General features: G+C 65.6%; 53 protein-coding genes and 1 pseudogene (2 of these 54 cut by a window edge). 25 read left to right on the top strand and 29 right to left on the bottom strand.

Annotated elements, in window-relative coordinates; all coding sequences use genetic code 11:
- From BLEFHOIH_RS15170 to BLEFHOIH_RS15140, 7 genes are all read right to left on the bottom strand, one after another.
- A protein-coding gene (locus BLEFHOIH_RS15170; RefSeq protein WP_210191622.1) for a RidA family protein crosses the window boundary here: on the bottom strand, window positions 1-293 show its 5' portion. The gene continues 91 nt to the left of window position 1, outside the view; 293 of the gene's 384 nt are visible here — the first part of the coding sequence; its start codon is at window positions 291-293; its stop codon lies beyond the left edge, outside the window.
- Window positions 294-361: 68 nt separating this feature from the next.
- Entirely contained in the window at window positions 362-967 is a 606-nt protein-coding gene (locus BLEFHOIH_RS15165; protein WP_088346841.1) for a DUF3299 domain-containing protein, read from the bottom strand.
- 16 nt (window positions 968-983) lie between these two features.
- Window positions 984-2,243 carry an ABC transporter permease gene (locus tag BLEFHOIH_RS15160; protein ID WP_088346840.1) on the bottom strand — a complete coding sequence of 420 codons (1,260 nt, stop codon included), beginning with the start codon at window positions 2,241-2,243 and terminating at the stop codon, window positions 984-986.
- On the bottom strand, window positions 2,240-2,989 hold the full coding sequence (locus BLEFHOIH_RS15155) for an ABC transporter ATP-binding protein (RefSeq protein ID WP_088346839.1): 750 nt from the start codon (window positions 2,987-2,989) through the stop codon (window positions 2,240-2,242). The genes BLEFHOIH_RS15160 and BLEFHOIH_RS15155 overlap by 4 nt, the downstream gene beginning before the upstream one ends.
- A 7-nt stretch (window positions 2,990-2,996) precedes the next feature.
- The gene (locus BLEFHOIH_RS15150) at window positions 2,997-3,596 is read right to left on the bottom strand and encodes a DUF2796 domain-containing protein (RefSeq protein WP_088346838.1); all 600 of its coding nucleotides are present in this window, start codon (window positions 3,594-3,596) and stop codon (window positions 2,997-2,999) included.
- A 121-nt stretch (window positions 3,597-3,717) separates the two neighbouring features.
- The gene (locus BLEFHOIH_RS15145) at window positions 3,718-4,065 is read right to left on the bottom strand and encodes a DUF2946 family protein (RefSeq protein WP_088346837.1); all 348 of its coding nucleotides are present in this window, start codon (window positions 4,063-4,065) and stop codon (window positions 3,718-3,720) included.
- A gap of 93 nt (window positions 4,066-4,158) precedes the next feature.
- Window positions 4,159-4,809, bottom strand: a complete 651-nt coding sequence (locus tag BLEFHOIH_RS15140) for a GntR family transcriptional regulator (RefSeq protein WP_088346871.1) — start codon at window positions 4,807-4,809, stop codon at window positions 4,159-4,161.
- A gap of 208 nt (window positions 4,810-5,017) precedes the next feature.
- Between BLEFHOIH_RS15140 and dctP the strand changes: the two genes are divergently transcribed.
- From dctP to BLEFHOIH_RS15125, 4 genes and pseudogenes are all read left to right on the top strand, one after another.
- A complete protein-coding gene (gene dctP / locus BLEFHOIH_RS15135; protein ID WP_088346836.1) occupies window positions 5,018-6,046 on the top strand; it encodes a TRAP transporter substrate-binding protein DctP in 1,029 nt (342 codons plus the stop codon).
- 1 nt (window position 6,047) lies between these two features.
- Window positions 6,048-6,554 (top strand): annotated as a pseudogene (locus BLEFHOIH_RS27275) (TRAP transporter small permease); the annotation flags it as partial.
- Between the two features lie 108 nt (window positions 6,555-6,662).
- Complete coding sequence (locus BLEFHOIH_RS15130) at window positions 6,663-8,006, top strand: TRAP transporter large permease (RefSeq protein ID WP_245297026.1); 1,344 nt, start codon at window positions 6,663-6,665, stop codon at window positions 8,004-8,006.
- A 14-nt stretch (window positions 8,007-8,020) separates the two neighbouring features.
- Complete coding sequence (locus BLEFHOIH_RS15125) at window positions 8,021-9,226, top strand: CoA transferase (protein ID WP_088346870.1); 1,206 nt, start codon at window positions 8,021-8,023, stop codon at window positions 9,224-9,226.
- A 16-nt stretch (window positions 9,227-9,242) separates the two neighbouring features.
- Here BLEFHOIH_RS15125 and BLEFHOIH_RS15120 read toward each other — a convergent pair whose 3' ends face one another.
- Together BLEFHOIH_RS15120 and BLEFHOIH_RS15115 are read right to left on the bottom strand one after the other, a co-directional pair.
- Window positions 9,243-9,728 (bottom strand): Lrp/AsnC family transcriptional regulator, encoded by a 486-nt coding sequence (locus BLEFHOIH_RS15120; protein WP_088346869.1) that lies wholly within the window; start codon window positions 9,726-9,728, stop codon window positions 9,243-9,245.
- A gap of 127 nt (window positions 9,729-9,855) precedes the next feature.
- Window positions 9,856-10,758 carry a DUF3108 domain-containing protein gene (locus tag BLEFHOIH_RS15115; protein ID WP_176427198.1) on the bottom strand — a complete coding sequence of 301 codons (903 nt, stop codon included), beginning with the start codon at window positions 10,756-10,758 and terminating at the stop codon, window positions 9,856-9,858.
- Window positions 10,759-10,997: 239 nt separating this feature from the next.
- Here BLEFHOIH_RS15115 and BLEFHOIH_RS15110 point away from each other — a divergent pair, with 239 nt between their 5' ends.
- From BLEFHOIH_RS15110 to BLEFHOIH_RS15100, 3 genes are all read left to right on the top strand, one after another.
- Entirely contained in the window at window positions 10,998-11,246 is a 249-nt protein-coding gene (locus BLEFHOIH_RS15110) for a hypothetical protein (RefSeq protein WP_245297025.1), read from the top strand.
- Between the two features lie 316 nt (window positions 11,247-11,562).
- Window positions 11,563-11,907 (top strand): hypothetical protein, encoded by a 345-nt coding sequence (locus BLEFHOIH_RS15105; RefSeq protein ID WP_210191620.1) that lies wholly within the window; start codon window positions 11,563-11,565, stop codon window positions 11,905-11,907.
- Window positions 11,894-13,027, top strand: a complete 1,134-nt coding sequence (locus BLEFHOIH_RS15100; protein ID WP_088346833.1) for a DUF6745 domain-containing protein — start codon at window positions 11,894-11,896, stop codon at window positions 13,025-13,027. Before BLEFHOIH_RS15105 ends, BLEFHOIH_RS15100 begins: the two co-directional genes overlap by 14 nt.
- An 18-nt stretch (window positions 13,028-13,045) precedes the next feature.
- Here the strand turns inward: BLEFHOIH_RS15100 and BLEFHOIH_RS15095 are convergent, their stop codons facing one another.
- From BLEFHOIH_RS15095 to BLEFHOIH_RS15075, 5 genes are all read right to left on the bottom strand, one after another.
- Window positions 13,046-14,362: a pitrilysin family protein gene (locus BLEFHOIH_RS15095; protein WP_088346832.1), complete on the bottom strand. Its 1,317-nt coding sequence runs from the start codon at window positions 14,360-14,362 to the stop codon at window positions 13,046-13,048.
- Entirely contained in the window at window positions 14,359-15,708 is a 1,350-nt protein-coding gene (locus tag BLEFHOIH_RS15090) for a pitrilysin family protein (RefSeq protein WP_170937172.1), read from the bottom strand. Before BLEFHOIH_RS15090 ends, BLEFHOIH_RS15095 begins: the two co-directional genes overlap by 4 nt.
- A 17-nt stretch (window positions 15,709-15,725) precedes the next feature.
- The gene (locus BLEFHOIH_RS15085) at window positions 15,726-17,483 is read right to left on the bottom strand and encodes a M12 family metallo-peptidase (RefSeq protein WP_170937171.1); all 1,758 of its coding nucleotides are present in this window, start codon (window positions 17,481-17,483) and stop codon (window positions 15,726-15,728) included.
- A gap of 85 nt (window positions 17,484-17,568) precedes the next feature.
- On the bottom strand, window positions 17,569-17,883 hold the full coding sequence (locus tag BLEFHOIH_RS26705) for a hypothetical protein (RefSeq protein ID WP_170937170.1): 315 nt from the start codon (window positions 17,881-17,883) through the stop codon (window positions 17,569-17,571).
- A 363-nt stretch (window positions 17,884-18,246) separates the two neighbouring features.
- Entirely contained in the window at window positions 18,247-18,801 is a 555-nt protein-coding gene (locus BLEFHOIH_RS15075; RefSeq protein ID WP_210191619.1) for a thioredoxin domain-containing protein, read from the bottom strand.
- A gap of 284 nt (window positions 18,802-19,085) precedes the next feature.
- Between BLEFHOIH_RS15075 and BLEFHOIH_RS15070 the strand changes: the two genes are divergently transcribed.
- Together BLEFHOIH_RS15070 and BLEFHOIH_RS15065 are read left to right on the top strand one after the other, a co-directional pair.
- Window positions 19,086-19,748, top strand: a complete 663-nt coding sequence (locus tag BLEFHOIH_RS15070) for a uracil-DNA glycosylase (RefSeq protein WP_088346865.1) — start codon at window positions 19,086-19,088, stop codon at window positions 19,746-19,748.
- Window positions 19,749-19,803: 55 nt separating this feature from the next.
- Window positions 19,804-20,208, top strand: coding sequence for a DUF3775 domain-containing protein (locus tag BLEFHOIH_RS15065; RefSeq protein ID WP_088346828.1), 405 nt, complete (start codon window positions 19,804-19,806; stop codon window positions 20,206-20,208).
- Between the two features lie 49 nt (window positions 20,209-20,257).
- Here BLEFHOIH_RS15065 and BLEFHOIH_RS15060 read toward each other — a convergent pair whose 3' ends face one another.
- Window positions 20,258-21,061 (bottom strand): IclR family transcriptional regulator C-terminal domain-containing protein, encoded by an 804-nt coding sequence (locus tag BLEFHOIH_RS15060; protein ID WP_088346827.1) that lies wholly within the window; start codon window positions 21,059-21,061, stop codon window positions 20,258-20,260.
- A 160-nt stretch (window positions 21,062-21,221) separates the two neighbouring features.
- On the opposite strand from BLEFHOIH_RS15060, the gene BLEFHOIH_RS15055 reads away from it, so the two are divergent.
- From BLEFHOIH_RS15055 to BLEFHOIH_RS15035, 5 genes are read left to right on the top strand one after another with little or no spacing between them, the layout of a single operon-like run.
- On the top strand, window positions 21,222-22,397 hold the full coding sequence (locus BLEFHOIH_RS15055; RefSeq protein ID WP_088346864.1) for an ABC transporter substrate-binding protein: 1,176 nt from the start codon (window positions 21,222-21,224) through the stop codon (window positions 22,395-22,397).
- Between the two features lie 37 nt (window positions 22,398-22,434).
- Window positions 22,435-23,307 carry a branched-chain amino acid ABC transporter permease gene (locus BLEFHOIH_RS15050; RefSeq protein WP_088346826.1) on the top strand — a complete coding sequence of 291 codons (873 nt, stop codon included), beginning with the start codon at window positions 22,435-22,437 and terminating at the stop codon, window positions 23,305-23,307.
- Window positions 23,304-24,296, top strand: coding sequence for a branched-chain amino acid ABC transporter permease (locus BLEFHOIH_RS15045; protein WP_088346825.1), 993 nt, complete (start codon window positions 23,304-23,306; stop codon window positions 24,294-24,296). Before BLEFHOIH_RS15050 ends, BLEFHOIH_RS15045 begins: the two co-directional genes overlap by 4 nt.
- Window positions 24,293-25,057: an ABC transporter ATP-binding protein gene (locus tag BLEFHOIH_RS15040; RefSeq protein ID WP_088346824.1), complete on the top strand. Its 765-nt coding sequence runs from the start codon at window positions 24,293-24,295 to the stop codon at window positions 25,055-25,057. Before BLEFHOIH_RS15045 ends, BLEFHOIH_RS15040 begins: the two co-directional genes overlap by 4 nt.
- Entirely contained in the window at window positions 25,038-25,754 is a 717-nt protein-coding gene (locus BLEFHOIH_RS15035; protein WP_088346823.1) for an ABC transporter ATP-binding protein, read from the top strand. The genes BLEFHOIH_RS15040 and BLEFHOIH_RS15035 overlap by 20 nt, the downstream gene beginning before the upstream one ends.
- Before the next feature lie 134 nt (window positions 25,755-25,888).
- Here the strand turns inward: BLEFHOIH_RS15035 and BLEFHOIH_RS15030 are convergent, their stop codons facing one another.
- From BLEFHOIH_RS15030 to BLEFHOIH_RS15005, 6 genes are all read right to left on the bottom strand, one after another.
- A complete protein-coding gene (locus tag BLEFHOIH_RS15030; RefSeq protein ID WP_088346822.1) occupies window positions 25,889-27,316 on the bottom strand; it encodes a gamma-aminobutyraldehyde dehydrogenase in 1,428 nt (475 codons plus the stop codon).
- A gap of 20 nt (window positions 27,317-27,336) precedes the next feature.
- Window positions 27,337-28,152, bottom strand: coding sequence for an ABC transporter permease (locus tag BLEFHOIH_RS15025; RefSeq protein ID WP_088346821.1), 816 nt, complete (start codon window positions 28,150-28,152; stop codon window positions 27,337-27,339).
- A complete protein-coding gene (locus tag BLEFHOIH_RS15020) occupies window positions 28,142-29,104 on the bottom strand; it encodes an ABC transporter permease (RefSeq protein WP_170937169.1) in 963 nt (320 codons plus the stop codon). Before BLEFHOIH_RS15020 ends, BLEFHOIH_RS15025 begins: the two co-directional genes overlap by 11 nt.
- On the bottom strand, window positions 29,101-30,090 hold the full coding sequence (locus tag BLEFHOIH_RS15015; RefSeq protein WP_088346820.1) for an ABC transporter ATP-binding protein: 990 nt from the start codon (window positions 30,088-30,090) through the stop codon (window positions 29,101-29,103). The genes BLEFHOIH_RS15020 and BLEFHOIH_RS15015 overlap by 4 nt, the downstream gene beginning before the upstream one ends.
- Window positions 30,091-30,498: 408 nt before the next feature.
- The gene (locus tag BLEFHOIH_RS15010) at window positions 30,499-31,659 is read right to left on the bottom strand and encodes an ABC transporter substrate-binding protein (protein WP_088346819.1); all 1,161 of its coding nucleotides are present in this window, start codon (window positions 31,657-31,659) and stop codon (window positions 30,499-30,501) included.
- A 125-nt stretch (window positions 31,660-31,784) separates the two neighbouring features.
- Window positions 31,785-32,693, bottom strand: a complete 909-nt coding sequence (locus BLEFHOIH_RS15005) for a LysR family transcriptional regulator (RefSeq protein ID WP_088346862.1) — start codon at window positions 32,691-32,693, stop codon at window positions 31,785-31,787.
- Window positions 32,694-32,924: 231 nt separating this feature from the next.
- Here BLEFHOIH_RS15005 and BLEFHOIH_RS15000 point away from each other — a divergent pair, with 231 nt between their 5' ends.
- The 3 genes from BLEFHOIH_RS15000 (at window position 32,925) to BLEFHOIH_RS14990 (ending at window position 36,479) form a co-directional block, all read left to right on the top strand.
- Window positions 32,925-35,063 (top strand): transglycosylase domain-containing protein, encoded by a 2,139-nt coding sequence (locus BLEFHOIH_RS15000; protein WP_088346818.1) that lies wholly within the window; start codon window positions 32,925-32,927, stop codon window positions 35,061-35,063.
- A gap of 120 nt (window positions 35,064-35,183) precedes the next feature.
- A complete protein-coding gene (locus BLEFHOIH_RS14995) occupies window positions 35,184-35,897 on the top strand; it encodes a DUF1345 domain-containing protein (RefSeq protein ID WP_245297022.1) in 714 nt (237 codons plus the stop codon).
- A 141-nt stretch (window positions 35,898-36,038) separates the two neighbouring features.
- Entirely contained in the window at window positions 36,039-36,479 is a 441-nt protein-coding gene (locus tag BLEFHOIH_RS14990) for a cupin domain-containing protein (RefSeq protein ID WP_245297021.1), read from the top strand.
- A 512-nt stretch (window positions 36,480-36,991) separates the two neighbouring features.
- On the opposite strand, the gene efeO (BLEFHOIH_RS14985) is transcribed toward BLEFHOIH_RS14990, so the two are convergent.
- The 4 genes from efeO (BLEFHOIH_RS14985) to efeU are packed head-to-tail and all read right to left on the bottom strand — an operon-like array spanning window position 36,992 to window position 41,209.
- Window positions 36,992-37,819: an iron uptake system protein EfeO gene (efeO, locus tag BLEFHOIH_RS14985; protein ID WP_088346816.1), complete on the bottom strand. Its 828-nt coding sequence runs from the start codon at window positions 37,817-37,819 to the stop codon at window positions 36,992-36,994.
- An 11-nt stretch (window positions 37,820-37,830) separates the two neighbouring features.
- Window positions 37,831-39,147, bottom strand: coding sequence for an iron uptake transporter deferrochelatase/peroxidase subunit (gene efeB, locus BLEFHOIH_RS14980; protein WP_088346815.1), 1,317 nt, complete (start codon window positions 39,145-39,147; stop codon window positions 37,831-37,833).
- Between the two features lie 13 nt (window positions 39,148-39,160).
- Window positions 39,161-40,351 carry an iron uptake system protein EfeO gene (gene efeO / locus BLEFHOIH_RS14975; RefSeq protein WP_088346814.1) on the bottom strand — a complete coding sequence of 397 codons (1,191 nt, stop codon included), beginning with the start codon at window positions 40,349-40,351 and terminating at the stop codon, window positions 39,161-39,163.
- A gap of 15 nt (window positions 40,352-40,366) precedes the next feature.
- Window positions 40,367-41,209, bottom strand: coding sequence for an iron uptake transporter permease EfeU (gene efeU, locus BLEFHOIH_RS14970; protein ID WP_088346812.1), 843 nt, complete (start codon window positions 41,207-41,209; stop codon window positions 40,367-40,369).
- A gap of 318 nt (window positions 41,210-41,527) precedes the next feature.
- Here efeU and BLEFHOIH_RS14965 point away from each other — a divergent pair, with 318 nt between their 5' ends.
- The 3 genes from BLEFHOIH_RS14965 (at window position 41,528) to BLEFHOIH_RS14955 (ending at window position 43,840) form a co-directional block, all read left to right on the top strand.
- The gene (locus BLEFHOIH_RS14965) at window positions 41,528-41,986 is read left to right on the top strand and encodes a VOC family protein (protein WP_088346810.1); all 459 of its coding nucleotides are present in this window, start codon (window positions 41,528-41,530) and stop codon (window positions 41,984-41,986) included.
- A 129-nt stretch (window positions 41,987-42,115) separates the two neighbouring features.
- Window positions 42,116-42,700: a TlpA disulfide reductase family protein gene (locus BLEFHOIH_RS14960; protein ID WP_088346809.1), complete on the top strand. Its 585-nt coding sequence runs from the start codon at window positions 42,116-42,118 to the stop codon at window positions 42,698-42,700.
- Window positions 42,701-42,742: 42 nt separating this feature from the next.
- The gene (locus tag BLEFHOIH_RS14955; protein ID WP_088346860.1) at window positions 42,743-43,840 is read left to right on the top strand and encodes a transglutaminase-like domain-containing protein; all 1,098 of its coding nucleotides are present in this window, start codon (window positions 42,743-42,745) and stop codon (window positions 43,838-43,840) included.
- A gap of 138 nt (window positions 43,841-43,978) precedes the next feature.
- Here BLEFHOIH_RS14955 and BLEFHOIH_RS14950 read toward each other — a convergent pair whose 3' ends face one another.
- The 4 genes from BLEFHOIH_RS14950 to BLEFHOIH_RS14935 form a co-directional block, all read right to left on the bottom strand.
- The gene (locus BLEFHOIH_RS14950) at window positions 43,979-44,932 is read right to left on the bottom strand and encodes a cyclase family protein (protein WP_088346807.1); all 954 of its coding nucleotides are present in this window, start codon (window positions 44,930-44,932) and stop codon (window positions 43,979-43,981) included.
- Between the two features lie 85 nt (window positions 44,933-45,017).
- Entirely contained in the window at window positions 45,018-46,313 is a 1,296-nt protein-coding gene (locus BLEFHOIH_RS14945; protein ID WP_088346805.1) for an ABC transporter substrate-binding protein, read from the bottom strand.
- A 198-nt stretch (window positions 46,314-46,511) separates the two neighbouring features.
- Window positions 46,512-47,843 carry a sigma-54 dependent transcriptional regulator gene (locus BLEFHOIH_RS14940; protein ID WP_088346804.1) on the bottom strand — a complete coding sequence of 444 codons (1,332 nt, stop codon included), beginning with the start codon at window positions 47,841-47,843 and terminating at the stop codon, window positions 46,512-46,514.
- Window positions 47,840-49,540 (bottom strand): HAMP domain-containing sensor histidine kinase, encoded by a 1,701-nt coding sequence (locus tag BLEFHOIH_RS14935; RefSeq protein ID WP_088346802.1) that lies wholly within the window; start codon window positions 49,538-49,540, stop codon window positions 47,840-47,842. The genes BLEFHOIH_RS14940 and BLEFHOIH_RS14935 overlap by 4 nt, the downstream gene beginning before the upstream one ends.
- Before the next feature lie 197 nt (window positions 49,541-49,737).
- Here BLEFHOIH_RS14935 and BLEFHOIH_RS14930 point away from each other — a divergent pair, with 197 nt between their 5' ends.
- The 5 genes in view from BLEFHOIH_RS14930 to BLEFHOIH_RS14910 are tightly spaced (at most 19 nt apart) and all read left to right on the top strand, a layout consistent with a single transcriptional unit that may run on beyond the window.
- A complete protein-coding gene (locus BLEFHOIH_RS14930; RefSeq protein WP_088346800.1) occupies window positions 49,738-51,363 on the top strand; it encodes a methyl-accepting chemotaxis protein in 1,626 nt (541 codons plus the stop codon).
- A gap of 19 nt (window positions 51,364-51,382) precedes the next feature.
- Complete coding sequence (locus BLEFHOIH_RS14925; protein WP_088346798.1) at window positions 51,383-51,838, top strand: chemotaxis protein CheW; 456 nt, start codon at window positions 51,383-51,385, stop codon at window positions 51,836-51,838.
- Window positions 51,835-53,082: a CheR family methyltransferase gene (locus tag BLEFHOIH_RS14920; protein ID WP_088346796.1), complete on the top strand. Its 1,248-nt coding sequence runs from the start codon at window positions 51,835-51,837 to the stop codon at window positions 53,080-53,082. The genes BLEFHOIH_RS14925 and BLEFHOIH_RS14920 overlap by 4 nt, the downstream gene beginning before the upstream one ends.
- Window positions 53,079-53,759, top strand: coding sequence for a chemotaxis protein CheW (locus BLEFHOIH_RS14915; RefSeq protein ID WP_088346794.1), 681 nt, complete (start codon window positions 53,079-53,081; stop codon window positions 53,757-53,759). The genes BLEFHOIH_RS14920 and BLEFHOIH_RS14915 overlap by 4 nt, the downstream gene beginning before the upstream one ends.
- Window positions 53,756-55,535: the 5' portion of a hybrid sensor histidine kinase/response regulator gene (locus tag BLEFHOIH_RS14910; RefSeq protein ID WP_088346792.1), read on the top strand. It continues 500 nt past the right edge of the window; only the first 1,780 of its 2,280 coding nucleotides appear in the window; the start codon lies at window positions 53,756-53,758; its stop codon lies beyond the right edge, outside the window. The genes BLEFHOIH_RS14915 and BLEFHOIH_RS14910 overlap by 4 nt, the downstream gene beginning before the upstream one ends.

Genomic DNA, 55,535 nt, shown 5'->3' with positions numbered 1-55,535 from the left:
TTGAAATAGCTACGGTAGATCTCGTTCATCGCCGCATAGTCGCGGTCGAATTGGGTGAGGAAGACGCGGGCGAAGACGACGCGGCTGAAATCGGAGCCGACGCCGGCAAGCGCGCGGCGCAGATTGTCCATCACCTTATGCGTCTGCGCCTCGATGCCATCGGGGATCGGCAGGGAATCGTCGTCCGGGTCGGTGGCGAGCTGGCCGGTGACGAACAGAAAATCGCCCGCCTCGACGACGTGGCTATAGGGCGCGACCGGCTTGGGCGCATCCTTGATGAGGTGGAAGATGATGTCGGACATGCATGTGCTCCTCGCGGGGAAAATGGCGGCGGATTATTGCATGTCTTTGTAACGGCGCGCTATTCCTTGCGCATCTCCACCTTTTCGGCCTCCATCGTATAGCCCGTCGCGGCAAGGCCGGTGAACTGACGCGCCGTCTTCAGCGTGCCGGTGACATAGACCGGATCGAACTGGCCCGCGACCTCGAAGCCATCGGCGGCCTTGACATAGATGATCTGGTTCGGCGGCGGCGGCGGCACATGGATGCAGGCGCCGACGAAGGGCACCAGCAGGAATTCCTTGATCTTGGTCGCGTCAAAATCGAGGGCGACGACATAGCCGCCGATACGGACGCGCTTGCCGTCGAGCTCCGGCACCACGGCGGGCGGCGCGGAGGATTCCGGCTGCTGCGAGCGATAGGCCATCCAGCTTGCTTCGGGCACCTGTTGCGGCTGCACCGGCGCTTCGATGCCGAACGGGCTCGCCGCGCGCTGGCCGAAGACGAAACTCTTCGACTTCACATCCGACGACGGCGCGCCCGGCATCTGGGGCTGCGACGAGGCCGGTGCGGCGGGCGGCATCAGCGCGGCCCAGCCCAGCTCCGTCGCGTCGCTCGAACTGGCGGCGCGGGCGAGCGTGGGTGTCAGCAGGATCGCCAGCGCGGCGGCCTTGATGAGCGTTTTCATGGGGCTGGATCTCCTCTCATGTGCGGACGGTCATGCCGTCGGCGAGCGACAGGCGGTAGGCGCGGAAGGCAGGCAGCAGGCCCGTCAAGATGCCTGCAAAAACGATCGCGGCGAGGCTGGTCCATTCGCCCGGTTTCAGCGGCTCGATGGCGATATAGAGGCCATAGACGCGGTCGATATAGGGTTGCAATGCGAACAGCGCGGCATAGAGCAGCGCGATGCCGAGCCCGACACCGGCGACGATCAGCAGCGCCGCCTCCGCGACCAGCAGGCCGAGGATGGTGCCCGGCCGCGCTCCGACCGAGCGCAGAATCGCCATTTCGCGCCGCCGCTCGTTCAGCGTCGTCAGGATCATCGTCACCATGCCGAGCAGCGCCGTCACCACGACCATGACCGAGACGGCGGCAAGCGCGGTTTCCGCCGTGCCGACCAGACTCCAAAGCTCCTGCAAAGTCGAGCCGGGCAGGATCGCCGAGAGCGGTTCGGCCCGGTATTCGTTGATGGCGCGCTGCAAGCGGAAAACGCCGAGCTTGGATTTCAGCCCGATCAGCGCGGCGGTGATCGCCTTGGGCGGCAGCGGCATCTTGCGTACTTCGTCGGCGGAAATGCTCTGGCCGGGGATGCGCGCGCCGCTCTGCCAGTCGATATGGATCGCCTCGATCGCCTCCAGGCTGACATGCACGGTGCGGTCGACCGGCGTGCCGGTCTTGGCGAGGATGCCGGAGACCTGGAACGGCTTGTCGTCATGCTCGACGAAGCCGGTCGAGCCGAGCCCGTGCGCTACGACAATGCGGTCGCCGAGCTTGTAGCCGAGCTTTGCCGCCACATCCGCGCCGATTACCGCGTCGAACAGATCGGCGAACGGTTTGCCCTGCGCGAATTCCAGCGCATGGGTGCGGCGATAGCGGTAGCGGGCGAAGTACTCCGGCGTCGTGCCCATGACGCGGAAGCCGTGATGGCTGTCGCCGAGCGAGATTGGCACGATCCAGTCGATATCCGGCGCCTGGGCGATCTCCTGATAGGTCGTCCAGGTGATGTTGTTGGTGGCGTTGCCGATGCGGAAGACGGAATAGAGCAGCAGATTGAGCGCGCCGCTGCGCGCGCCGATGATGAGGTCGGTGCCGGAGATGGTGTCGGCAAAGCTTTGCCGCGCGCCGGTGCGCACCTTTTCGACGCCGAGCAGCAGCATGACGCTGAAGGCGATAGCGAGGATGGTCAGCATGGCCGTCAGCCAGCGGTTGGCGAGCGATTGCCACGCGAGGCGGAAGACGATCATGCCGCGTCTCCGCCCGTTGTGATGCGCGCGATCTCGCCGAGCGGCACGACCCGGCTGAAACGGGGAGCGAGGCTCTCATCGTGGCTGACCATGATGAGCGTCGCGCCCGCCTCGGCGACGACCTCGAAGAGCAGGTCGAGGAAGGCTTGCTGCCGGTTGCGGTCGAGGGCGGATGTCGGCTCGTCGGCGATGATGATCTGGGGCGCGCCGATCAGCGCCCGAGCCGCCGCGACGCGCTGCTGCTGGCCGACGCTGAGGCTCGCGGCCGAAGCCCCTCCGATCAGCGACGGTGCGATGCCGAGCTTGCCGAGCAGCCTTCCGGCCTCGCTTTCGGCGGTGCCGCCCGCGCTCGCCCGCTTCCGCCGCTCGGCGGAAAAGCTCAAGGGGAGCAGCACATTGTCGAGCACCGAGCCGTAGGGCAGCAGATTGAACATCTGGAAGATGATGCCGAAATGCTCGGCCCGGAAGCGGTCGCGCGCACCGCCGCGCAGGCGGGCGATGTCGGTGCCGAGAATGTCGATCTTGCCCGCTTGCGGCGTGACGATGCCGGCGAGCAGGCTGAGGAAGGTCGACTTGCCGCTGCCGGACGGGCCGATCAGCAGCAGCCGCTCGCCCTCGGTCAGCTTGAAATCGTCGATGGCGAGCCGGAAATCATCCCGGCGCGGCCAGGCGAAACGGACCCCGGACATCGTAACGATGTCCGGAGCCGCCTGCGGCGTGACGGCCTTGACCTGTGCAATGGCCATGGGCGTATCAGCCGATCTCGCCGAGCTTGAGATTGGGCTTGTCGCGCGTGACCTCGTAATGCGTCTGGCCCTTCGCGGTGACCAGATTGATGTCGAGCTCCTGCGCGCCGGCAAAATGGTCGAAATATTTGAAGTCTATGCCGGTCAGCTTTTCGGGCGCGCCGCAGTCGATGGCGTAGGTGACGTGGAACTCGGAATGATGATGCTCCCCGCCCTCCGCTTCGCCCTCGGCCTTATCGCCGTCCTTGGCCTCGGCCGCTTCATGCTCGTTCTCATGCTCGTCCTCTGCCTGGATCGCGACCTTGGCATCGGCCAGCTTGCAATGGGCGGCGGCCGGGAACTTGAAGATCTTCAGCGCGTCGGCGAGCGTCGCCTTGGCCTTGGTGACGGTCGCCTTCTGCTCGGTGGTGCTGGCCTCATGCTCGAAGCCGACAATGTCGGCGCCGGGCACTTCCAGCTCCATCGAGACGCGCTTGCCTTCGATGACGATGTTGAGCCGGCCGTGGCCATGCTCGTGCGGCCCGAGTTCGCGGTGCTCTTCCGCCGCCATCGCCGGGACGCTGGCGATGATCGCCGCTGCAAGAAGTCGGTAATTGGTTCTACGCATGCTGATCTCTCTCCTTCGGGGCCTCGCCGCTTGGCGCTGCTCACCGGGGTTTCATGAAAGGCTCGCTTGGGGACGGCCCCGCGCTCGATAGCGCTTGGCCTATGCGGGGAGCCGTCGGAGATCAGGCTGCGGGAGGGGCTCGCGGGTCGAATGCGGTCGCGGCGAGGCGAGCGGCGTGCCCGGTCAGGGCCGGGCTGAGCCGGGCCGCGAAAATCTGCGCCGGCAGCAAAACTGGCACAGCCGGCGGCATGAGCAGCATATTCGCCGCGGCATGCACCCAGCAGACCGGACAGGGCGCGCCCGTGTCATGCGGATCGCCAGAATTATGGCCGGTGCTGTCGGCGACGGCGGCGATGGCGTCGCCGCGCAGACCGGTGAGATGGAGATGCCCGGCCACCAGCACGAGCTGCGCCAGCAACAAGGTTGCGACGAAGCTGACTAATCTGGGCCGGCGCTTCCGAGTCACCATCCGGTACTCCAAATTCCGGGCGAGAGGAGAGCAAATCCCCCTCGGATCGGAGCGCACCCTAGCACGATCGCGGGCGAAACCAAACCCGCTTTGTTACATTGTTGCTTTTTCCATCGAAGCGACGAGATCGCCGAAGCGTTCGCCCTGGATGGCGATGTGAGCGCGCAGCCTTTCGGCGGCGGCGAGCGGATTGCCTTCGAGGATGGCGGCCAAAATCTCCTCATGCTCGCGTTGCGAGGTTTTCAGCCGGTTGCGGACGCGCAATTGCAGCCGCCGGAATGGGGCAAGCCGCTTGTGCAGTGCGAGCGCCTGATCGCAGAGGAAGCGGTTGCCGCTGGCCGCGTAGATGGCGCCGTGGAAACGCTCATTCTCATAATAATAGGCGTCGGGATCGCCCGCCTCCATGGCGACGCGGCAGGCGGCGAGCGTCGAGGTCATCAGCGCCTCGTCCTCCGGCAGCAGGCGGCGCGCGGCAAGCCGCCCGCACATCGCCTCGAGCTCGGCCATGACGTCGAACATCTCCATCAGCCGGGTCGGATCGGGGGCGCTGACGATGGCGCTGCGATTGGGCCGCAGCTCGACCATGCCTCCTGCGGCAAGCTGCTGCAGCGCTTCGCGGATCGGCGTGCGCGAGACGCCGAAGCGTTCGGCGAGCGACATTTCATCCAGCCGCTCGCCGGGTTTTAGCAGGCCGGTCGCGATTTCATCCTCGATCCGGTCCCGAAAACGGGTTGCATGCTTCATCTTCATGGGTGCTAGTCTGGATGAGGCCGGTGGTAAAGGCAAGAAATCGCACGCGTTCTCCCGGACATTGTGTTCAGGAGAGCGAGTTTTGTATACCAAACAATTTGACAACCCATTCCGTGCGATGTTCACTAAAATGAAGCGCCGCCTACAGAACGAGCGCGGCCCAAACGGATGTTCCGCGCGGGTCTTTTCCAGGAGGAAACCCATGAAGATCTCTCGTCGGCATGTGCTGTCGGGTCTCATCGCCGCGCCAGCCGTCCTCACCTTCAGCCGGCCCGGCTCGGCCCAGTCGGTCACGACTATCAAGATTTCGCACCAGTTTCCGGGCGGCTCGATCGACACCGGCGATTTCCGCGATCGCCTCTGCCGGATTTTTGCCCGCGATGTCGAGAAGCGCACCAATGGCAGCCTGAAATTCGAGGTCTATGCCAATTCCTCGCTGATGAAGACCAACGCCCAGTTCTCCGCGCTGCGCAAGGGCGCGCTGGACATGTCGCTCTACCCGCTCGCCTATGCCGGCGGCGAGTTGCACCCGCTCAATCTCGGCCTGATGCCCTGCCTCGTGACCAGCTATGAGCAGGGCGCGAAATGGAAGACCGCCGATGTCGGCAAGGCGCTCTCGACCATCATCGAGGACAAGGGCGTGAAATTCGTCTCCTGGATCTGGCAGGCGGGCGGCGTCGCCTCGCGCGGCGAAAAGCCGGTGCTGCATCCCGACGACGTCAAGGGCAACAAGATCCGTGGCGGCAGCCGCGAGATGGATCTGATGTTCACCTCCGCCGGCGGCCAGGTCTCGACCATGCCGTCGAACGAAATCTATATCGGCATGCAGACCGGCGCGCTCGACGCGGCCGTCACCTCCTCCACCAGCCTGATCTCGTTCCGGCTCGAGGAACTGGCCAAGTCGCTGACCGCGCCGCGCCAGGGCTCGTTCTGGTTCATGCTGGAGCCGCTTTTGATCTCGAAGGCGATCTACGACACGCTGACGCCCGATCAGCAGAAGGCGATCATGGAGGTCGGCGCAGAGATGGAAGCCTGGGGCACCGCCGAGGCGAAGAAGGATGATGAGCAGGTCGCCAAGGTCTATGCGGCAAAGGGCGCCAAGGTCGTCGACTTCACGCCTGAAGCGCTCGCCGAATGGCGAAAAGTCTCAGAGGCCAGCGCCTGGACCGATTTCGCGGCCAAATCGACCGAATCGGCCGATCTGCTCAAGCTGGCCCGCGCGGTAACCTGAGATGTCTGTCGGGTTGCAGCACGACGCCATCCTGGCGACAGAAACCCCGGCCACGACCAGCAAGCCCGGCGGCATCGCCGGGATCGTGGACACGGTCAACGATGCCTTCTTCTGGCTGTCGGCCATCGCTTTGATGGTCGCGGCCGTGGTGCTCACCGTCGGGGTGGTGACGGGCCATGTCGCGCATATCTCGCTGGCGTGGCAGGACGAAGTCACCATCTTCCTCATTGCCGGCGCGATCTTCCTGTCGGCGGCGGCGGTGCAGGCGCGGCGCGGCCATATCGGCATCGAAGTGCTCGACCACATCCTGCCCCCGCGCGCCAATGGCGTGCGGCGGGCGGCGGTCGACGCCATCGTGCTGGGCTTCTGCCTGGTCTTCGCCTGGGAGTCCGCCAACCTCCTGCATGAGGCGCTGGCCGAAGGGCAGACCTCGCATTCCGCCTGGGGTCCGCCGATGTGGATCCCCTATCTCGCTTTGACCATCGGCATGTGGCTGCTGGCGGTGCAGGTCGGCTTGCAGGTCAGCCAGCATTCGCTGGTGGTATTCGGCATCGTACTGCTGGCCTTCGTTGCCTTCCTGCTCTGGGAGCGGCCTGTCCGCCCCATCGTCGCGGGGCTGCCGCAATGGCAGATCGGCATCGCCTATTGCGTCGTCACCTTGCTGGTGATGTTTTCGGGAATGCCGATTGCCTTCGCGCTCGGCGTCGTGGCGCTGACCTTCATGGTCCTGTTCATGCCGCGCGCCTCGGTCGACACCATCGCGCAGAATTTCTATGAGGAACTGGCCAACGTCATCATCCTCGCCATCCCGCTCTTCATCCTGAAGGGAGCGGCCATCGGACGATCCAACGCGGGCCGGGATCTCTATTCCGCGCTGCACGCCTGGCTGCACCGCATCCCCGGCGGCCTGGGTGTCGCCAACACCATCGCCTGCGGCCTGTTCGCGGCGATGGCGGGCTCCTCCCCGGCGACCTGCTCGGCGATCGGCTCGGCGGGCATTCCGGAGATGCGGGCGCGCGGCTATTCCGGCGGCTTTGCGGCGGGCATCATCGCGGCCGGCGGCACGCTCGGCATTCTGCTGCCGCCCTCCGTGACCATGCTGCTCTACGCCGTCGCGGCGGAAGTCTCGCTCGGAAAGCTGTTTCTAGCGGGCATCGGGCCCGGGTTGCTGCTGATCTCCATGTTCGCCCTCTATTCCGTGCTGCGCTACCGCAAGGAATTCCGCATGGCGCAGCAGGTGGCGACCGACACCGGCGTCCATTCGGCGATGCTCAAGGAGGAGCACTACACCTTCAGCCAGAAGATCGGCATGATCGTCTGGGTCGCGCCCTTCGTCACTATCCTGGCAGGCGTCATGATCGTGCTCTATGCCGGCTGGGCGACCCCGTCGGAGACGGCGGGTGTCGGCGCGGTGCTGGCGCTGCTGGTCATCGGCGTGATGTACGGCATCTGGCGGCCATCCAAGCTCATGCCCATCGTTACCGGCACACTGCGCGAATCGACGATGCTGCTGATGATCATCGGCATGTCGCTGCTCTATGCCTATGTCATGAGCTATCTGCAGATTTCGCAGGCGACTGCGTCCTGGGTGATCTCGCTCGGACTGTCGAAATGGGCGCTGCTCTCGGCGATCCTCCTCTTCGTCGTGGTGCTCGGCTTCTTTCTCCCGCCGGTGTCGATCATCCTGATGACGGCGCCGATCATCCTGCCACCGCTCAGGGCGGCCGGGTTCGACCTGATCTGGTTCGGCGTCGTCATGACCATCGTCATGGAGATGGGGCTGATCCATCCGCCGGTCGGGCTGAACCTGTTCGTCATCAAGAACATCGCGCCGGACATTCCATTGTCCGAAATCATCTGGGGCACCCTGCCCTTCCTGGTGCTGATGTTCGTGGCGGTGGTGCTGTGCTGCTTCTTCCCGGAAATCGTCACCTGGCTTCCGGCGGCAGTCATCAAGTGAGGCACATCGAGACCATGTCCGCGACGAAGGCCAATCACCGCGATGCCGACGGGGAGGCGCATGCCGTCATCGGCCCCCTCACCGGCGTCACCGTCCTCGACCTGACCCGAGTGCTCGCCGGGCCGTACTGCACCATGGTGCTGGCGGATCTCGGCGCCCGCGTCATCAAGGTCGAGCAGCCGGGCACCGGCGACGACAGCCGCGCCTACGGGCCGTTCCACAATGGCGCCTCGGCCTATTTCAATTCGCTCAATCGCGGCAAGGAATCCATCGCGCTCGATCTGAAGAACCCGGAGGACCGGGTAATCTTCGAGCAGCTTCTGGCGATGACCGACGTGCTGGTGGAGAACTACCGCCCCGGCACCATGGAAAAGCTCGGCTATGGCTGGGATACGCTGCACGCACAATATCCGCAGCTCATCTATGCGGCGGCGTCCGGCTTCGGCCATACCGGCCCTTACACCAAGCGCGCGGCCTATGACATGGTGGTGCAGGCGATGGGCGGCATCATGAGCGTCACCGGGCATCCCGGCCAGCCGCCGGTGCGCGTCGGCACCTCGGTCGGCGACATCACGGCGGGGCTGTTCACCACCATCGGCGTCAACGCCGCGCTCTATCATCGCCAGGCGACGGGCGAGGCGATCAAGATCGACGTGGCGATGCTGGATTGCCAGGTGGCGATCCTGGAGAACGCCATTTCGCGCTATGCCGCGACCGGCGAAGTGGCCGGGCCGATCGGCGCGCGCCATCCCTCGATCACGCCCTTCGCCGGCTTCGAAGCGAGCGACGGCTGGCTGGTGATCGCGGCGGGCAACGATCAGCTTTTCCTGAAGCTGGTGAACGCTTTGGGCATTCCAGAGTTGGCCGCCGACGAGCGCTACCTCACCAACGCCCTGCGCACCGAACATTGGCAGGCGCTGTTCGAGACCATCAACGAGGCGCTGAAGGCCCGCCCCTCCGAGCAATGGCTGGAGATCCTCGATGCGGCGGGCGTCCCGTGCGGCCCGATCAACTCCATCGACAAAGTCCTGGCCGACGCCCAGGTCCGCGCCCGCAACATGGTGGTGACGGCGGACGATCCCGAAACCGGCGTGCTGATGATGGCCGGCAACCCGATCAAGCTCTCCGCCTTCGAGGATCCCGAGATCCGCAAACCGGCCCCCAAGCTGGACGCCGACCGCGCCAGCATCCTCGCCCAGATCAAGCCGCGCGGCTCCTGATCCGCCGGCTCAGCCGTCACCCGTCGAGCAGTGCCGTGACCGGGAGAACCGCCTCGTCCTTCACCGTCTTCGTCACGATATAGGTGTAATAGCGCGCGATGCCGATTTCGCGCTGCAACAGCCCGTCCACCAGCCGCTGATAGGCGTCGATATCCCGCGCCATCACCTTCAGCACGTAATCGACGCCGCCGCCCACCGACCAGCACGCCACGATCTCCGGCACCTGCCGGATCGCGCGCTCGAAGCGGTCGAGATCCGGCTGGCGGTGGTTGCCGAGCGTGACTTCCACGATCAGGATGGCGACCGGCGCGATCATGCGCACGGCGACGCTCGCGTGATAGCCGCTGACGATCCCCGCCTTTTCCAGCTTCCTCAGCCGCATCCAGCACGGCGTCGGCGACAGCCCGACCTTCTCGGCCAGCGCCAGCTTGGTGATGCGGCCGTCGCGCTGAATCGCATCCAGAATGCGCAGGTCGATCGGATCGAGTTTGAGGCCAGCCATTCCGCGCCTTCCGGTGGTTGCGATCCCGATCAGCATGAAGCCGCATGATCGATTGTCAATCGCACGGAATTCGCTCTCGCCCAAGCCCCGCGCGCGGACGCCGCGGCCGATGGGGCGGCGGTGGCGCTCAGTCGGTCAGCGCGATCTTTCCGGCGGTCGCGCTGGAGATATCGATGCGCTCGGTCACCATGGTGCCGGTCCCCCAAGGGGTCGGCACCGACAGCGAATAGGGGATCAGCATCTGGGAATGCGGGATGCGCCGCAGCACCAGCTCGACATCGCGGTTCGCGGCGTATTCCTTGGTGTCGGCATTGGCGCGGTGGCCGGAAATCGGCTCGTAGGTGATCCGGCAGACATAGGCGACTTCCGAACCTCCCCCGCGCGGCGCCGGCAGCCGGGTCAGGCGCTTGGGCGTGAACACGATGTCGTAGCGCTGCTTGCCGTCGAATATGCCGACGCGCCGGTCGCAGGGCGGACGCGCGTCCGCCTTGGTCAGCATCATGATGGCGGAGACGGGATCGAGCGCGACCTTGTCGCCCTGGCGCAGCGGCACCGTATCGCGGCGCTCGCGGGTCGGCGGCCTGACGGCGATCTGCGCCGCGATGTGATCGAGATAGCTGATGCGGATGGTTCCCCGCTTCTTGTTGTTGCGCCAGTCGAAGGCGTAGTTGGCGGGCAGAGGCTCGCCATCCTCGATGGTGCCGGAGACGGTCGACGAGGCCGCCCAGACCACCGAGCCGAACAGCACCGAAACTTTTCCCGAACCGGAGATGGAATAGGTGTTGCCGCTGGTGTTGAGCTTCAGGTCGACCTTGCCGACCTCGATGCCATTATAGCGCAAACGATATCGCGCCTGCACGGCGGCCGGCCAAATCTCGCCCGACTTTTCGGGCGGCTTTTGCTGCGAAGCGGCCGGCAGCGGGAGCAGAGCGATCCCGAACGCCAGCAAGGGAAATGCCCGGCGGCCCAGGGCGAGCGCTACACCGGCAGCCAGGGTCCGCGCGGCGCGGCGACTTTCGACGTTGCACATATCCATCACCATTAGAGGTAGGCATGGAATTCGGCGAAAGCGCGGCGCGGACGGAGGAATCGCGGCGTTTCCCCTTCCGGCATCGGCGCCGTTCGGCCTTCGCCATTGTCACCATGATCCGGATCGGGAGACATCCTTAACCACAGCTTCAACGCCCTCGCGAACGCCGGGTCGCACGCAACCATATCACGCGGGTATTCGTTTCAGTTGCTCAACCTAAAGGAGTAATGAGCGTGACCATGATGAAAACCGTTCTGATCTGCGCAGGCTTCGCGGCGATTGCCGTGCCGGCCTCTGCTGATGAGTATTATGTCGTGCGCGGGCCGAACAAGGAGTGCCGGGTCGTGGAATCGCGCCCCACCGATTCGACGATCATGCAAGTCGGGCCGCTCGCGTTCAAGTCGCGCGATGAAGCCGAGCGTCAGCGCACTGTCCTGTGCAAGGATGAGCGCGGCGGCGGCGACAAGGTCATCATCAAGCGCGACTAACCGATTTGCCCGAACCGACGAGAGCGAAGCGCCCCCTAGCAGGGGCGCTTTTCGTTTTTAGCCAACCGCACGCGCGCCCTTCCCCCGAAATACAAGCAGATCCTCCTCCAAATCTGACGAACGTCATCTCGCGCCTCGATGCCGGAGGCGAAACATGGGGAGGACGCCATCGGCGGCCTGAAGCGGCCTCGGACCCGAGCACAGCGCGGGATGGCCAATGAGCGTGGACGACACTATCCAGGGTGGCCTTCAAGGGCGCCCATCAACGGACCAAATGCGGCGCCCCGCGCCCTTCGAACCCATTCGGAGAAGAACGATGAACGCAATCTATGCCCAAGGCGACATCCTCCTCGAAAAAGTCAACGACTTGGTTCCGGCCGGCGTCACGATCGCCCCCGGGGCGGACGGCGCGCTGGTGCTGGCGGAAGGCGAGATGACGGGGCATCGCCATGTCATCTTCGATCGGGTGACGATGTTCCGCGACGACAGCCTCGCCCGCGACATGCCGTCCGAACTCTATGTCGGCCATGTCGTCGTCGAGGATGATGAGGCCCTCCTTCGGCATGAGGAGCACGCCGCCATCGCCCTGCCGCGCGGCACCTACCGCGTGCGCCGGCAGCGTGAACTCGAAGCCAAGGACGTACGCATTGTCGCCGACTGAGCGCACCAGCCTCAGCCCGCGGCACCTCTCGCAACTGGCTGAGCATATCCGGGACTGGACACGCATCCGCCTGTCCACCGCTCCCGCCGACCGGCAAACTGCGGAAGAAGGCGTGATCCTCGCCTATGCCGCTGCCGGTTATCCGCCGCCGCGCCGGATCATCTGGGGCGGCGGCCCGGTCGACATCGCCCGAAGCTGGGCGCGGGGCCCGCGCGGCGAACGCGCCGGCGGCAACCTCAAATCCGCGCTCATCGACAAGCCGCGGCACGATGTCGACCGGAAAATCCGCGAGCGGGTGAGGCGGGATGAGATGGCCGGGGTGCTGAGGGCTGCCCATGCGCCGGACGCCGAAAGCCTGGACGCCTCGGTCGAGCGGGTGGTGGCGGAGCACGCCAGCGCCTTCCGTCCGAGCGTGCTGACGCGGATCCGGCGCGCCTTCCGCCGTCCGTCGGATTTGCACGCGGCGCTCAATTCCTGGCGCAACTTCGAGGATGCCGGCTGCGCCCAGCACGATTTCCACTGGCTTGGCGCCGCCGTCTATCTGCGGGATGCCTTGGGGCTCGCAGGCGAGACCGCGCTGCTCAACGGTCTGGCCAAGATCGCCGCCAGTGCCGGCTGGATCGTGCCTCACGAATATGTCTGCTGGCTCGGCGAGCGGCATCATCTGCTGCGGCACGATCCGCGCGGACGCCTGCACTCCGAGGACGGGCCTGCCCTGGCCTTTCCTGACGGCTGGCAGGCCTTTGTTTGGAAGGACGTCGCGGTCCCGGCCGCGCTCATCGACCAGCGGAGCAGGATCACCGCCGCCGCCATCGAACGGGAGCGCAATATGCAGATCCGGCGCTGCATGATCGACATGATGACGCCGCAGCGCTATATCGCCGAAGGCGCCGCCCACCGGCTCGGCAGCGACGATTGCGGCACGCTCTGGCTCAAGCTCTGGCCGAATGGCGAATCCTGGGCCGCCGTCGAGGTCGTCAACGGCACCCCGGAGCCGGACGGCCAACACAAGCACTATTTCCTGCAGGTGCCCACTTATTGCCGCACGCCGCGCGAAGCCGTAGCCTGGACCTATGGCATGTCGGAACGGCAATATGCGCGGCTCGCTCTGCGGAGCTGAGGCGCAAGATATGCCGGGTTATCTTGCCGCGCCGGGCCGCATCACCAGGATGCTCAGCGTCGTCGGATCGAGCAGCGCCTGCGCCGCCTTATCCGCGTCGGCCTTGGTCACCGCATCCACGCCGCGCTTGCGCACCTCCCCGTAATCCGCGTCCAGACCGTCGATCCACAGGCCAAGCAGGTGGTCGGCGAGCCGCGCGCTGGTCTCCAGGTCCAGCAGATAGGCCCCGTTCAGCCCGCTCTTGGCGTTCTCCAGCTCGGTCGTGCCGGGACCGTTCGCCTGCAAATCGGCGAACGTGGTCCGCAATGCGTCCAGCGCCTCGTCCATCTTTCCGGGCTGGGTCGAGAAGACACCGAGCATGATCGAGGAGGCCGCGTCCGCCGAGATCTGGGTGGCGACGGAATAGGTCAGGCCGCGCTTGACGCGCAGTTCGCGGGTCAGCCGCGCGTCGAAATTGCCGCTGCCGACGACGTGGTTGAGCGTCAGCGCGGCAAAGAATTGGGGATCGCCGAGGCCGGGCATCGGCAGCGCGAAGACGGCGGTCTCGAGCCCCTGCACATTCGGCGAGGCGACCACCTTCGCCATCGGCTTCAGGGCGACCGGCGGAACGGGCGTCCGCGCGACGCCGGCGGGCAGCTTGGCGAAGACATCGTCGGCCAATTGCGACGCCTTCGCCGCATCGATGGCGCCGACCATGACGACATGGAGCTGGCTCCGCGCGATCAGCCTGTCGCGCTGGCTCCGGATGTCGGCGAGCGTCAGCGCCGCCAGGGTCCCGGGCGTGCCCTTGACCGGGCGGGCATAGGGATGGCCGGCGAAGGCCGCCGCGCTGAACTCGCGGAAGGCCACCCGCTCCGGGTCGCGGTTCTCGAAGCCGAGCGCGGCGATCTCCCGCGCCTTGGCCCGCTCGAAATCATCCTCGCTCAGCCGGGGCTCGCGCAGCGCGAGGCCCAGAAGGTCGGCCGAGGCATCCAGATGCTTGGTCAGCGTCACCAGGCCGCCGGAGAACGCATTGCGCGAGACCGAGAACGTAAGCTGGGAGCCGATGGCCTCGAGCTTGTCCTTGAAGGCATCGGCATCATACGGCCCGGCGCCTTCGTCCAGCATGGCGGAAACGAGCTGGCCGGCGCCTTCCTTGCCGGGCGGGTCTTCGACGCTGCCGCCGCGAAAAGCAAAGCCGACCGCCACGATGGGAATGCCGTGGTCCTCGACCAGCCAGATGCCGATGCCCGCAGGGGTCGTGAGCCTCTGCAGGCTCCTTGCCTCGGCCGGCGCGCAAAGCAGCGCCAGCAGCGCGGCGACGATCAGGATGCGAATGGGATGGAGCGCTGTCACGGCTTGGCCTCCTGGGGAGGGGGCGCGACGACGCCTGTCACCGAGCGCTGGCGCGCCAGAAATGCCGCCGCCGCGGCTTCGACATCGGCTTTCGTGACCCGGGCGAGACGGTTCGGCGCGTCGATGAGATCGTCCACGGTGCGGCCGACGGCGAGCGCGCTGCCGTAGAGCGCGGCAAGCCGTTTCTGATTGTCGCTCTCGATGATGGTGCGCGCTTCGATGCCGGCTTTCGCTCGCGCCAGCTCGTCCTCGGTGATGCCTGTCTTCAGCAGGTCTGCGATGACGCGGTCGACCTCGCGCTCCGCCGCGCCGAGGTCGCCATCCCCGGGCAGGATCGCGAACAACGCCAGCCGCCCGCTATCGCGCCCCTCGCCGAAATAATGCGCGCTGACCCCGACCGCCGCCTTCGCGCCCGTGACCACGGCGCGGTGCAGCCGGCTGGTCTCGCCATCGCCCAGGATGGCGGTCAAAATGTCAAGACTTTCGGCCTGGAGCCCGGTCGCGCTGCGATAGCTTGGCGTCAGGTAATAACGGAACAGCGTCGGCTGCGGCACCCGGCCGTCGGTCATCTCGACGCGGCGCGCGGCGATCGGCTCCGGCTCGGCCGTGACGAGGCGCGGCGGCGGCTGGCGGTCGACATTGATGGTGCCGTAGGTCTGCGCGGCGAGCAGGCGGACCTCGGGGGGCGTCACATCGCCGGCGATGATGACGACGGCATTGGCGGGGATGTAGAAATTGCGGTAAGCGGTAAGCGCATCGTCGAGCTTGAGCTGGCTGATTTCATGCGCCCAGCCGATGGGCGGGCGGCCATAGGAGTGGTTCTCGTACAGCGTCGCCATCATCTGTTCCGCCAGCATCTTGACCGGATCGCTCTCGAACACCGAGCGGCGCTCCTCGCGGACCACCTGGCGCTCGACCAGCACCTGGTCCTCCTTCAGCGTCAGCCCGCTCATGCGCCGCGTCTCGACGGCCATCACGTCGGCGAGCCGCTCCTTGGCGACGCGCTGGAAATAATTCGTGCTGTCGGGCCCCGTGGTGGCGTTATCGACCGCGCCGAGCCGGGACATGATCTGGGCAAAGCTTTCCTTGGCCTCGGCGTCGAAAGATTTGAACATCAGATGTTCGAGCAGATGCGCGAGGCCCGATGCGCCTTGCGGATCGTCGATGGAACCGATCTTGTACCACACCATATGGGTGACGACCGGGACGCGGTGATCCTCGATGACGACGATCTGCAGGCCATTGCCGAGCGTGAAGGGCGTGACCTTGCCGACCGGCGCTTCGGCTTCGGCCATCGCGGCGCCGGCGCCGAGGCCGAGCATCAGCGCCGCAGCCGCAGCCAGCATGCCTGCCCTCAGGGGCCTCATCTGAACGCCGCGACGCGGGCGGCCTGATCGGCGATGACGCGGGCATTGTTGGTCATCGCATCGCCCGCCGGCTCTTCGGCGACCACGACATCCGGGTTCGACCAGATCGGCAGGCGCGGGCAGCCATTGCAGGCCGATTTATAAGCCATCATCGTCCGCCATTTCTCCTGATTGACATAGCCATGGCCGTAGGGAAAGGGCTGGGTCGAATTGTCGAGCGAGCGGTCATGCCGCGCACCGATCAGATGGCCGATCTCATGCGCGACGGAAAAGGTCGCCGTGGCGCATTGGTGATTGACCACGGCAAAGGCCTCGTCCTCATAGGCGCCGACGCGGGTCGCAAGCCCGCAGCCGCTATTGCTGGTGACGAGCATGACGACGACATCGGCCTTCTTGTCGTCGCGGATCTTATGGATTTCGTCCAGATAGCCGTCGCCCTTGTCGGCAAGGCGCCAGAGGTGATTGTAGAGATTGGCGTCGCCTTCCTCGTAATCGGATTGGTAGGTGCCGGCGACTTCGAGCCGGACATTGCCGATCTTGCTGAGGCGAAAACTCTCATTGCTCTGCTGGACGGCGAGGGCAATCAGGTCGTTGTCGATATTCTCGTAGAGGCTGGCGACCGCCTTGGAATAGACGAACAGCACGGTGATGACGACCGGCGTCGTGGAATTGAGGCCCGGCGTCAGCATCGATGGCTTGTGCTCCAGCAGCGCCAGGAATTCCGGCGGCATGCTCTGGGCGGTCTCACGGGCGTCTTCGAGATTGCGCTGGTCTTCCTCGCTCTTCATCGGGTTCTTCGGCTTCACCGGCGCCGGCTTCAGGGGCTGCTTCGGCGCCTGGATCCGCGGCATGGTCCGGGCGTGGACGCCCCGCAGCCCCGGTTCCATGCCCGGCTTCGACGACATTTCCGGACGCATCCCCCCGCGCATCGACATCTCCGCCTCCGGATGTTCCGGCGGCAGATCGTCTGGATCCATCTCGATCACCGCGTGCGCCATGCCCTTGAGATTGCGGATCGCGTACATCTTGTTGCGGTAGCTGAACGAGGCCGTCAGCTTGCCGCCCGGCCACCAGATCAGGCTGACCGGCATCTGCGATCCGGCGATGGTGCCGTGCCAGATGGTGCGGTCGGCGAGCGTTTCGACGCGGTTGCGCTTGACGGTGATTTTTTCGGTCTGGTTGATCTGGATGACGATCTCATCCCGCATCGATTCGGGCGCGGCCCAGGTGCCGATGCTCTCCTGCTGGCCGCGCGCCAGGGCGTATTCCATCATCGCAGGCGGCTTGACCATCATGATCGTCACCGCCGTCACGGACGGCGACTTCATCATCTGCTGCATATAGGCGGCATAGGGGCCGGGGTCGGCCGGCATTTCGCTGCTTTCGACGCGATTGGCCACGCCGGCCATCAGCTCATTATAGCTTTTGCCGAGCTCGATCATCTGCACGCCCTGCTCGCCGCCGGCATGGCGCAGCATCTCGGCGCGGAACGGCTCGAGCAGCCACATCTCGGCGTTGCTGCGGGCAAGCTCCTCGCCGCCGACGACGCCGGCGATGTCGCGCAGATATTTATAGGCGGGGCTGTCCTTGGGGGGCAGGTTCCAGATCACCATGCTGGTCGGCGCTTCCGCCCCATCATCCTGAGCGGTCGCCGGCAGCGCCGTCATCAGCAGCGCGAGGACACCGGCCGCCAGACGCGGGACGAAACCGGCACGGCGGGCCGGCCATTGACGATGTCGCGTCCAAAATCGCATTCCTGATGCCCCGGCGGTTTTCCGCCTTTGCGGTGGCAGCCGGAATAACCGGACTGCCACCCAATCTGTAAATGGATCGGGCGGCCTATTTCTTGGCTGCGCCGACTTTCTGCAACTCGGTCCAGAACTTTTCCTGATCCTCTTTAGAGTTGCTGTATTGCTTAATCTTGTCCCAAAAATCGTCAAATTTGACTTCGTCGCCGGATTGGCACGCATCGAACGCGCGGATGCCCTGGCGGTTGGTCGCGATCACGTCCTCGATCGATGGCTTGGCGTTGGCGTATTCGTTCTGCTTGTCCCAGAAGTCCTTGTATTTCGAAATACAGTCATTCGAGGCCGCCTGGGCTGACGGCGCGGCGAAGATCGCCACGATGGCGGCCGCAAGGATAGATCTGATCATGAATTCTGTCTCCCTAACTCGAGGTTAATGGCACAAAAGGCTTGGGAAATTGCAAATCCCCAGCCTGGGCCTTTTAGCCAGCTAGGCATTCATTTCGGAGGATGGAAGAGGAAAGCCGAGGGAATGTTTGGCTTCGACGTCCCACCGCCTAGCCCAATCCCTATCGCATTTCCTGACAATTTCGTCATGCCATTTTTGGCGCGGAACGAGCAGGGCAAACTTCGCCAGCAACCTGGCCGATTAGAGCCAAATCCCCGGCGGCAATTGGCGCGCATCCGCACGGCGGCGGCCTTGACGGCAGTCAGCTTTTGCCGGGGATCGCATGGCACCCTCAACGAATGCTGACGCCGTCTTGGCCGCGCATCAGGGCGCGTGGGCGGGCATTTCGATCGCGGCCTCGATGGCCGACCCCAGCGTTTTGACGTCGAACGGCCCATTATGGCGGAAGCCGTTGATGAAGAAGGTCGGCGTGCCGTTGACGCCGCTGCGCAGACCGCTGAGGAAATCCTCGCGGACGCGCGGAGCGTGGACATGGCGCGCGAGATCATTGGCGAAGCGCGGCAGGTCGAGGCCGATCAGCGCGGCGTGGCGCGTGAGGCTGCGCATGTCCAGCGCCCGCTGATGGCGGTAGAGCATGTCGTGCATCTTCCAGACATCGTCCTGCGCGCCGGCGGCCTCGGCTGCCTCTGCCGCCTGCTGGGCGTGCGGGTGGACGGCCGTCAGCGGGAACTGCCGGTAGACATAGCGCATCTGCTTGCCGAACGAGCGCATGAGCTCGCTTACTACCTTATGGGCCTGCCCGCAGAACTGGCATTCATAATCGCCATATTCGACGACGATCACGGGAGCTTCGGGCGCCCCGAGGACATGGTCCCGCGGAGCGACGGGAGAGGTGAGCATGTTGGTCTCGCTGATCATGATGATGCGCCTTGTGAGGGGAAACGTCCGAGAGCGGCGGCAATTCCGGCCCATGGCGAAATGCACTGCAGGCCGCGCACTCGGCCCGGACGATAGGGGGAAGAATGCTGGGCGAAAGACGCCGCAACACTGATGACCGTCACTGTCTTGGGGTCTACGGCAAGCATCCGGCGCGAGCGGCGCCGCATTGAAAGCTCGACATGGGCGGCGATTCCCGTTTCAACGGAGTGCTCGACCGTCGGAACCGCGGCTCAGCGCCGCCGCGCCTTGAGGCTCTGCCCGCCATGGAATGCGCCGAACCCAGCCGCGACTGCCCCCTATGCCCGCGCCTCGCCGCCTTCAGGGAGAGCAACCGCACCAGCTTTCCCGACTTCTTCAATGCACCGGTGCCGTCTTTCGGCGACGCGGAGGCTCAGCTTCTGATCGTCGGCCTGGCGCCCGGCCTGCGCGGCGCCAATCGCACCGGACGCCCCTTTACGGGCGATTATGCCGGGCAGCTTCTCTACAGCACCCTGCTCAAATTCGGCCTCGCGTCAGGGGAATATCTGGAAACGCCCGCCGACGGCCTCCGCCTCCAGCGCTGCATGATTACCAATGCCGTGCGCTGCGTCCCGCCCGCCAACAAGCCGGAGCCCTCCGAAATCAACATATGCCGCCATTTTTTAACGCAGCGCATAGGTGTCTTGCCCAAGCTGCGGGCAATCGTCGTGCTCGGCCGCATCGCCCATGACAGCACGCTGCGGGCTTTGGGTTTGAAATTAGCGGCTTTTCCCTTTCGCCATGGTGCAAGCCATGCCGTCCCCGGCAGCCCGGTGCGCCTGTTCGATAGCTATCACTGCTCCCGCTACAACACTAATACTGGTATGTTGACCCCGTCGATGTTTGAGACGGTTTTTAAGACTGTCCGAACCTACCTTGAAATTTCCAATAATAGCGATGTAGACTAACGACCCGGCATCGCCCAATTTGTGTTGTTGCGTAACCTCGGGTCAGTACAAAATCATGCTTGAAATCTCGACGGCAAAAGTCGCTCACGTCATCGTTCGAGCACGCGAATATGATGCCAAGACCGGGAGCTGGGAAGATCCCATGCGCTTCGGTTTCCGCGATGATGACAGCGATACGATTCTTGAGAATTTCTCCAACGATTCAACGCGCAGCGAGTTGGAGGAGTTTATCGGCGGCCTGAACCGGGACGAACAGGCAAGCCTTGTGGCGCTGGCCTGGCTCGGTCGCGGATCGTTTGCTCCGGAGGAGCTGGACGATGCCATCGAGACCGCCAAATCCGAGCGCGCCAGCCGCACCGGAGACTATCTGATTGGCATTCCCCTCCTCGCCGACTATCTCGAAGAAGGCCTCGACAAGCTCGGCGTCTCCGTCGAAGACGCAGAGAAGGGCATTTTGTAGGCCGTGCCTACGTGTTTAGCCGGGCGCGCAGACAGCACGCCCTTAGCGGCTAAACAATCCCGCGCAACGCCTCGCCGGCCTTTCGCAACACCGGCAGGAAACGCACTGTCATGTCCTCGGCTGAAACCCAGGCCGCGTGCGCGCCGATATTCAGTGCAAAGCGCGCCCCGCCATCCGGCCCGAGCACCGGCACCGCGATCGAGCGCAAGCCCGGCTCCAGTTCCTCGTCGACCATCGCGAAGCCGTCCTCGCGCACCTGCCGCAGCACGTGCTGCAAAGCGGCGATGCCCGTCACCGTCTTCGGCGTGCGCGCGGTCAGGTCGGCGCGGGCGAGATAGGCGGCCTGCTCCGCCTCCGGCAGATAGGCCAGCAGCGCTCGGCCGAGCGAGGTGCAGTAGATCGGCAAACGGCTGCCCACCCCGAGACCGATCGACATGATCCGCTTCGTCGCCGAGCGGGCGATATAGACGATGTCGTCGCCGTCGATCACCGCCGCCGAACTCGACTCGCCGGTCTCCTCGGAGATGCCCTCCAAAAAGGGCTGAATCCGGCTTGGCAGCGGGGTCGACGACAGATAGGCGTAGCCGAGCCTCAGAATGCGCGGACTGAGGCTGAAAAAGCGGCCGTCGAAATCGGCATAGCGCAATTGCGTCAGCGTCAGCAGATAGCGCCGCGCCGCCGCGCGCGTCAGGCCGGTGCGCCGCGCCACATCGGCCAGCGTCAGCCGCTGATGCTCGGGGCCGAAGGCTTCGATGACCGCCAGCCCCTTTTCCAGGCTGGCGACGAAATCGCGGGATTCCCCTCGCCCTGCCCCGGCCTCCACGCCGGGCGTCTCCTGCGTGAGAGCCTTCATGCGGCCTGTCCATAGCGCTTGACAGTAAAAGGCCGCATCGTAGACTCGTGCGTAGAATAAGAATATGTGCGCATCGCGCACACTATCCTGTCAGCGCGGGATGATCAATGGCATTGGGTGAGCCCGCAGTGTAAAAGCGGGCCTTGGGGAGGGGATGTCCATGATTTCGAGACGCGTTTTGTGCGCCGCCTTCGGGCTGGCAATGCTGGGTGCCGGAGCCGCCGCCGCCGAAACGGTGCGGGTCGGCATCATCGGGCCGTTTTCCGGTCCGTTCGCCTTGCAGGGCAAGAATTTCCAGGCCGGCATCGAGGCTTACCGGGCGCTGAACGGCAAGAGCGTCGGCGGCAACGAGGTCGAGATCATCTATCGCGACCTGCCGACGGCCAATCCGCAGCAGGCCCGCGCCATCGCCCAGGAACTGGTGGTCAAGGACAAGGTGCAATATCTCGGCGGCGTCTATTTTACGCCCGACGCGCTCGCCATCACCCCCATCCTCACCCAGGCCAATGTGCCGCTGGTGATCTTCAATGCCGCGACGTCGGCCATCATGGAGCAGTCGCCGCTGGTGGTGCGCACCTCCTTTACGCTCTGGCAGACGGTGACGCCGCTCGGCAAGGCCGCCATCGAGCGCGGCATCAGGAAGGTCATCACCGTGGTCAGCGATTACGGCCCCGGCGTCGATGCGGAAAACGCCTTCAAAAAGGCGTTTCCGGCGGCGGGCGGCACGGTGGTGGAGTCGATCCGGATGCCGATGCAGACCAACGATTTCAGCCCGATCCTGCAGCGCGTGAAGGATTCGGGCGCCGATGCCGTCTTCGCCTTCCTGCCCTCCGGCCCGCCGACCCTCGGCTTCGTCAAAGCCTACAACGACAACGGCCTGAAGGCCGCCGGCATCAAATTCCTGGCGTCCGGCGACCTCACCCAGGAAAGCGATCTGCCCGCGCTCGGCGACGGCGCGCTCGGCCTCGTCACCAGCTATCATTACGCCGTCTCGCATGACTCGCCGGAAAACAAGATTTTTGTCGAGGCCGCCCGCAAGGCCATCGGCAATCCGGCCGAGCTGTCGTTCCCGGCCATCGGCGCCTATGACGGCATGTTCGTCATCAGCAAGATGATCGAGGCGACCGGCGGCAAGCAGGACGCAGCCAAGGCCGTCGAGGCGGTGAAGGGCCTCGCCTGGATCAGCCCGCGCGGGCCGGTCTCCATCGACCCCAAGACGCGGCACGTGACGCAAACCATCTACCTGCGCGAGGTGGCGAAGGACGCCAGCGGCCAGTACATCAATAAAGAGATCGAGAGTTTTCCGGGCCAAACCGATCCCGGTCTCGTAAAGTAGCCGCGGATCGGCAAGGCGCGAGCGGCAGGCGGCGGACATGCAGACGGTTCTCAGCATCGCGGTGGACGCCTTCGCCTATGGCATGGTGCTGTTCATCATCTGCATCGGCCTGTCGGTGACGATGGGCCTGATGCAGGTGGTCAATCTCGCCCATGGCGGCTTCGCCATGATCGGCGGCTACATCGCCTCCTATGTCGCGCGCGACATGGGGCTCGGCTATGCGGCGGCGGTGCTGGCGGCGATCATCGGCACCATCGCCATCGCCATCCCGCTGGAGCGCTTCCTCTACCGGCGCGTCTACGCCCAGCCGCAGCTCATCCAGGTGCTGATGACCATCGGCATCACCTTCTGCATCATCGGCATCACCAATTACATCTTCGGTCCGACGCTGAAGACCATTCCGCTGCCCGCCGCGCTGTCCGGGCCGGTCGATATCGGCTTCCGCACCATCGCCGCGCACCGGCTGTTCGTCATGGTGTGCGGCCTCGCCGTGGCGCTCGGTCTGTGGCTGCTGATCGAGCGCACCGCCTTCGGCATCCGGCTGCGCGCGGCGGTCGACAATGCGGCGATGACCAGCGCGCTCGGCGTGCGCACGGAGTTCGTCTATGCCGTCGCCTTCGCGCTGGCGATGGGGCTGGCGGCGTTCGGCGGCGTGGTCGGCGCGGAGTTCCTGCCCATCGAGCCCTATTACGCGTTGCGCTACATGGTGACGTTTCTGGTGGTGGTCTCGGTCGGCGGCGCGGGCTCGATTTCCGGTGCGCTGGCCGCCTGCCTGCTGCTCGGCGCGGTCGATACGACGGGGCGCTATCTCTTCCCCGATTTCGGCAATTTCTTCTTCTATCTCGCCGTCATCGTCATCGTCTGCGCCTTTCCGCGCGGCCTGTTGGGACGGGAGCAGGCGCGAGGGTGAGTGTATTGTCGGAAACCCGCCCGCTGGCCGCTTCGGGTCGCCGCTGGCCGCGCGATGTGATCGGCCTCGCCGCCATCGCCCTGGCGGGCGGCGCGGGCTATGTGCTGTTCCCCGACAGCCTCGCCTTTCTGACGCGCATCATTTCGATTGCTTTGCTCGTCCTCTCGCTCGACCTGCTGATCGGCTATTGCGGCATCGCCACCTTGGGTCAGAGCGCGCTTTATGGCGCAGGGGCCTATGCGGCGGGGATCGCGGCGGTGAACGGACTGACCGATCCGGTCGCGCTGATCGCCGTCGGCGCGCTGGCGGGCGGCGTCGCGGGGCTGCTGATGGGGGCGGTGCTGCTGCGTGCGCATGGTCTGCCGCAACTCGTGCTGTCCATCGCCTTCGTGCAGCTTTTCCACGAGATGGCGAACAAGGCGGCCTCGATCACCGGCGGCAGCGATGGGCTATACGGCATCGCGCCCGGACCGCTATTTGGGCTTTTCGCCTTCGACCTCTACGGCAAGACGGCCTTCTTTGCCGGCCTTGGCCTTCTGCTTTTGGTGTTCGCGGCGCTGTCCTTCGTCGTGCGCTCGCCCTTCGGCATGACCTGCCGGGGCATCAAGGAAGACCCGCTGCGCATCCGCGCCATGGGCATCGGGGTGCGGCCGACGCTGATCAAGATGTTCGCACTCTCGGGGGCGGTCGCCGGGATGGGCGGCGCGCTCGGCGCGATCGCGACGCAGGTGGTCGGCCTCGACAGCGTCAGCTTCGAACTCTCCGCCAATGCGCTGGTGATGCTAGTGCTCGGCGGCTTCGGCTCGCTCTACGGCGCGCTGATCGGCACGGTGATCTTTCTCGGCGTCGAGCACGAAGTGTCCGCGATCAACCCGTTCCACTGGATGACGCTGGTCGGCGTGATGCTTATCGCGGTGGTGCTGTTCGCGCCGCGCGGCCTCTACGGGGTGATGACGGACGCCGTCGCCCGCTGGCGGGGGCGGCCATGAGCGCGCTGTTCCGCATTGAGCACCTGAGCAAGCAGTTCGGCGGCCTCAAGGTGACGCGCGACGTCTCGCTCGACCTCGTCCCCGGCGACCGCGTCGCGCTGATCGGGCCGAACGGTGCGGGCAAGACGACGCTGGTCAATCTGGTCACCGGGCAGTTGCGGCCGGATAGCGGGCAGGTATTTTTCGGCGGCGAGGACGTGACGCGGCTGAGCGATGTCGCGCGCGTGCGCAAAGGGCTGGTGCGGACCTTCCAGGTGACGCGCCTGTTCAGCGAGATGACGCCGGACGAGCATGTCACGCTGACGATCTTGCAGCGCAAGGGCAGGGCGACGCGCATTCTTGAGCGCTTCGGCCACGATCCGGCGATTGAGTTCGAGGCGGCTGACATTCTGTCCACGCTGGGGCTGACCGAAGTCGCGCATCGCCCGGTCGCGGAGATCGCCTATGGCCAGCAGCGGCTCTTGGAGATCGCGATTGCCCTGGCGCTGCGCCCGCGCGTGCTGCTGCTCGACGAGCCCGCCGCCGGTGTGCCATCTAGCGAGACGCCGCGCATCGAGGCGGCGCTGGCGCGGCTGTCGTCGGATCTGGCCGTGCTGCTGATCGAGCACGACATGGATCTGGTGTTCCGCTTTGCGCGCAAAGTGGTGGTGCTGAACGGCGGCGAGATCGTCTTCACCGGCGCGCCGGACGCCGCCGCAGCCGACCCGCGCGTGCGCGAAGCCTATCTGGGGAGCTATGCCCATGCCAGCCGCGTCGCTTGAAGTTTTGGGCCTGAGCGCGGGCTACGGGCCGACGGTGATTTTGGAGGATGTGTCGTTTTCGGTGCCGGCGGGCGGGCGCTTGTCCGTGCTCGGCCGCAACGGCATGGGCAAGACGACGCTGCTCATGGCGCTGATGGGGCTGACGAAGCGCACGGGCGGGGAGATCAGGGTCGGCGGGGCGGATGTGACGGCGATGAACGCCACTGCGCGGGCGATTGCCGGACTGGGGCTGGTGCCGCAGGCGCGCGAGGTGTTCAAGTCGCTGACGGTCGAGGAGAACCTGTTCGTCGGCCTGAAGGAGCGCCCGCGTTCGGCGATCGCCGAGGCTTATGCGATGTTCCCGCGTCTGGCGGAGCGGCGGCGGAACCTCGGCTGGCAATTGTCCGGCGGCGAGCAGCAGATGCTGTCCACCGCGCGCACGATTTTGGGGCGGCCCTCAGTGCTGCTCCTGGACGAGCCGCTGGAAGGCCTCGCCCCTGTCATCTGCGACGAGCTGATGGCCGTGCTGACGCGCCTAGCCGATAGCGGCGAGATGACGATCCTGTTCGTCGAGCAACGCCTGGACAGCGCGCTGAACTTCGCCGAGCGGGTGGTCATCCTCGAACGCGGCCGCATCGCCTGGACCGGCACCAGCGACACCCTCCGCGACGACCACACCCTGATCGAACGCTACATCGGCGTCGGCGCGCTACACTGACGGCCGCCTCCTCTCAGCATCGCCCCGGCCGTAAGAGCCGGGGTCCAATCACATCCCCTCTTGCCGAAGTGCTTGCGGATAAGCCAATGGATCCCGGACAGCCGCTGCGCGGCTTCCGGGACGACGGAAATGGGCTATCCGTGCGCGACCATCACATGCCGCAGCGCGGTGTAATCCTCCAGCGCGTAGAGCGACATGTCCTTGCCGTAGCCGGACTGCTTCAGCCCGCCATGGGGCATCTCGTTGACCAGCATGAAATGCGTGTTGATCCAGGTGCAGCCGTAACGCAGCCGCGCCGCGACCGACATCGCCTTGGATACATCCCGTGTCCACACCGACGAGGCCAGCCCATAGTCCGAGTCATTCGCCCAGGCGACCGCCTCGTCCGCATCGGTGAACCGCGTCACCGACACCACCGGGCCGAACACTTCGCGGCGCACGATCTCATCGGACTGCAAGGCCCCCGCAATCACCGTCGGCTGGTAGAAAAACCCGCCGCCTTCATGCACCTTGCCGCCGGTCGTCACCTGCATGTGGCTCTGCTCGACGGCGCGCTGCACGAAGCTGGCGACGCGGTCGCGCTGGCGTTGCGAGATCAGCGGGCCGATCTCGTTCTCGGCGTCGTCCGCGCGCGCATAGGCGATGGTCGACACCGCCGAGGAGAGGTCGGCGACCAGATTTTCGTAGATCTTCGGCCCGGCATAGATGCGGCAGGCCGCCGTGCAATCCTGCCCCGCATTGTAGTAGCCGAAGGCCCGAAGCCCCGCGACCACCGCCTCAAGATCGGCATCGTCGAACACGATCACCGGCGCCTTGCCGCCGAGCTCCAGATGCGTGCGCTTGACGCTTTTCGCCGCGGCCTGCAGCACCTTCTTGCCCGTCGCGACGTCGCCGGTGATGGAGATCATGTCCACCTTCGGGTGGTTGATCAGCGCATTGCCGACGCTCTCGCCGCGCCCGAGCACGACATTCACCACGCCCTCCGGCAGCACATCGGCCAAAATCTTCGCCAGCTTCAGCGCGGTCAACGGCGTCTGCTCGGACGGCTTGAACACGATGGCGTTGCCGCCCGCAATCGCCGGCGCCAGCTTCCACGCCATCATCATCAGCGGATAGTTCCAGGGCGCAATCGACGCCACCACGCCGATGGCGTCGCGCCGGATCATCGAGGTGAAGCCCGGCAGATATTCGCCCGCCGCGCTTCCCGGCACGCAGCGCACCGCACCCGCAAAGAACCGAAAGCAATCGGAAATCGCGGGCATCTCGTCGTTGCGCACATTGTTGATCGGCTTGCCGCAGTTCAACGCTTCGAGCGCGGCAAAGCCCTCCGCCTCGGCGTCGATCCGGTCCGCGATCTTCAGCAGCGCCGCCGAGCGCTGGGCGGGCGTCGTGCGCGACCAACCCGCAAACGCCGCCGTCGCCGCATCCACCGCGCGGTCGATCTGGGCTTGCGAGGCCTCGGGCAGCAGGGCGATGCTCTCGCCGCTTCTCGGATTGAGGACGTTTTCCGCCGTCTCCGTTCCGGCCTCGAAGGCCGCGCCGATCAGCATCTGCGTATCCATGTCTTCCTCCTTGGCTGAAATCATTTGCCCTGGCCGGCGACCTGATCGCCGTCGCGGGTGAGGTAATAGGCGCCGAGTATCGGCAGGAGCGTCACCAGCACCACCACCATGGCGACGACGTTCGTCACCGGGCGCTGGCGCGGGCGGACGAGTTCCTCGAGCATCCAGATCGGCAGGGTCGCCTGCTGTCCGGCGGTGAAGGTGGTGACGATGACCTCGTCGAAGGACAGGGCGAAAGCGAGCATTCCGCCTGCCAGCAGCGCCGTGCCCATGTTCGGCAGGATGATGTAGCGCAGCGTCTGAAAGCCGTTCGCGCCGAGGTCGGCCGAGGCTTCGAGCAGCGAGCCGGAGAGCCGCCGGAAGCGGGCGACGGCGTTGTTGTAGACGACGACGACGCAGAAGGTCGCGTGGCCGAGGATGATGGTCCAGACGGAAAACGGGATTTCGGCGATGTTGAAGGCCGAGCGCAGCGCGATGCCGGTAATGATGCCTGGGAGAGCGATGGGCAGGATGACGAGCAGCGAGATCGTCTCACGGCCGAAGAAGCGCGTCTGCGAGACGGCGGCGGCGCAGAGCGTGCCGAGCACCAGCGCGATGGCCGTGGAAATCGTGGCGACACGCAGGGAGAGCCAGAGTGCGTCCCAGACATCCGGCCGGTTCCACGTCACCGCGAACCATTTGAGCGTGAAGCCGGGCGGCGGCCATTGGTAGCTCTTGTCCTCGGTGGTGAAGGCATAGACGAAGATCAGCAAGATCGGCAGGTGCAGGAAGAGCAGCCCGGCCCCGGCGGCGATCTTCAGTGCGAGCGGCGCGCGGTTCTGGCGGTCAGAGCGCATCGAAGGCCCCCATCCGCCGGGCCATCCAGAGATAGAGGCCCATGATGACGATTGGCACTACCGTGAAGGCGGCGGCCAGCGGGATGTTGCCGGCGGTGCCCTGATGCGCGTAGACCGCCTGCCCGATGAACAGCCGCGACGAGCCGACGATCTGCGGGATGATGTAGTCGCCGAGCGTCAGCGAGAAGGTGAAGATCGAGCCGGCGACGATGCCGGGCAGGGCGAGTGGGAATAGCACCGTGCGGAAGGTTTGCGCAGGCGTCGCGCCGAGGTCGGAGGAGGCTTCCAGCAGACTGACCGGCACGCGCTCCAGCGCCGCCTTGGTCGGCAGGATCATGAAGGGCAGCCAGACATAGAGGAAGACCAGGAACGTGCCGGTATAGCTGACCGACAGCGAATTGCCGCCGATGACGGGCAGCGACAGCCAGGCGTCGAGCAGCCAGCCGAGATAGAGCTTGCCGAAGACCCAGGTGAGGATGCCTTCCTTGGCCAGGATCAGCTTCCAGGCGTAGATTTTGACGAGGTAGCTCGACCACAGCGGCAACAGCACGCCGACATAGAACAGCGCCTTCCAGCGCCCTTGCGCATAGCGGGCCGCGTAATAGGCGATGGGGAAGCCGACGATGGCGGCGGCGATGGTGACGATCGCGGCCATCAGCACGGTGCGCAGGATGATGTCGAGATTGGAGGGCTGGAACAGCTCGCCATAGGTTTTCAGCGTCGGCTGATAATCGATCAGGCCGGAGAACTCGTCGATGGAGAAGAAGCTCTGCGCCAGCAGCGCAAACAGCGAGCCGAGATAGATGATGCCGAGCCACAGGACGGGCGGCGTCAGCATCAGGGCCAGCAGCAGGCCGGGGCGGCGCCAGAGCAGGTCGGAGAGCGCGCCCGTGAGGCCTTCGCGCGGCGGCTGGATGGCGAGTGTCGATTCGGTCGCGGAGGTCGCGGTCAAAACTCGTCCTCCATCAGATGCAGGTCGGCGGGCGTCCAGGCGACGCGGATGCTGTCGCCCTCCTTCGGCACGGCGCCGTTCGACGGCACCAGCGCGACCAGCTTCTGGCCGTAGAGGTCGAGGCCGAGCCGGGTCAGCCCGCCGAGATAGCCCGACGCGGTGACGCGCGCCTCGTAGCCGCCCGCGCCGACGATGCGGATGGCCTCGGGGCGCAGGCTCGCCCAGCCATAGCGCCCGCTGGTCTTGTTGGCGAAATCGGGCGGCAGCACGTTGGACGAGCCGACGAAATCGGCGACGAAACGCGAGGCGGGCCGCTGATAGATGTCCTGCGGCGAGCCGAGCTGCATGATGCGGCCATGGTCGAAGACGGCGACGCGGTCGGCCATGGACAGCGCCTCGCTCTGGTCGTGGGTGACGAAGACGAAGGTGATGCCGAGGCGCTTTTGCAGCGCTTTCAGCTCCTCCTGCATGGATTCGCGCAGCTTTAAGTCCAGCGCGCCGAGCGGTTCGTCGAGCAGCAGGACCTTCGGCTTGTTGATCAGCGCGCGGGCGAGGGCGACGCGCTGGCGCTGCCCGCCGGAGAGCTGGTTCGGGCGGCGCGCTCCGTAGCTGGGGAGCTGGACCAGGGTGAGGGCGTCTTCGGCCGCGCTGTGACGCTCGGCCTTGCCGATGCCCCGGATCATCAGCCCGTAGGCGACGTTGTCGAGGACGTTCATATGCGGGAAGAGCGCGTAGTCCTGGAACACGGTGTTGACGTTGCGCCGGTAGGGCGGCACGCCTTCGGCGGTTTCGCCGAAGATTTCGATGTGGCCGGCGGTCGGCTGCTCGAAGCCGGCGATCAGGCGCAAACAGGTGGTCTTGCCGGAGCCGGAGGGGCCGAGCATGGCGAAGAACTCGCCCTCGCGGATGGCGAGATCGACGCCGTCCACGGCCTTCACCGCCCCGAAATGGCGCGAGACCTTGGCAAAGAGGACGGCTGTCGTCATGGCAATCCGTCTGTTGGGGGGCGCAGTGCATCGTACGGGAAGCGCCGCTTCTTCCCTCTCCCATGGGGAGAGGGTGGCGCGAAGCGCCGGGTGAGGGGGTGTGTCCTATCCGTTTGGCGAGGCATCGTCTCACGGAGAGGCATTACCCCCTCACCCCAACCCTCTCCCCATGGGAGAGGGAGTGCTCCGTGCCCGTTGTTGGTCCGTCATATTCATGGCGATCGGTTGGCGATGGGCTTAGCCGAGATTTCTCCTCCTCGTCGCCCCGGCCGTCAGAGCCGGGGCCTACTCGCATCGCCGCTTGCCGCAGTGCTAGCAGATCGGCGAGTGGGCCCCGGCTCACCGCTTCGCGGCGTCCGGGACGACGAGGTGGAGATTCCGTGAGCATCCAAGCCGGGCGCTGCCCGCTCACCGCCCCCCGATGACGCCGATATAGTCCGACACCCAGCGGTAATACGGCACGCACGCGGTCTGCGTCGCGCATTTGGCGACGGGCGTCGTCCAGAATTTGATCTTGGCGAAGTCATCCATGCCGTTGGTGGTGCAGCCTTCCGCCGTCTGCATGCCGCTCTTGTTAGTGCAAGCCGCGGGCACGCTCGGATTGGCGCCGAACCAGACGGACAGGTCGCTCTGCAAATTCGAGGACAGCGTATGCTCCATCCAGAGATAGGCGCAGTTCGGATTGGCGGCGTCGACATGCATCATCGTCGTGTCGGCCCAGCCGGTCGCGCCTTCCGCCGGAATGGTCGACGCGATCTTCGCCTTCTCGCTCTGCAGCAGGTTGACCTGGAATGGCCACGACCCCGACGCCACCACACCCTCGTTCTTGAAATCGTCGACCTGGATCATGGCGTCGTGCCAGTAGCGGCCGACCAGCGTGCGCTGCACCCGAAGCAAATCCAGCGCCGCCTTGTACTGATCCTCGTTCAGCTCATACGGATTCTTGATGCCCAGCTCAGGCTTCTTCGTCATCAGGTAATTGGCGGCGTCCGCCACATGGATCGGCCCGTCATAGGCCTGCACGCGCCCCTTATTCGGCTTCCCGTCGGGCAGATCCATCGGCTCGAACACGACGTTCCAGCTCTTGGGCGCTTCCTTGAAGACCTCGGTATTATACATCAGCACGTTCGGGCCCCACATATAGGGGACGCCGTAATGGACCCCGCCCGCAGTGTGCCAGGGCGCGTCCTTCAGCCGGGGATCGATCTTGTCCCAGCTCGGCACCAGCTTGATGTTCACCGGCTGCACGCGCTTGCCCGCGATCAGCCGCAGCGAGGCGTCGCCCGAGGCGGTGACGAGGTCGAAGCCGCCTTCGTTCATTAAGGCGACCATTTCGTCCGAGGTGTTGGCGGTCTTGACCTGCACCTTGCAGCCGGTCGCGGCCTCGAACTTGGTCACCCAGTCATAAGCCTTGTCGGTTTCGCCGCGCTCGATATAGCCGGGCCAGGCGACGATATTGACCTGCCCCTCGCCCTTGCCGAGCTTTTCCACCATGCCCGCCGCTTGGGTCGCCGCCGTCTGCGCCATCAGGAGAGAGAGGGCCGAACAGGCCGCCAGAAAACGCTGCATCGCAAGCCTCCTTTATGAAATCGCCGCCAATTTCGCTCATGCTTTGCCGGGCATAAGCTTGCGCGCCGGGCCGCTCGGCCACAAATGCTTTTCACAGAAAAGTGATATCGGTTTTTCCGATAGCGTCAGCGCGTGCGGCTGACGCGCCGGGACTTGGCGAGGCTGATGAAATCCTGCGCCGTCCGCTTCGGCGACAGGCCGCGCCGCCAGACGATGCCGACCTGGATCACCGGCAGCGCGCCCGAGACATCGCGGGATTCGATGCGGTCGCCTTCCAGCGACCAGGGGCGGTAGATCAGGTCCGGCAGGATGGCGATGCCGGCGCCGGTCGCGACGAGGCTGCGGACCGATTCCACCGAGCGCGTGCGGAAGGCGACCGGCGGGCGCGCCCCGAGGGCGCTGAGCAGTTTCGCCGTCGCCGTCTCGATCTCCTCGACGGTCAGCACGATCATCGGCTCGCTCGCCAGATCGGCCAGCTCGATGCTTTCCGCCGTCTCCAGCCGGTGGCCGAGCGGCAGCCAGAGGCGATAAGGCGAGACTTCCAGGATCTCGCTCTGCAGCGCCATGCGGTCGCTCAGCGCCGACACCACCATGATGGCGACGTCGAGTTCGCCGCCGACCAGAAGGTGCTCCAGATACTCGCCATTATCCTCGATGGCCTTCACGGTGACGCCCGGATAGGCGCGGCGGAAGCGCGAAAGCACGTCGGAGAGGAAATAGCCCGCGACGAGCGATGTCACGCCGAGATTGAGCGTCCCCGACGGCCGCTCGTCGGTCTCGCTGAAGGCGCGGCGGGCGTCGGAGACATTGCCCAGGATCGCCTTGGCGTGGCGCAGGAATTGATGGCCCTTATAGGTGATGTTCAGCCCGCGCGAATGGCGCTCGAACAGAGCGACGCCGAGATCGGCCTCCAGCTCCTTGACCGCCTCCGTCACCGAGGATTGCGAGATCGACAGCGATTGAGCGGCGCCCGATACCGACCCCTTCTGCGCCACCGCAACGAAATATTGTAGCTGTCTGAGCGTGAAAGGCATCGATCCCCGACCGGTCCGGCTGCCGTGCAGGGCCCCGCGCGGGACCAAGCCAAGGTGCTCCGCAAAACCCGCCGCCGTCAAGCTGGCATGATGAACGCCCGCTTTACAGCGGCCCTCGCCGAGACCCAGACGGGGACAGCGCTTTACCTGTCGGGCACCTTCCGGCCAGAGCCCGCGCAACCAAGCCATGATTGGTGTGTTGGGTGGACGGGGGAGTAACGGGTGTGGTGAATGAACGTATCAAACGGGCTTCCGCGCGCATTTCCCCCGGCGCTCATCGCGCTGCTCCAACCCAGCCAGCGCTTGCGGCGTTTCGGCTCCTTATCCGGCCTCGCCAATACGCTGACGATCATGAGTTTCGGCCTGCTGGCGATCGTCGTCACGCTGAAGATCACGCCGCGCGATGATTATCCGATCGAGCAGACGCTGCGCGCCGCCGTCAAGCGGCCGCTGGTGCTGATCGGCGCCGACGGCCAGCAATTCGCCGAGCGCGGTGAATGCGTCGCCGAGCCGGTGAAGCTGGCGGAATTGCCGCCGCATGTGGTCGACGCCGTGCTGGCGATGGAAGACCGCCGCTTCTACCGGCATTTCGGCATCGATCCCAAGGGCATCATCCGCGCCGCCAAGCGCAATTACGAAGCGGGCTCGGTGCGCCAGGGCGGCAGCACCATCACCCAGCAGCTCGTCAAGATCTCCTATCTCTCCAGCGCCACCACCATGCAGCGCAAGGTCGAGGAGGCACTGGTGGCACTCTGGCTCGAAATGCACCTGACCAAGGACCAGATTCTCGAGCGCTATCTCAGCAGCGTCTATTTCGGCGAGGGCTGCTTTGGCCTGCGCGCCGCCGCACGGCATTTCTTCGACAAGCCCGTGGGCGAGCTGAACATCTCGGAAGCGGCGCTGATGGTGGCGCTGCTGCGCTCGCCGACCCGGCTCAGCAACAATCTGGACGATGCCCGCATCGACGCCTCGCGGGTGATCCGCGCCATGGTGCAGGACGGAAGGCTCGACGCCGCCAAGCTGGTCGATCTCGAACCCGCATGGCTCGATCCGGGCCGGGGCCATGAGTTCGGCGCCTATTTCGCCGACTGGCTGGCCGACGGTATGCAAACGGAAATGAGCGACCGCCATTCCCGCAAGCCGATCCAGGTCCACACCACCTTCGAGCCGGGCTTGCAGCGCATCGCCGAGAAGGCGGTGCATGGCGTGCTCGACAAGCAGGGTCCGAAGCTGAATGCCGGGCAGGCCGGGCTGATCGCCATGCGCACGGACGGGCGCGTCGTCGCCATGCTCGGCGGCAAGGACTGGCAGACCAGCCAGTTCAACCGGGCGGTGCAGGCGCGGCGGCAGCCGGGCTCCTCCTTCAAGACCTTCGTCTATCTGACGGCGATGCAGGCGGGCGCGCGCCCCGACATGGTCATGGCCGACGAGCCGATCAAAATCGACGGCTGGGAGCCGAAGAATTTCGGCGGCGGCTATAGCGGCTACCTCACTCTGACGCAGGCATACACGGCTTCGGTCAACACGGTCGCGGTTAAACTGTCCGAGGCGGTGGGCCGTCAGGCGGTCATCGCCACGGCTCATAATCTCGGTATCAACTCGCCGCTGGTCGCCAATCCGAGCCTGCCGCTCGGCACGTCCGAGGTGTCGCTGCTGGAAATGACATCCGCCTATGCCGCCATTGCAGCGGGCGCCTATCCGGTGAAGCCCTGGGGCGTCGCCGGGCTCGACATTCGGCCCGCCGCCGGCGGCGGCATCCCGCCCAAAGGCTCCGGGGCATGGAAACTCGCCGGCGCCGAAACCATGCGCGAATTGATGGCCTCGGTGGTCAATTTCGGCTCCGGCCGCGCCGCCCGCCTGCCGATCCCCGCCTACGGCAAGACCGGGACCAGCCAGGAATTCCGCGACGCCTGGTTCATCGGCTTTGCCGGCAACCTGGTCGTCGGCGTCTGGGTCGGCAATGATGACGACACGCCGATGCGGGGCGTCACTGGCGGCAGCCTGCCCGCGCAAATCTGGTCGGCCTTCATGCGCGACGCGATGAAGGCCGATACGCGCTTCGAGAAGAAGCTGCCGCAGATCGCCGCTTTCGAGGCGCGCCCCGCCGCCGCCGTCGCGCCATCATTGAAGCTGGCCTCGCTGGCGACCTATGTCGCGGTGCAGCCGGTCGCGCCGCGCAAGGCAGCCAAGCGGGCAGGCAGCTTCGCGACCGAGTTCCGGCCGCGCGAGCGCGACGGCCCGGTGACATCGCGCCGGGCCGAGCGGCGCGAAGTCCGCCGCGACCGCGACCGCAGGGAGGACCGCCGCGAACGGCGCGAGCGGCGCAATTCGCAGCGCAGCTTCTTCGACTCGCTCTTCTCCATGGACTAGGCGGGTCTTGCTCCCGAGCCGGGCGATGCGCTTGTCCGCGCGAAAATTTTACCTAAAACAGTCTCGACAGAGCGCATTATCCGGCCCAAGTCAGATTGCGAGACGATGGAGGCCGCTTCGATGCCCCAGAAAGACGTGGCCAAGGCAATAGCCAGAGGCTGGTATCATCCCATGTCGCTGTGGGAGTCGATCCGGATCAGGCCGCGCGTCTGGTTCGCGGCCGGCGCGGGCACCGCCGCCTTCGTGTTCTGTCCCGGCGAGTGGCCCGGCACGGTGCGGGCCTCGATCTCCTGGGACATTTTCGGGCTGGTCTATCTGATCTTTGCCTTCTGGCTAATCTACAAATCCGGCGCAGCCCAGATCAAGTCGCGCGCCGCGCAGCATGACGACAGCCGCCTCGTGATCCTGTCGCTCATCCTGCTCAGCATCTGCGCCAGCTTCGTCGCCATCGCGCAGCTCGTCGGCCACGTCAAGCACCTGGAAGGGACCGAGAAGACCGTGCTGACCGGCCTCGCCATCCTGACCATCGTGCTGTCCTGGACCGTCACGCAGACGGCATTCGCCTTGCATTACGCGCATGAATATTACGCGCCCGGCCCGAACAGCGACGCCAAGCACGGCCTGATCTTCCCGCAATGCGAGGTGCCGGACTATTGGGATTTTCTGTATTTTTCGATGTCGATCGGGGCCGCCTCGCAGACCTCGGACACTTCGATTTCATCCCACAATCTGCGTCGCCTGGTGACGCTGCACTCGGTGATCGCCTTCTTCTTCAACACCGCCGTGCTCGCGCTCGCGGTGAATATCGCGGCCAGCCTGCCCGACGCCCATTAGGTCGCAGGCGTGAATTACGATCGTAACGCAATGAGGCATGGCCGAAATTGCGATGAAGCGGACGCCTGACAATCGTGACGGCAGCAGGATGGACGATCGGCGGCCATCCCATGAGGGAGCGTTGAAATGAGAGCAGTTGCCTTGGTCACAGCTTTAGTTTGCGGCAGCCTGATTCTGCCGGGTCTGACATTCGTGGCGGGCGGGCACGGCCCGATGCGGCTTTCACCGGAGGGCCAGAAGGTCGTCTCGACGCCGGTGATTTCGACGGATGTCACGGTCAGCGGCCAGCCGATCGTCCTGCCGCAATCGGCGCAGCTCGTCGTGACGACGCTCGAAATCGCGCCCGGCGCCGCGCTGCCCGAGCACCGGCACAAGTACCAGCGCTACGGCTACATGCTGGCCGGGCAGCTCCAGGTCACCAATGACGAGACCGGCAAGGTCGAAACCTTCAAGCCGGGCGACTTCATCGTTGAATCGCTTGGACAATGGCACCACGCCGCGACTCAGGGCAATGAGACGGTGAAACTGCTGGTCATCGATCAGGTCGAAAAGGGCCAGGGCAATGTCGAGATCAAGAAGTAGCGCTGCGGACGGGCTCCCTGCGCCTTACGCGCAGCCGGCTTCTTGCTGTTCCCGCAGAAGCGGGAATCCGGGTCTTGCACACCCTCGCCTCCGGGCGGGGGGCGCCCTGTCCTCCCCAGGGCGTCGTACCGGACGGCCATCAGGCCGAACGGGGCCTACTCGCCTCTCCGCTCTCTCTTCCTCGCGGTAAGGTAAGTAGGCCCCGGCTTTTATGGGCGCGCAACGCATCGTCCCGGACGGGGCGGCGGCGGAAATCCGTGTGGAGCGGGATCGGCTCAGCCGGAACCGGCGGAATGCCTCAAGCCGCAGCCAAGCTCCCTCTCCCATGGGGAGAGGGTTGGGGTGAGGGGGTAATCCCTATCGGGTAAGGCAAGACGTCGCCACACGGAGAGGCTTTATCCCCTCACCCGGCACGCTTAGCAAGCCGCCCTCTCCCCATGGGAGAGGGCTAGCTAGCTGCGGCGACTTCGCGGGCGAAAATCGCGGCCGATTCGGGTCTCTGCGAGCCCGCGCTAGTTCAGCCCGAGCTTGCCGCGCAGGGTGGACAGGTCCTCGGCCAGGGTGTTGACGGCGGCGGCGAGCACCTTGCGGTCATCCTCCGACAGCTTGTCGTACAATTCATAGCCGCTGCCGGACTTGTATTTGGCGAGCGTCGTGTCGACCGTGGTGAAATTGCCGGCGACCTTGGTGACGAAGGCGCCGTCGCCGCTCTCGATCAGCGGGCGGACCAGGTCGAAGATTTTCTTCGAGCCGTCGAAATTGGCCTTGAAGTCCCACAGGTCGGTGTGGCTGTAGCGGTCCTCCTCGCCGGAAATCTTGGTCGCCGCGACCTCTTCCATCAGCGCCGCCGCGCCGCCGACGACTTTCTCCGGCGGCAGGGTCAGGTCGGTGATGCGCTTGTTCAGCTCGGTGACGTCGGCCAACAGCTTGTCGGCGAAGGGCGCCATGCCCTCGGTGCTGTTCTCGGAAAAGAGCTGGAATTCGATGCGGTGGAAGCCGGTGAAGCCGGGGTCCTTCTCGGCCTTCTCGTGGTCGTCGGCGCGCGAGTCGATCGAGGCGTCGAGATCGGAGAACAGTTCGGCGATGGGCTCGATGGCCTCGTAGCTCATCCGCGTCGGGGCGAACAGCGCCTTGGCCTTGGCGACGTCGCCGGCCTTGACGGCGGAGGTGAACGCCTTGGTGTCGGTGAGCAGCGTCTCGAGCTTTTCGGAGACGTAAATCTTATAATCGGCAACCGGCTTGACCAGGTCGAGCGGCGACACCGCGGCAAGGGCCAGGCCGCTCCCCGCGGCGGCGGCCAGAGCGAAAGCGCTCAAGCTGAAATAGCGTCGGAAATGCATGGGTCGTCTCCTTAGGGTTTGAGGCCGGACACGGCTTGCCCCGCCGCTTCAAGCAGGGTCCTGCCCAGAAAATCAGCTTTGTCCACTGGGCCCGGCAGGGTGAAAAAATAGCCGCCGCCAATCGGCTTGATATATTCCTCGAGCGGTTCGCCGGAGAGCCGCGTCTGAACGGCGATGAAGCCTTTTTCCAGATCGGCCTGATAGGCGATGAAGAGCAGGCCCTGCTCGAGCTGGCCGGATTTGGTCACGCCGTTCGAATAGTTGAACGGCCGCCGCAGCATCAGGTTGGCCTGCGTCTCGGCGACGCGCGGATTGGCGAGGCGGATATGGGCGTCGAGCGGCGTCACCATCCCGGCCGGATCGGCGGCATAGTCGGGCACGTCGTCCTCGGTGCGGCCGTCGAAGGGGGCGCCGGTCGCCTTCATCCGGCCGATGATGCGCTCCTGCTCGCCGAGCGGCGTCCGGTCCCAGCGCTCAACGAAATTGCGGATGATGCGGACCGCCTGATAGGTGCCGCCCGCCGCCCAGCCGGGCTCCCGGCCGCCCTCCTGGATCCAGACGATGCGGTCCATGAGCGGGGCGTTGCCGCCATCCGGATTGGCCGAGCCGTCGCGGAAGCCGAGGAAATTGCGGGCGCTCTCGCGGGTGCCGTCCGGTTTGGCCGGGAGGGCGGGGACCGAGCCTTCCTGCTTCCAGCGCAGCACCATCAGGTCCGGCAGGTTTTTCAGGATGTCGCGCAGGGCATGGATATTGGTGTCCTGCGAATTGGAGCTGATTTGCAGCGAGAGGTCGCCATGGCAGCGGGCGGCTTCGAGCGCGTCATTGGGGAAGCGCGTCATGCGCACGAGGCGCAAGGGCTTGTGGTCCGCCAGCCAGTCGCGCTGTTCGAAGAAGGAACTGCCGAGCGAGACCGTAATGGTCAGATTGTCCGGTGGGATCACCGGGCCGAGGATGCCGGAATCGGCGGGGGGCAGGCCGGGGTCGAGCGCGGGCGGCGTGCCGCCCTGCATGAGGAAGGCGATGCGGTCGGTCAACGTCTTGAACAGCCGCTTCACCTCCGCGGGACTGGTCGCCAGCACGTCGAAACTGGCGATCATGCCGTGCTCGGGGCGCGGCGTGACGATGCCCGCTTGATGGCGTCCGTAAAAGGGCTGGCGCTGCTGCGTCCGGTCGCTGACCGGGGCATCGGTGACCTGACCGGCGGTTCTATCGTCGGCGCGTGCGGCACCCAATCCGGCCGCCATCGCGCCGCCCGCTGCGCCGAGGCCGAACAGCAGGCGCCGCCTGTCGGTGAGGATACCGCGCTTCTTGCCGATGTCCTGGGTCATGGCCGTGTCTTTCTCATTCCAAACCCACCGCCGCATTGAGCTTGCCGATGGCGCCCGCGAGCGTCTGCATTTTCTGCGACAGCCCGCGCCGCGACTCCGCGCTGACCTCGCCATAGGGCGGATAGCCGTCCGGCCCCTTCATCGCGGCGAGCGCGGCCTCCACCGACACGGTCTTTGCCTCGATTTCGGCGACGATCGCTGGCGCGGCCTTCGACGTGACCGGCTGCATCAGCCGCATCATCCGGGTGACGCCGGCCAGATTGGCCTCGAATTCGGCGAGGTCTGTCTGCGCGTAATGCTCCTCGCCCGCGGGGATTCGCGTCTCCGCCAGGGCCGCGATCAGGCGCGCGCCGCCGGAATTCATCCGCTCGGGCGACAGCTTCAGATTGCGCAGCCGCTCCTTCAGCGCCGTCACATCGGCGACCAGCTTCGTCGAGACGGGGGCGAGCCCGTCCGTGCTGTTCTTGGCGAACAGCCCATATTCGAGGCGGTGAAAGCCGGTGAAGGCCGGGTCGGCCTCGCGCTGTTCCAGGTAATCGGCGACCGGAGCGATGGCGTGGTCGAGATCGGCAAAGCTCTCCGCCATCGGCTCGATCAGCTTGTAGGGCCGGCGCGTATCGGCATAGAGCGCGCGCGCCTGGGCGAGGTCGCCCGCCTGGATCGCGGCGTCGAGCGCCTGCACCGCGCGCAGCAGCGCATTGCCCTGCAAAGCAAGATAGACCTGATATTCCGCCAGCGGTCCGACGAAGGCGATCAGCGCCGGGCGTGCGGCGTCGGCGGCCGACTCGGCCGAGGGCGTGACATGCAGTTTGCCGCGCGGATGGTTGAGCAGGCCGCAGGTGATCTCGAACTCCCCCGCCGGGAGCTTCGCCGTCACCGTCTGGGTGAAGCCGGGCAGGATGTTCTCGCGCTCCTCCAGCACCATGACGCCGTCGATGATCTCCCACTCGACCGCCCGGTTGGTGGCGTTGACGATGCGGAACGTGTTGCGGCCCGCCGGCACGGTCAGCTCGCCCGGCACGCAGGTCTCGTCATTGATGGTGACGAGCAGGCCGCTTGCCGCCGCGATGGGTTGCACCTTGCGTGAAGCGTAGTAGAACGCCGCCAGCCCCGCGATGGCGAGAATGGCTGCCCCGGCGACGGCGAGCCGCATCCTGCCTTGCGATGGCAAACCGTTGGGGATGTGTGCGGTCGGCTGCGTCATCGGCGGCGCTTTCGCTCAATGGACGGGGCGGGGAAGTTCCACGCCTGCCGCGCCCCCATTGGCGGGGCGCAGGAACAGGAAGAGGCTGACGGCCAGGAAGGCGACATAGACGATCACTTCGCCCACGGTCGGGATGTCCTGATAGCCGAACATGCCCGAGAGCAGCGCGCCGAGCGCCCCGTCGACCGGCAGCACGCCGCTGAGATCGAAGGCAACGGCTTGCAGTCCGTTCCAGACGCCCGCCTCGTGCAGATTGCGCAACGTGCCCGCGAGAATCCCGGCCGCGACGACGAGGATGAAGATGCCGGTCCAGAGGAAGAAGCGGCGAAGGTCGAGCCGGATGCCGCCCGCATAGATGCCGTAGCCGATCGCGGCGGCGAGCAGCACGCCGAGCAGCGCGCCGAGCGGAGCGTAGACGTCGGCGCTTTGCTGGAAGACGGCGAGCAGGAAGAACACCGATTCCAGCCCTTCGCGCGCCACGGCGAAGAACACCATGCCGACCAGGGCGAGGCCATGATGCGGACTGTCCACCAGCGCGTGATCGATCGAAGCGTGCAGCTCCGATTTGATCGTGCGCGCCGCGCGCCGCATCCAGAGCACCATCGAGGTCAGCACGAAGACGGCGATGATGCCGACAACAGCCTCGAACAGCTCCTGGGCCTTCTGCGGAAATTGCGCGCTCACCAATTGCAGCCCCGCGCCGACGAACAGCGACAGCGCGATGGCGAGGAAAATCCCGATCCAGACGGCGGGCATCCAGGCGCCGCGTCCCGTCTGCGCGAGATAGCTCGCGACGATGCCGACGATGAGCGCCGCTTCGACGCCTTCACGCAGCATGATCAGGAACGGAACCAGCATCAGACCCAACTTCTTGAAGCGGAGATTCTTCGACCTTCGAGGGCGGCCGGCTGCATTATCTGCTTTCTAAAAAATGAAGCAATAACAATCATTTAGAACGTTTCTAAGGAGCGTTCGGGCCGATTTTATTCAATCATTTCGAGATGTTGACCGGCGCACTCGGGAATTCATTTCCCGTAACAGCTCCCCTCGCTCCGCGCCATGCGTCCGATTGGCGAAGGCGGATGGCCGAATTGCCGCCTCTCTTGGCACTTTCGGCAGCCCCCGGACGTTTAGATTTAAGTGATCGTTCATGATCCGACCGAAAGGAGCCTATCCATGGTCGATACTCTCAAGCGGCCCCGCACGGCGCATAAGCCCAAGACCGACGCCAAGGCCAAGGTGGTCGCTGTCGACCACATGGTGATCCGCGTGGGCGACTATAAAAAGTCCAAGCAGTTCTACAGCCGCCTGTTCGAATTTCTCGGTTTCGACGTCATGGACGAATATGCCGACATGATGGGCTGGCGGAACGACGTCACCCGCTTCTGGATCGCAGCGGCAAAGCCCGGCGCGCGCAAATTCCATGAGGGCGATGTCGGCTTCCACCATTATGCCTTCGAGTTGCGCGGCCGGCAGGATATCGACAATCTGCAAAGCTTCCTGCATGACATGGGCGCCGAGATCGTCGATCCGGCGGGCGAATATTACGAGGATTATTACGCCGTCTACTTCCGCGACCCGGACGGCATGAAGCTCGAAGCCATGACCTACGGCGCCGGCCACCCCGACGCTTGAGCGAGCCTGCCCATCGCCGCCGAGGCAAGCGGCCTCGCTTTGATTCGGCGGCGTTTTGTGCTAGCTCTGAAATGGAATATGACAAAATTCGGCGCTCCCGAGGGTCGGGGCTCACATCGCAGCGCAAGCATGCGCGCATCGCCTGCACGGCGCATTGGCCGGATCGCCCTGATTTCCGGGCTCGCCGCCTTTTCCGTATCTTTGGCGAGCCGTGCGGAAACCGGCTTAAACCCCGCCGCCGAAGACACCCAGGCGCTGTCCAACAATCAACTACAACCCTGGACCGAAGGCAATAAGCCGCCGCTCAGGCTGCCCGTGCTCGATGGCGCCACGGCCGATCTCGCAGACCATGCCGGCAAAACCGTCCTGGTGCATTTCTTCGCCACCTATTGCGCGCCCTGCCGCCCCGAACTCGCCTCGCTGGCGCGGCTCGCCGAGCGCCGGGCCGGGCGGCCCTTCACCATTCTCGCCATCGATGTCGGCGAAGTCCCGGACCGCGTCCGCCGCTTCCTTTCGACGGCGCCGGTGCCGTTTCCGGTGCTGCTCGACGGCGACCGCAGCGTCACTAAGTCCTGGGGCGTCTACGGTCTGCCGACCACCTTTGTGCTGGACGCGAAACTGACGCCGCGACTCTATGTCGAGGGTGACCTCGACTGGATGCGCGCCGATATCCTGGCCAAGCTCGACGGCGTCGCCGCGAGCGCAACCGATTGACCGAAAACCCCATTTCAACAGGGAGGAGCAAGCAACATGACCATTAACAGGCGCGACGTGCTGAAAGCCGGCGCTGCGATTGCCGCCATCACGGCCTTGCCGCGCGGGGCTAGCGCACAGGCCACATTCGCCCCCGCGCCCGGTGCCTGGCGAAATTTCCAGGTCGTGACCCGCGTCGAGATCGCCAAGCCCGCGGGCGCCATGCAATCATGGATTCCGCTTCCCGCCTTCAGCGAGCCGGACTGGTTCAAGCCGGGCGGCAGCACCTGGACCACCAACGCCAAGAGCGCCGAGATCGCCCGCGACCCGAAATATGGCGCGGAGTTCCTGCATGTGGTCTGGGCCGATAGCGAGGCCGCGCCCGTCGTCGAGGTGACCAGCAAATTCGCCACGCGCGACCGGGCCATCGACCTGTCAGCCAAGGGCAGCGCCCCGGCGCTCAGCGATGCCGACCGGGCGCTCTACACCGCCGCGACCGACCTCATCCCGACCGACGGCATCGTCAAGACGACCTCGGACAAGATCGTCGGCGGCGCCAAGAGCGATGAGGAGAAGGCGCGGCTGATCTATGAGTGGATCGTCGACAACACCCAGCGCGATCCCAAGACGCGCGGCTGCGGCATCGGCGATATCGCCGCCATGCTGAAGACCAACAATCTGGCCGGCAAATGCGCCGATCTGAACGCGCTCTATGTCGGCCTCGCCCGCGCCGCCGGGCTGCCCGCGCGCGACGTCTACGGCTTGCGCGTGGCGCCGTCGAAATTCGGCTACAAGAGCCTTGGCGCCGGTTCGGAGAACGTCACCAAGGCGCAGCATTGCCGCGCCGAGGTCTATCTGTCCAGCCATGGCTGGGTGCCGGTCGATCCGGCCGACGTGCGCAAGGTGGTGCTCGAAGAGCCGCCGGCCAATCTGGCACTCACCGATCCGAAAGTCGCCGCCGCCCGCAAGGCGCTGTTCGGCGCCTGGGAGATGAACTGGCTCGCCTATAATGACGCGCATGATCTGGTGCTGCCGGGCGCACAGGGTCCGAAGCTGGAATTCCTGATGTACCCGCAAGCCGAAGTCGGCGGCCAGCGCCTCGACTGCCTCGACGCGGCGAACATGAAATATGAGATCATCGCCAAGGAAGTGACGGCGTGACGCTTGCACTGAGGGCCGCCCATTCGGCGGCGCTCGCGCACCGCTCGTGAAAGGATGGGCGGATGGCTGCTGGGGCCATCCGCCACATCCGCCGGTTCGGTTGCGGTCTCAAAATACCTACCCGGCTCGGCAAACTTTTCAGCGGATCGCGACGGGGTTGATGATCGCCTGCACCCCCCCGGTGATCCGGCCATGACTTTCGACAAACATGAACTCCCACGCCTGGTCGGCGACCAAGGCGGCGGTGTTCATGTTCTCCAGAATATGCATGCCGTTCTTGGCGAGCAGGATCTGGTGCACTTCGAAGACGCCGACGCCCGGCTCGAAAGGCAGCACCTCGAGGCCCCAAGTGTCCGCGCCGACGGCCAGCACCTCTTTGCTGGCCAGATATTCGGCGCCTTCCTTGCCAAGGCCCGGCTCCGCCTTGTTATAGCGCGCGTCGTCCTTGCCGACGAGGTCGAGCCAGCCCGTATAGAACAGCACCACGTCGCCCTTGCGGAGTTCGATGCCCTGGCGCTGCAGCGCGGCGTCGATCTCCTTCTTGTTGAACGCGGTGCCTTCCTTGACCGGCTTCTCGCCCGCGACGGCGGTCATGTCGAGCACGATGCCGCGCGCGACGATCGGCGGGATCTTTTCGATGCCGAGCTTCTTCAGCCCGTTGGCGGCGACGAAATCGGCGCTCTTGAAGCAATTATAATAGACATTGTCGATGCCGAGATGGCCGAGGCCGTCGATCTGCGAGCCGGTGCCGACCCAGCCCATATAGATGTCGTCATTATAGCTGGTCTTCGTCGCACCGAGCGTGACGCCGCCCGCCTGCCCCGGCTGCAGCACGATGGTTGCCCAGGTGCGCGGCGCGAAGGCCGGGGTCTTGGCGTTGGTCTCGACGCCGAGCGGATAGGTCTTGCCGGTCTTCACCAGCTTGGTCGCGGCGAGAACCGATTCCGGCGTGATCATATTGGCCGCGCCCCTTTCATCGTCGGGGCCCCATTTCGATTTGCACCAGCCCGGATTGTCCTGAGCCGCCGCACCACCCGCCGCAAGCGCGGCGATCGACAAGCCGAGCACCGCCGGCCTCCAAAACTTCCACATCGCTTTGCCTCCTCCCTTGTGCCTCGTTGGGCATTTGCCGCGTCCCGCATCGAGGCGAGGCACGGATCTTCGGCGCCATCCCGGCCTATCGGACAGGCGGGGATTGCAGGCTGCTCGAGCGGCCCACCTCGCCGCGCCGGCGCACGATCTCCTCCTGCGAGGGCAGCAGCCGGTCGGCATCGTAGACCTCGAAATTGCCGAGCATGGTCTTGGCCGGCGGAAAGCGGTCGTCGCGGACGACGGTGCCGATGGCCTGCATCTGCACGATCTGATGCGTGGCCGGATCGATATGCGAGCGGAAGCCGTCCGGGTCTTCGGGCAATTCCAGCTCCATGCCTTCCAGCGCCACGATCAGCGCCTCGGTATCATCCGGATTGCCCACCATCGCGACGGCCTGCTTGATGGCCAGGATGCCGGCATAGGCGCCCTCGGCGGCGTAGCTTGGATAATGGCCGGTGCGCTGGTGGAAGCTGTCGACGAAACGGCGGTTGCGCTCGGTGTCGGGCCAGTTGTTGTGATGGCGCGCCGACAGCACCAGCCCGAGCGGCATGTCGTCCTCGAGCACGCTCATCACCTCGTAATTGCCGCCCGAGTCGAAATTGGCGAAGATCGAGGGCATGTCGAACAGGCCCAGCGACTTGGCTTGCCGGACGAAGGCGACGAAGTCGCCGCCCCAATGCGCATTGACGATCACATCCGGCTTGAGCCGCTTCAGCTCGGCGATGTAGAGGGCGAAATCGGGCTCATAGAGCTTTGGCCAGAGATCGCCGATCACCTCATATTGCACCCCCGCCTCATCCAGCTTGGAGCGCAGGTCGGCCCAGGCGCCACGGCCATATTCATAATCCGGCCCGATGAAGGCGATGGTCTTCCAGCCGCGCTTTTTCTGCGCCTCGGCAAGCCAGAGCGCGCCCGCCGCCATCGCCTGATAGACATTGTTCGAGACGCGGAAATAATAGGGATGCGCATTCTCGATCGTCAGCCGCGAGGAGGCGTGATCGGTGCCGATGAAGATCTTCTTGTGCTCTCGCGCCACCTCGCTGACGGCCAGTCCGACCGAGGAACTGACCACGCCGCAGAGAAAATGCACCTTGCGCTCGGTGATGAAGCGGCGGGCGATGGAAACCGCGAAAGCCGGCTTCGACTGGGAATCGGCGCGGAAGATGCGGAACTGATAGCCCGCCGCGCCGCCGGCCGCGTTGACTTCGTCCACGGCCATTTCGAGGGCGGCGATGCTGTCGCGTCCGTAGAGCGCGCCGCGCCCGGTCATCGGATACATGCAGCCGATATCGACAAAGCCCTTGCTCTCCTCGGCCCATGACGGCGCCGCGGCAAGACCGGCCAGAAGCATCAGCAGGGCGCCGGCCACGCAAAAACGCATCTCACCTCCCAGGCAAGCTGATCATATTGTCCAGGCTCAGGCTTCGAGCGCAGCATAACTGAAGATCTGAAGACGTGTAAAGCATAGTCGCAAATGTTGCAGCAATTGCGGCAAAGGCTTATTCGAGTGTTTTTGCATAGCGAAATATTTATACTGAGCGGAAACCGCTCAATCTCTGCTCCGATGAGCGGATTCCGCTCAGGCCATGCCGACACGCTTCAGCCGCCGCTTCAAGGCGTGGCGGGAAATGCCGAGCGCGTCGGCGGCTTTGCCCTTATGGCCGTCGGCAGCACGCAGGGCGCGCACGAGGATTTCCCGCTCGGTATCCTCCAAAAGCGCGCCGATGGAGGGCACGCCATCGGCCAGCGCGCCGGAGAATTCCGGCGGCAGATGCTCCGGCTCGATGGTCCGGCCGGGATAAAGGATGGTCAGGCGTTCGACCAGATTGGCCAGCTCGCGGACATTGCCGGGCCATTCGTAATCGGCCAGCAACTCAGCCGCATCGGCGGTGAAATCGATGGGCGGCGTCGTCTCCAGCGCGACGGCGCGCCCGGCGAAATGGCGGGCGAGCGGCAGCGCGTCCTCGCTATGGTCGGCAAGGTTGGGGATGGCGACGGGCACGACGTTCAGCCGGTAGAACAGATCGGCGCGGAAGCGGCCGGCATCGACCTCATCGCCGAGATTTTTGTTCGACGCCGCGATCACCCTGATATCGGCGATCTGCTCGCGGCTGGCGCCGAGCCGCCGATAGTGGCGGCTCTCCAGGAAGCGCAGGAGCTTGGCCTGCAGCGGCAGCGGCACATCGCCGATCTCGTCGAGAAACAGCGTGCCACCCTGCGCCGCCTCGACGAGGCCCGGATGCCCCTGCCCCCCGCCGGCATGGGCATCGCGCTCGATGCCGAACAGCTCCGCTTCGAGCAGGTCGCCGGGCAGCGCGGCGCAGTTGACGACGATGAACGGACCTTCGGCGCGCGGGCTCGCCTCATGCATGGCGCGGGCGGTAAACCCCTTGCCGACGCCGGAGGCGCCGAGCAGCAGCACGATGCGCGCCGTGCTCTTGGCGACGATCTCGACCGTCGAGCGCAATTCCTTCATCACGTCCGAGATTTCGACCTGGAACGCCCCCGGTGCCTCGCCGACCGCCTTCGCGCGCGGGCCTAAGCGGCGCGGGGCGAGCGCCCGGCGCAGGACGCCGACGAGATCGTCCAGCTCGAACGGCTTGGTCACGAAATCATAGGCGCCGCGCCGCACCGCCTCGACGGCGGTCGGGATGTCGCCATGGGCCGAGATCATGATGATGGGCGCGGTTTCGTCCAGCGCGCGCAAAGGGGCGATCAGGTCGATGCCGAGCCCGTCGGGCAGCTTCTGGTCGAGCAGGATGGCGCTCGGCTGGCGTTTGCCGGCAAGGTCGAGCCCTTCCGCCGCATTGGCCGCGCCGATGCCGTTGAAACCGTACGCCCCAAGCCCGTAGGCGACGGAGCTGACCAGATTGGCCTCGTCGTCGATGATAAGCACGCAAGGCCGGGTCATGCGGAGGCGCCATCCTCGCGCGGCAGCGTCACCGTCGCAGTGGTGCCGTGGCCGGGCTGGCTGGCGAGCGCGAAGCCGCCCTTGTTGAGTTCCGCGAGCTGGCGCGAGATCGGCAGGCCGAGGCCGGATCCCTCCTGCCGCGTGGTGACGAACGGCTCCATGATCCTGTCCAGCATTTCGGGCGCAATGCCCTCGCCGGTGTCGCTGACCTCGATAATACCCTGTCCCCCAGCCCGTCTGACCCGCAGCGTGATCCGGCCGCCCTCCGGCATCGCGTCGATCGCATTGGCCACCAGATTCATCAGGATCTGCTGCAAATGGAACGGATCGACATGAATGGCAAGCCCTGTCTCACCCAGGATTATGAGCGCGATATTGCAGGACTGCAATTGGTGCGCGACCAGCGTCTCGCAGCGCCGCAGCACGTCCTCCATGACGACGCGGCGCGGCGAGGGCGGCGCCGGCCGCGCATAGGCCAGGAAATCGCGCAGGCTTTCATCGAGCCGGTCGATCTCCTCGTCCATGCCGTGCAGGAGGCGGCGGCGGTCGGGCTTCTCGTCGGTCGTCAGCAGCGCCTGGACGGCGGTCTTCACGGCGGCGAGCGGATTGCGCACCTCATGCGCGAAGCTGGTTGCGAAGCGGCCGAGCACCGCCATCTTCTCGACCTCGACGGCGGCGCTCAGCGTGTCGCGCTGGCGCACCGCCATGCGGTTGAAGGCGCTGGCGAGCGCCGCCAGCTCGTCATTGCCCTCGTCGACGATGCGGGTGCCGAGCTGGCCCTCGGCGAGCGCCGCCGAGCCGTCGACCAGCCGGCCGATGCGCCGGTTGAGCTTGCCGCCGAGCAGCGCCACCAATCCCGCGATCGAGATGATGACGAGCAGCGCCGCGCCGATCAGCGTCTCGCGAATTTTGCCGAGCGGCTGGACGAGGTTCGCCGAATCGTCGGTCAGGGCGACGGACCAGCCCGGCAGGATCTCCTGCTTGCGCGCGATATGGGCCGAACCGGAGACCGGCCGCCCCACGGCGGTCAGCGCCACATTCTGCGGCGTCAGCAGCACGGGCTGGACGATGCCGCCGGTGTCGTCGCGGCCGAGCAGTTCGGTCAGCGAGGACAGCCGCACATGCAGGGCGATGGAGATTTCGCCGGCCGATTCCTCGCCGAGAAAGGCCGGCAGATTGCGCATCATCAGGAAGGCGCCGGGGCGGCCGTCATCGGGCAGGAACGGGCCGATCACCTCGCCGCGCAGCATCTTGGTTCGCGGCGCGTCGCCCATCAGCGGCTCCCAGCTGCCGCCCCAATAGGGCTCGCCGGTGGCGGCCTGGCTGGGGATGGCGTGCATCAGCTTGCCCTGCGCGTCGAAGATCAGGATGCCGTAGAGATCCGGATTGTCGGCCTCATATTCGAGCACCGCGCGCACGCCGGGCGGCGGCGAGCCTTTCTCCAAGGTGAGGGCCATGGGCAGATCGGGATAGGTCGCCAGCGTGTCGAGCTGGGCGAAGCGCCCCTCGATGAAGCTTGCGAGCCGCCCCTGCGCGCCGGCAAGGCGCTGGCCGGCGTCGCTGCCGGAGAGCACGTCGAGCAGGCTGCTGGCATAGCGGTCATAGGCGAACAGCACCACCGCCAGCGGCAGCATGGTCACGGCGACCATGGCGGCGGCATAGCGGACGGCGATGTGCGAGAACCAGGAAACGCGCATTGCCCGAATATTGTCGATGCCGCGCCCCCTTGTACAGCCCGGCGAGGCTCACGGCTACCGGTCCAGGCGGGACAGGCCTCCCGACCGGCATTATCGGTCCCTTCACTCATCGCAACTAGCCTGTCGTCGAATCTTGCGCTCCGCGCAACCGCGTTTGCGCACGCGCGGATCATCGGCAACGCGTAAGCCGTGCAACCATGAAAAACCTGAGCGTTCGCAACCGTATTCTCGGCATTTTCGCCGGGATACTCGCCGTGCTTGCGATCGTTGGCCTCATCGCGTTCATCGAGCTCAAGAATGCCGAGCGGGAGGTGCGCGCCATGCAGGAGGATTCGCTGCCGGGCATCGCCAGCAGCGCCAATCTCGCGAACACGCTGGTCGTGGATTATGCACTGACGGAAGCCCATATCGCCCTCTCCGACCCGGCCGAGATGCAAGCGAAAGAAGTGCAACTCGCCGCCAACAGGATTCTGTTGGAAACCCAGGCGCGCGCCTACGAGCTCACGATCCTGCAAGCGGAAGACCGCCAGATCTTTGAGGCTTATCAGCGCGCGCTCGCCACCTATTTTGCCGCGCAGGACAAGGTGCTGCGCGCGAGCCGGGCCTCGCGCGACGAGGACGCCAGAAACCTGAACATCTCCGAGTTTCAACCCGCGTTCGAACAGACGCGCGCCGCCATCCACGCCATTCTGACTTACAATCTATCCAGCGCCGACGCGGCGGTGGAGAGAATCCAATCGGCCGTATGGACCACGCTCATGGCGATCGGCATCGGCCTGCTGGTGGCGCTGCTTCTGTCCACGTTGGGCGGCTATCACCTGATCCGGGCCGTGACCAAACCGCTGAAGGCGCTGGTCGTCGCCATCGACGCGATGCGGCAAGGCGATTTTTCGCGCCGCGTCGAGGTCGAGCGCAATGACGAGTTCGGCGCCCTCGCAACCGGTTTCAACCGCATGGTGGACGAGGTGACGACGCTGGTCGGCGAGGTGCAGAAATCGGGCATCCAGGTCAGCACCTCGATGACCGAGATGGCGGCGACCTCGAAACAGCAGCAGGCGACCGCGACCGAGATCGCGGCGACGACCACGGAAGTTGGCGCCACATCCAAGGAAATCTTAGCCACGTCGAGAGATTTGCTGCGGACCATCCACGAGGTCGCGGCGGTCGCGGAAGAGACGGCCGGTTTGGCGGTGAACGGTCAGGCTGGCGTCTCCAGCATGGAGGAAACCATGCGCCAGGTCACCGATGCGGCGAGCACGATCAACGCCAAGCTCGGCGTCCTGAATGAGAAAGCCGGCAACATTAACCAGGTCGTGACCACGATCACGAAAGTCGCCGACCAGACCAATCTGCTCTCGCTCAACGCGGCGATCGAAGCCGAGAAGGCCGGCGAGTATGGCCGCGGCTTCGCGGTCGTCGCCACGGAAATTCGCCGTCTGGCGGACCAGACCGGCGTCGCCACCTACGACATCGAGCAGATGATCAAGGAAATCCAGTCCGCGATCTCCGCCAGCGTCATGGGGATGGACAAGTTCTCGGAAGAGGTGCGGCGCGGCATGAGCAATGTGCAGCAGGTCGGCGGGCAATTGTCGGAAATCGTCCGGCAGGTGCAGGCGCTGGTCCCGCATTTCGACCTGGTGAGCGAGGGGATGCAAGGCCAAGCCACCGGCGCGGAGCAGATCAGCGAGGCGCTGCTGCAATTGACGGAAGCGGCGCAGCAGACCGTCGACTCGCTGCATCAATCGACCGAGTCGATCAACGACCTCAATCAAGTCACCGGCAATTTACGGAGCAGCGTGTCCCGCTTCAAGCTGAGCGCCTGATCGGCGAAAGGACAGCCACGTGCTTTTTCTTTTGTTCCAACTCGACGGCCATCGCTATGCGCTCGATGGGCGCGAAGTCGTAGAGATACTGCCGCTGGTCACCGCAAATCGGACACCGCATTCGCCCGAGGGAAGCGCCGGCCTGTTCAATTACCGCGGCCGGCCGGTCCCGCTGATCGATCTCAGCGAAATGGTTCTCGGGCGCCCGGCCAAGACACGCCTCAGCACGCGGATCATCCTCGTGGAGCGCAAGGGCGAGGGAGCCGAACCGCGTCTCGTCGGACTGTTGGCCGAGCAGGCGACCGAGCTGGTGCGTGGCGATGAGGCGTCTCTCGCCGGCGCTGACGCCGCCCAAAGCGACACGCCCTATCTCCGGTCGATCTTCTTCGGCAAGAAGGGTTTCGTGCAACGGGTCGATGCGAATGCTCTGGTGTCGCATCATCTTGGCAAAGCGCGCTTCGGGGCGGCGGCATGACGATCGCCAAAATCGAAGCGCTTCTGCGCGAAACCATGGGGCTCGACGGAGCCTCGATCGGGCCCTGTTCGATCGACCGGGCAGTCAGGTCGCGCATGATCGTCTGCAACGAAACCGACACCGGCGATTATTGGGAGCGCATACAAGCGTCGAGCACCGAGGCGCAGGAGCTGATCGAGGCGGTCGTCGTCTCCGAAACCTGGTTCTTCCGCGACCGCGCCGCCTTCGCGGCCATGGCGCGCTTCGTCGTCGCCGAAGGGGCGAAAACCAGCAAGACGCTGCGCCTGCTGAGCCTTCCCTGCGCCACGGGCGAGGAGCCGTATTCCATGGCGATGGTCCTGCTCGACAGCGGATTGAGCGGGGCGCGTTTCCAGATCGACGCCATCGATATCAGCGCGCGAGCGCTGCGGCGCGCGGCGGACGCCTCTTATGGCAGCAATTCGTTTCGCGGCGGCGATCTCGGTTTCCGCGATCGGTATTTCGAGCCGGCGCATGGGCGCTACCGCATCTTAAGCGGCGTCCGCGAGCGGGTGGCGTTCATGCGGGCCAGCATTTTCGATCAGGACTTCCTGAGTGGGGCGGAACGCTACGACGTCATTTTCTGCCGGAACATGCTCATCTATTTCGACGCCGAATCACAGGACCGCGCCGTGGCCGTCTTGGCGCGGCTGCTGTCGCCGGCCGGGCTGTTGTTCGTCGGCCCGTCCGAGACCGGCCTGCTCCGGCGAAACGGGTTTCCATCCGCCGCCATTCCCCGATCTTTCGCCTTCCGCGCCCCTGACACCGCCTTTGCCCGAGCGCGACTGGACGAAGCGGTCAAGAGCCTGCCTGCCCCGCGCGCCAAGCCGCCGCCGCGCCCCCTTCGTGCCGCCGTCGTGGCCCCTGCCCTTGCCAGGCCCCGCCCGCAAGCGGCCGCTCCGCCGGCGATGCCGCCGCCGGGTCTGGAAGACAGCAGGCGATTGGCCGATCAAGGCCGCTTCGAGGAATCCGAACAGGCTTGCGCCGCCCATATGGAAGTTCATGGCGCCAGCGCCGACGGCTTTTGCCTGCTCGGGCTCATCCGGGACGCAAAAAACCGGCTGGAGGACGCCGCACGCTTCTATCGCAAGGCGCTCTATCTCGAGCCGGAGCATCACGAGGCGCTGATGCATCTGACCCTGTTGCTCGAGAGGCAAGGCGACGCACGGGGCGCCGGATTGCTCAATGGACGCATCGCCCGGCTCGGCCGAAAGGCGGCGCCATGACCGCGCCCATCGCAGACTTGCGTGCGGGCAGCCCACCCGTCGAGGCCTGCTGGAGCGTGATCGGCGTCAGCGGCGACCGCTCCTGTCCGGAATTGGCCATCCAGGTGCATTGCCGGAACTGCCCCGTCTACGCCGGTGCCGCAGTGACGTTTCTGGATCAAGACATGCCGGAAGCCTATCTGGCAGAACTGACAGCCTATGTCGCGCGCGCGCCCGAGCGCCAGGAAGGCGCAACCCACGCCGTCATCATTTTCCGGCTGGGCGGGGAATGGCTGGCCTTCCCAATGCTGGCGCTCGAGGAGGTCGTGAAGCGGCGCCCCATCCATAGCCTGCCGCACCGGCGCGGCGGCGTGGTGCTCGGCCTCGTCAATGTGCGCGGCGCGCTTTTGATTTGCGTCTCGCTGACGCGGCTGATGGCGTTGGACGAGACGCAAGAGGAGGACCACGCCGGGCGGCGATTGCTTGTCATCTCCGATCATGGCCAGCGCCTCGCGGCGCCGGTGGATGAGGTCGGCGGCATCTTTCGCTATCGTGCCGACGAGGTCAAAGCCCTGCCCGACACGGTCGCGAAAGGCGCGGCGAACTTCACTAAAGCCACCTTCGCCTGGAAGGACAGGACCATCGGCCTCCTCGACGAGCAGCGGCTTTTGCCAGCCCTGAATCGAAGTGTCGCATGAGCGCGAGGAATCTCAGCGATCTCTCCATGGAGGAATTGTTCCACCTCGAAACGGAGAGCCAGGCGGAAGTCCTGACCGAGGGGCTGCTGGCGCTCGAGCGGACTCCCAGCGCACCCGCCGAACTCGAAAGCTGCATGCGCGCGGCGCATTCGCTCAAAGGCGCGGCCCGCATCGTCGATCTCTCCGCCGGCGTCGCGGTGGCGCACGCGATGGAGGATTGCTTCGTCGCGGCCCAGGAAGGCCGGATTACCCTCGACCGCGATGAGATCGATCTTCTGCTGCAGGGCGTGGATCTGCTGATCGCGCTGGCCAAGCCGCCCGATGGCGAAGCGGGCGGCGCGGACCGGACGCCGCAGGCCGCAATCGACGCGTTCACCCAAAAACTGGAACAGATGCTCGCGAGGCCACGACCTGCCGCGCCGCTCGCGCGGCCCGAGGCCTTGGAGCCAGTCGAGGCGCCTGCCGCATCAGAACCGGAGCTGGAGCCGGAGGCGATCAAGGCACCCACGGCGGCGGCGCCCGACGCGGCGGACCGGATGCTTCGGGTGACGGCCGACAACGTCAACCGGCTGCTCGGCCTCGCCGGGGAATCGCTGGTCGAATCGCGCTGGCTGAAGCCGTTTGGCGAATCCCTGCTGCGGTTGAAGCGCCTGCACATCCGATGCGGCGATGCGCTGCGCGCGCTGAGCGACGCCTTGCCGAAAGAAGGCTCCGGCGATCGGGCCCGGATGGCGATGACGGACGCGCAGAGCCAACTCCTGGCCTGCCAGGGCATCCTGCAGCAGCAGATCGCCGATCTCGACCTCTCCGACCGTCGCACCGCCAATCTCGCGCAGCGCCTTTATGATTCCGCGCTCGCCTGCCGAATGCGGCCGTTCAGCGACGGCCTGCAGGCGTTTCCGCGGATGGTGCGCGACCTCGGCCACGCCCTCGGCAAGCAGGTGCGGCTGGAGATCCTGGGCGGGGCGACGGAAGTCGACCGCGACATCCTGGAAAAGCTCGATGCGCCGCTCGGCCACCTCCTGCGCAACGCGATCGACCACGGCATCGAAACGCCGCAAGAGCGCCTTGCCGCCGGCAAGCCCGCCGATGGCCTCATCAAGATCGAAGCGCGTCACGGCGGCGGCGCTCTGCATATCACCATTTCGGACGATGGGCGCGGGGTCGATGTGGAGGCGCTGCGGCGTGCCGTCATCGGGCGCGGGATCGCCACTAAGGAGATGGGCGCGACGCTCAGCGAGAGCGAATTGCTGGAATTCCTCTTCCTCCCCGGCTTCTCGATGAAGGAGACGGTGACGGAGGTGTCCGGGCGCGGCGTCGGGCTCGACGTCGTTCAGGATATGATCAAGCAGGTGCGGGGCATTGTCCGCGTCGCCTCCCATCTTGGCGCGGGCACGCGCTTCCAACTGCAATTGCCGCTGACGCTCTCGGTGGTGCGCGCGCTCGTGACGGAGGTCGGCGGCGAACTCTATGCCATCCCGCTCGCTTACATCGTGCGGGTGGTCAAAGTTCACGCCGGGCAGATCGAGAGGCTGGAAGGGCGCCAGCACTTCCTGTTCGAAGGGCGCAATATCGGCCTTGTCGCCGCAAGCCAGATTCTGGGAGGCGGCGAGCCCGCCATCGCGCCCGACGACATGCCCGTCATCATCGTGAGCGATCACGCCAGCACCTATGGCCTCGCCGTGGATCGCTTCCTCGGACGGCATGAACTGGTGGTGCAGGCGATCGACGCGAGGCTCGGGAAAATCCAAGACGTGAGCGCTGCCGCCCTGATGG

The organism is Rhodomicrobium sp. R_RK_3 (genome assembly GCF_002198715.1).
Taxonomy (GTDB): domain Bacteria; phylum Pseudomonadota; class Alphaproteobacteria; order Rhizobiales; family Rhodomicrobiaceae; genus R-RK-3.
The sequence above is the reverse complement of the archived record's forward strand: the minus strand, read 5'-3'. Positions and strand labels throughout refer to the sequence as shown.

Coding starts and splice junctions, on each gene's coding strand:
- BLEFHOIH_RS15165 (WP_088346841.1), bottom strand. CDS start 967: ATGAAAACGCTCATCAAGGCCGCCGCGCTGGCGATCCTGCTGACACCC.
- BLEFHOIH_RS15160 (WP_088346840.1), bottom strand. CDS start 2,243: ATGATCGTCTTCCGCCTCGCGTGGCAATCGCTCGCCAACCGCTGGCTG.
- BLEFHOIH_RS15155 (WP_088346839.1), bottom strand. CDS start 2,989: ATGGCCATTGCACAGGTCAAGGCCGTCACGCCGCAGGCGGCTCCGGAC.
- BLEFHOIH_RS15150 (WP_088346838.1), bottom strand. CDS start 3,596: ATGCGTAGAACCAATTACCGACTTCTTGCAGCGGCGATCATCGCCAGC.
- BLEFHOIH_RS15145 (WP_088346837.1), bottom strand. CDS start 4,065: ATGGTGACTCGGAAGCGCCGGCCCAGATTAGTCAGCTTCGTCGCAACC.
- BLEFHOIH_RS15140 (WP_088346871.1), bottom strand. CDS start 4,809: ATGAAGCATGCAACCCGTTTTCGGGACCGGATCGAGGATGAAATCGCG.
- dctP (WP_088346836.1), top strand. CDS start 5,018: ATGAAGATCTCTCGTCGGCATGTGCTGTCGGGTCTCATCGCCGCGCCA.
- BLEFHOIH_RS15125 (WP_088346870.1), top strand. CDS start 8,021: ATGTCCGCGACGAAGGCCAATCACCGCGATGCCGACGGGGAGGCGCAT.
- BLEFHOIH_RS15120 (WP_088346869.1), bottom strand. CDS start 9,728: ATGGCTGGCCTCAAACTCGATCCGATCGACCTGCGCATTCTGGATGCG.
- BLEFHOIH_RS15115 (WP_176427198.1), bottom strand. CDS start 10,758: ATGTGCAACGTCGAAAGTCGCCGCGCCGCGCGGACCCTGGCTGCCGGT.
- BLEFHOIH_RS15110 (WP_245297025.1), top strand. CDS start 10,998: ATGATGAAAACCGTTCTGATCTGCGCAGGCTTCGCGGCGATTGCCGTG.
- BLEFHOIH_RS15105 (WP_210191620.1), top strand. CDS start 11,563: ATGAACGCAATCTATGCCCAAGGCGACATCCTCCTCGAAAAAGTCAAC.
- BLEFHOIH_RS15090 (WP_170937172.1), bottom strand. CDS start 15,708: ATGCTGGCTGCGGCTGCGGCGCTGATGCTCGGCCTCGGCGCCGGCGCC.
- BLEFHOIH_RS15085 (WP_170937171.1), bottom strand. CDS start 17,483: ATGCGATTTTGGACGCGACATCGTCAATGGCCGGCCCGCCGTGCCGGT.
- BLEFHOIH_RS26705 (WP_170937170.1), bottom strand. CDS start 17,883: ATGATCAGATCTATCCTTGCGGCCGCCATCGTGGCGATCTTCGCCGCG.
- BLEFHOIH_RS15075 (WP_210191619.1), bottom strand. CDS start 18,801: ATGATCAGCGAGACCAACATGCTCACCTCTCCCGTCGCTCCGCGGGAC.
- BLEFHOIH_RS15070 (WP_088346865.1), top strand. CDS start 19,086: ATGGAATGCGCCGAACCCAGCCGCGACTGCCCCCTATGCCCGCGCCTC.
- BLEFHOIH_RS15065 (WP_088346828.1), top strand. CDS start 19,804: ATGCTTGAAATCTCGACGGCAAAAGTCGCTCACGTCATCGTTCGAGCA.
- BLEFHOIH_RS15060 (WP_088346827.1), bottom strand. CDS start 21,061: ATGAAGGCTCTCACGCAGGAGACGCCCGGCGTGGAGGCCGGGGCAGGG.
- BLEFHOIH_RS15055 (WP_088346864.1), top strand. CDS start 21,222: ATGATTTCGAGACGCGTTTTGTGCGCCGCCTTCGGGCTGGCAATGCTG.
- BLEFHOIH_RS15050 (WP_088346826.1), top strand. CDS start 22,435: ATGCAGACGGTTCTCAGCATCGCGGTGGACGCCTTCGCCTATGGCATG.
- BLEFHOIH_RS15040 (WP_088346824.1), top strand. CDS start 24,293: ATGAGCGCGCTGTTCCGCATTGAGCACCTGAGCAAGCAGTTCGGCGGC.
- BLEFHOIH_RS15035 (WP_088346823.1), top strand. CDS start 25,038: ATGCCAGCCGCGTCGCTTGAAGTTTTGGGCCTGAGCGCGGGCTACGGG.
- BLEFHOIH_RS15030 (WP_088346822.1), bottom strand. CDS start 27,316: ATGGATACGCAGATGCTGATCGGCGCGGCCTTCGAGGCCGGAACGGAG.
- BLEFHOIH_RS15025 (WP_088346821.1), bottom strand. CDS start 28,152: ATGCGCTCTGACCGCCAGAACCGCGCGCCGCTCGCACTGAAGATCGCC.
- BLEFHOIH_RS15015 (WP_088346820.1), bottom strand. CDS start 30,090: ATGACGACAGCCGTCCTCTTTGCCAAGGTCTCGCGCCATTTCGGGGCG.
- BLEFHOIH_RS15010 (WP_088346819.1), bottom strand. CDS start 31,659: ATGCAGCGTTTTCTGGCGGCCTGTTCGGCCCTCTCTCTCCTGATGGCG.
- BLEFHOIH_RS15005 (WP_088346862.1), bottom strand. CDS start 32,693: ATGCCTTTCACGCTCAGACAGCTACAATATTTCGTTGCGGTGGCGCAG.
- BLEFHOIH_RS15000 (WP_088346818.1), top strand. CDS start 32,925: ATGAACGTATCAAACGGGCTTCCGCGCGCATTTCCCCCGGCGCTCATC.
- BLEFHOIH_RS14995 (WP_245297022.1), top strand. CDS start 35,184: ATGCCCCAGAAAGACGTGGCCAAGGCAATAGCCAGAGGCTGGTATCAT.
- efeO (WP_088346816.1), bottom strand. CDS start 37,819: ATGCATTTCCGACGCTATTTCAGCTTGAGCGCTTTCGCTCTGGCCGCC.
- efeB (WP_088346815.1), bottom strand. CDS start 39,147: ATGACCCAGGACATCGGCAAGAAGCGCGGTATCCTCACCGACAGGCGG.
- efeO (WP_088346814.1), bottom strand. CDS start 40,351: ATGACGCAGCCGACCGCACACATCCCCAACGGTTTGCCATCGCAAGGC.
- efeU (WP_088346812.1), bottom strand. CDS start 41,209: ATGCTGGTTCCGTTCCTGATCATGCTGCGTGAAGGCGTCGAAGCGGCG.
- BLEFHOIH_RS14965 (WP_088346810.1), top strand. CDS start 41,528: ATGGTCGATACTCTCAAGCGGCCCCGCACGGCGCATAAGCCCAAGACC.
- BLEFHOIH_RS14960 (WP_088346809.1), top strand. CDS start 42,116: ATGCGCGCATCGCCTGCACGGCGCATTGGCCGGATCGCCCTGATTTCC.
- BLEFHOIH_RS14950 (WP_088346807.1), bottom strand. CDS start 44,932: ATGTGGAAGTTTTGGAGGCCGGCGGTGCTCGGCTTGTCGATCGCCGCG.
- BLEFHOIH_RS14945 (WP_088346805.1), bottom strand. CDS start 46,313: ATGCGTTTTTGCGTGGCCGGCGCCCTGCTGATGCTTCTGGCCGGTCTT.
- BLEFHOIH_RS14940 (WP_088346804.1), bottom strand. CDS start 47,843: ATGACCCGGCCTTGCGTGCTTATCATCGACGACGAGGCCAATCTGGTC.
- BLEFHOIH_RS14935 (WP_088346802.1), bottom strand. CDS start 49,540: ATGCGCGTTTCCTGGTTCTCGCACATCGCCGTCCGCTATGCCGCCGCC.
- BLEFHOIH_RS14930 (WP_088346800.1), top strand. CDS start 49,738: ATGAAAAACCTGAGCGTTCGCAACCGTATTCTCGGCATTTTCGCCGGG.
- BLEFHOIH_RS14920 (WP_088346796.1), top strand. CDS start 51,835: ATGACGATCGCCAAAATCGAAGCGCTTCTGCGCGAAACCATGGGGCTC.
- BLEFHOIH_RS14915 (WP_088346794.1), top strand. CDS start 53,079: ATGACCGCGCCCATCGCAGACTTGCGTGCGGGCAGCCCACCCGTCGAG.